45 protein-coding genes and 1 pseudogene (1 of these 46 running past the window's edge) are annotated in these 56,808 nt (G+C 66.1%); 14 read left to right on the forward strand and 32 right to left on the reverse strand.

What is annotated here, in order from left to right; genetic code table 11:
* Positions 1-1,434, forward strand: the 3' portion of a protein-coding gene (locus tag LNV28_RS08600; protein ID WP_263518551.1) for an ATP-binding response regulator. Its footprint begins 327 nt before the window's first position; the window shows 1,434 of its 1,761 coding nt (coding positions 328-1,761); the start codon falls outside the window, past its left edge; it ends in the stop codon at positions 1,432-1,434.
* Here the strand turns inward: LNV28_RS08600 and LNV28_RS08605 are convergent.
* Positions 1,412-2,047: a response regulator transcription factor gene (locus tag LNV28_RS08605; RefSeq protein WP_263518553.1), complete on the reverse strand. Its 636-nt coding sequence runs from the start codon at positions 2,045-2,047 to the stop codon at positions 1,412-1,414. The two genes, LNV28_RS08600 and LNV28_RS08605, sit on opposite strands and share 23 nt — an antisense overlap.
* 235 nt (positions 2,048-2,282) lie before the next feature.
* On the opposite strand from LNV28_RS08605, the gene LNV28_RS08610 reads away from it, so the two are divergent.
* Together LNV28_RS08610 and LNV28_RS08615 are read left to right on the forward strand one after the other, a co-directional pair.
* Positions 2,283-5,129: a beta strand repeat-containing protein gene (locus LNV28_RS08610; protein ID WP_263518554.1), complete on the forward strand. Its 2,847-nt coding sequence runs from the start codon at positions 2,283-2,285 to the stop codon at positions 5,127-5,129.
* Between the two features lie 86 nt (positions 5,130-5,215).
* On the forward strand, positions 5,216-7,141 hold the full coding sequence (locus LNV28_RS08615; protein WP_263518555.1) for an RICIN domain-containing protein: 1,926 nt from the start codon (positions 5,216-5,218) through the stop codon (positions 7,139-7,141).
* A 111-nt stretch (positions 7,142-7,252) separates the two neighbouring features.
* On the opposite strand, the gene LNV28_RS08620 is transcribed toward LNV28_RS08615, so the two are convergent.
* Positions 7,253-8,776 (reverse strand): aminotransferase-like domain-containing protein, encoded by a 1,524-nt coding sequence (locus tag LNV28_RS08620; protein ID WP_263518557.1) that lies wholly within the window; start codon positions 8,774-8,776, stop codon positions 7,253-7,255.
* A 152-nt stretch (positions 8,777-8,928) separates the two neighbouring features.
* Here LNV28_RS08620 and LNV28_RS08625 point away from each other — a divergent pair, with 152 nt between their 5' ends.
* Positions 8,929-9,216: a DUF2917 domain-containing protein gene (locus LNV28_RS08625; RefSeq protein ID WP_263518558.1), complete on the forward strand. Its 288-nt coding sequence runs from the start codon at positions 8,929-8,931 to the stop codon at positions 9,214-9,216.
* Positions 9,217-9,694: 478 nt separating this feature from the next.
* Here the strand turns inward: LNV28_RS08625 and LNV28_RS08630 are convergent, their stop codons facing one another.
* Genes LNV28_RS08630 through LNV28_RS08640 form a run of 3 tightly spaced genes read right to left on the reverse strand, consistent with a single transcriptional unit; the run spans position 9,695 to position 11,922 of the window.
* Positions 9,695-10,357 (reverse strand): peroxiredoxin-like family protein, encoded by a 663-nt coding sequence (locus LNV28_RS08630; RefSeq protein WP_263518559.1) that lies wholly within the window; start codon positions 10,355-10,357, stop codon positions 9,695-9,697.
* A gap of 47 nt (positions 10,358-10,404) precedes the next feature.
* Positions 10,405-11,355 (reverse strand): DMT family transporter, encoded by a 951-nt coding sequence (locus LNV28_RS08635; RefSeq protein ID WP_263518560.1) that lies wholly within the window; start codon positions 11,353-11,355, stop codon positions 10,405-10,407.
* A 27-nt stretch (positions 11,356-11,382) separates the two neighbouring features.
* Entirely contained in the window at positions 11,383-11,922 is a 540-nt protein-coding gene (locus LNV28_RS08640) for a carboxymuconolactone decarboxylase family protein (RefSeq protein ID WP_263518561.1), read from the reverse strand.
* Between the two features lie 120 nt (positions 11,923-12,042).
* Between LNV28_RS08640 and LNV28_RS08645 the strand changes: the two genes are divergently transcribed.
* From LNV28_RS08645 to LNV28_RS08660, 4 genes and pseudogenes are all read left to right on the forward strand, one after another.
* Positions 12,043-12,957: a LysR family transcriptional regulator gene (locus LNV28_RS08645; RefSeq protein ID WP_263518562.1), complete on the forward strand. Its 915-nt coding sequence runs from the start codon at positions 12,043-12,045 to the stop codon at positions 12,955-12,957.
* A gap of 55 nt (positions 12,958-13,012) precedes the next feature.
* Positions 13,013-13,622, forward strand: a pseudogene (locus tag LNV28_RS08650) (uracil-DNA glycosylase family protein); the annotation flags it as partial.
* A 763-nt stretch (positions 13,623-14,385) separates the two neighbouring features.
* On the forward strand, positions 14,386-15,180 hold the full coding sequence (locus LNV28_RS08655; protein ID WP_263518563.1) for a glycoside hydrolase family 19 protein: 795 nt from the start codon (positions 14,386-14,388) through the stop codon (positions 15,178-15,180).
* Positions 15,181-15,197: 17 nt separating this feature from the next.
* Positions 15,198-15,593 carry a VOC family protein gene (locus LNV28_RS08660; RefSeq protein WP_263518564.1) on the forward strand — a complete coding sequence of 132 codons (396 nt, stop codon included), beginning with the start codon at positions 15,198-15,200 and terminating at the stop codon, positions 15,591-15,593.
* 9 nt (positions 15,594-15,602) lie between these two features.
* Here LNV28_RS08660 and LNV28_RS08665 read toward each other — a convergent pair whose 3' ends face one another.
* The 5 genes from LNV28_RS08665 to LNV28_RS08685 all read right to left on the reverse strand — a co-directional run bounded on the left by LNV28_RS08665 (position 15,603) and on the right by LNV28_RS08685 (position 20,895).
* Positions 15,603-16,574 carry a hypothetical protein gene (locus tag LNV28_RS08665; protein ID WP_263518565.1) on the reverse strand — a complete coding sequence of 324 codons (972 nt, stop codon included), beginning with the start codon at positions 16,572-16,574 and terminating at the stop codon, positions 15,603-15,605.
* Between the two features lie 125 nt (positions 16,575-16,699).
* Positions 16,700-17,701, reverse strand: a complete 1,002-nt coding sequence (locus tag LNV28_RS08670) for a 2-hydroxyacid dehydrogenase (protein ID WP_263518566.1) — start codon at positions 17,699-17,701, stop codon at positions 16,700-16,702.
* 12 nt (positions 17,702-17,713) lie between these two features.
* On the reverse strand, positions 17,714-18,433 hold the full coding sequence (locus tag LNV28_RS08675; protein ID WP_263518567.1) for a nitroreductase: 720 nt from the start codon (positions 18,431-18,433) through the stop codon (positions 17,714-17,716).
* Positions 18,434-19,088: 655 nt separating this feature from the next.
* The gene (locus tag LNV28_RS08680; protein ID WP_263518569.1) at positions 19,089-19,829 is read right to left on the reverse strand and encodes a hypothetical protein; all 741 of its coding nucleotides are present in this window, start codon (positions 19,827-19,829) and stop codon (positions 19,089-19,091) included.
* A gap of 124 nt (positions 19,830-19,953) precedes the next feature.
* On the reverse strand, positions 19,954-20,895 hold the full coding sequence (locus LNV28_RS08685) for a histone deacetylase family protein (protein WP_263518570.1): 942 nt from the start codon (positions 20,893-20,895) through the stop codon (positions 19,954-19,956).
* A gap of 242 nt (positions 20,896-21,137) precedes the next feature.
* Here LNV28_RS08685 and phaP point away from each other — a divergent pair, with 242 nt between their 5' ends.
* The gene (phaP, locus tag LNV28_RS08690; protein ID WP_263518571.1) at positions 21,138-21,695 is read left to right on the forward strand and encodes a TIGR01841 family phasin; all 558 of its coding nucleotides are present in this window, start codon (positions 21,138-21,140) and stop codon (positions 21,693-21,695) included.
* Positions 21,696-22,020: 325 nt separating this feature from the next.
* Here the strand turns inward: phaP and LNV28_RS08695 are convergent, their stop codons facing one another.
* Both LNV28_RS08695 and LNV28_RS08700 read right to left on the reverse strand, forming a co-directional pair.
* Positions 22,021-22,671: an LON peptidase substrate-binding domain-containing protein gene (locus LNV28_RS08695; protein ID WP_263518572.1), complete on the reverse strand. Its 651-nt coding sequence runs from the start codon at positions 22,669-22,671 to the stop codon at positions 22,021-22,023.
* 101 nt (positions 22,672-22,772) lie between these two features.
* Positions 22,773-23,768 (reverse strand): patatin-like phospholipase family protein, encoded by a 996-nt coding sequence (locus LNV28_RS08700; protein WP_263518574.1) that lies wholly within the window; start codon positions 23,766-23,768, stop codon positions 22,773-22,775.
* Positions 23,769-23,877: 109 nt separating this feature from the next.
* On the opposite strand from LNV28_RS08700, the gene LNV28_RS08705 reads away from it, so the two are divergent.
* Entirely contained in the window at positions 23,878-26,274 is a 2,397-nt protein-coding gene (locus LNV28_RS08705; RefSeq protein ID WP_263518576.1) for a penicillin acylase family protein, read from the forward strand.
* 26 nt (positions 26,275-26,300) lie between these two features.
* Here the strand turns inward: LNV28_RS08705 and LNV28_RS08710 are convergent, their stop codons facing one another.
* Together LNV28_RS08710 and LNV28_RS08715 are read right to left on the reverse strand one after the other, a co-directional pair.
* Entirely contained in the window at positions 26,301-28,559 is a 2,259-nt protein-coding gene (locus LNV28_RS08710) for a sensor domain-containing protein (RefSeq protein WP_263518578.1), read from the reverse strand.
* Between the two features lie 123 nt (positions 28,560-28,682).
* Positions 28,683-29,108: an Lrp/AsnC family transcriptional regulator gene (locus LNV28_RS08715; RefSeq protein WP_263518580.1), complete on the reverse strand. Its 426-nt coding sequence runs from the start codon at positions 29,106-29,108 to the stop codon at positions 28,683-28,685.
* 291 nt (positions 29,109-29,399) lie between these two features.
* Here LNV28_RS08715 and ocd point away from each other — a divergent pair, with 291 nt between their 5' ends.
* A complete protein-coding gene (gene ocd / locus LNV28_RS08720; RefSeq protein ID WP_263518582.1) occupies positions 29,400-30,464 on the forward strand; it encodes an ornithine cyclodeaminase in 1,065 nt (354 codons plus the stop codon).
* Positions 30,465-30,473: 9 nt separating this feature from the next.
* On the opposite strand, the gene LNV28_RS08725 is transcribed toward ocd, so the two are convergent.
* Together LNV28_RS08725 and LNV28_RS08730 are read right to left on the reverse strand one after the other, a co-directional pair.
* Positions 30,474-31,688: a tetratricopeptide repeat protein gene (locus LNV28_RS08725; RefSeq protein WP_263518583.1), complete on the reverse strand. Its 1,215-nt coding sequence runs from the start codon at positions 31,686-31,688 to the stop codon at positions 30,474-30,476.
* A gap of 113 nt (positions 31,689-31,801) precedes the next feature.
* Positions 31,802-32,266, reverse strand: coding sequence for an HIT family protein (locus LNV28_RS08730; RefSeq protein WP_263518585.1), 465 nt, complete (start codon positions 32,264-32,266; stop codon positions 31,802-31,804).
* A gap of 63 nt (positions 32,267-32,329) precedes the next feature.
* On the opposite strand from LNV28_RS08730, the gene LNV28_RS08735 reads away from it, so the two are divergent.
* Entirely contained in the window at positions 32,330-33,343 is a 1,014-nt protein-coding gene (locus LNV28_RS08735) for a Bug family tripartite tricarboxylate transporter substrate binding protein (protein ID WP_263518586.1), read from the forward strand.
* Here the strand turns inward: LNV28_RS08735 and LNV28_RS08740 are convergent.
* Both LNV28_RS08740 and LNV28_RS08745 read right to left on the reverse strand, forming a co-directional pair.
* Entirely contained in the window at positions 33,315-37,043 is a 3,729-nt protein-coding gene (locus LNV28_RS08740) for an ATP-binding protein (RefSeq protein WP_263518588.1), read from the reverse strand. The two genes, LNV28_RS08735 and LNV28_RS08740, sit on opposite strands and share 29 nt — an antisense overlap.
* Before the next feature lie 116 nt (positions 37,044-37,159).
* Positions 37,160-41,104 (reverse strand): DUF3683 domain-containing protein, encoded by a 3,945-nt coding sequence (locus LNV28_RS08745; protein WP_411969932.1) that lies wholly within the window; start codon positions 41,102-41,104, stop codon positions 37,160-37,162.
* A 326-nt stretch (positions 41,105-41,430) separates the two neighbouring features.
* On the opposite strand from LNV28_RS08745, the gene ugpQ reads away from it, so the two are divergent.
* Positions 41,431-42,186 (forward strand): glycerophosphodiester phosphodiesterase, encoded by a 756-nt coding sequence (ugpQ, locus tag LNV28_RS08750; protein WP_263518589.1) that lies wholly within the window; start codon positions 41,431-41,433, stop codon positions 42,184-42,186.
* 186 nt (positions 42,187-42,372) lie between these two features.
* Here the strand turns inward: ugpQ and LNV28_RS08755 are convergent, their stop codons facing one another.
* The 4 genes from LNV28_RS08755 to LNV28_RS08765 form a co-directional block, all read right to left on the reverse strand.
* Entirely contained in the window at positions 42,373-42,768 is a 396-nt protein-coding gene (locus LNV28_RS08755) for a thiol-disulfide oxidoreductase DCC family protein (RefSeq protein ID WP_263518591.1), read from the reverse strand.
* Positions 42,765-44,027: an FAD-binding domain-containing protein gene (locus LNV28_RS08760; RefSeq protein WP_263518593.1), complete on the reverse strand. Its 1,263-nt coding sequence runs from the start codon at positions 44,025-44,027 to the stop codon at positions 42,765-42,767. Before LNV28_RS08760 ends, LNV28_RS08755 begins: the two co-directional genes overlap by 4 nt.
* 94 nt (positions 44,028-44,121) lie before the next feature.
* Positions 44,122-44,295 (reverse strand): GNAT family N-acetyltransferase, encoded by a 174-nt coding sequence (locus LNV28_RS25175; RefSeq protein ID WP_263518595.1) that lies wholly within the window; start codon positions 44,293-44,295, stop codon positions 44,122-44,124.
* 64 nt (positions 44,296-44,359) lie between these two features.
* Positions 44,360-44,812, reverse strand: coding sequence for a hypothetical protein (locus LNV28_RS08765; RefSeq protein WP_263518597.1), 453 nt, complete (start codon positions 44,810-44,812; stop codon positions 44,360-44,362).
* A 119-nt stretch (positions 44,813-44,931) separates the two neighbouring features.
* On the opposite strand from LNV28_RS08765, the gene LNV28_RS08770 reads away from it, so the two are divergent.
* Positions 44,932-45,435: a hypothetical protein gene (locus tag LNV28_RS08770; protein WP_263518599.1), complete on the forward strand. Its 504-nt coding sequence runs from the start codon at positions 44,932-44,934 to the stop codon at positions 45,433-45,435.
* 70 nt (positions 45,436-45,505) lie between these two features.
* Here the strand turns inward: LNV28_RS08770 and LNV28_RS08775 are convergent, their stop codons facing one another.
* The 10 genes from LNV28_RS08775 to bfr form a co-directional block, all read right to left on the reverse strand.
* On the reverse strand, positions 45,506-46,099 hold the full coding sequence (locus LNV28_RS08775) for a GNAT family N-acetyltransferase (protein ID WP_263518601.1): 594 nt from the start codon (positions 46,097-46,099) through the stop codon (positions 45,506-45,508).
* Positions 46,096-47,487, reverse strand: a complete 1,392-nt coding sequence (locus LNV28_RS08780; protein ID WP_263518602.1) for an MFS transporter — start codon at positions 47,485-47,487, stop codon at positions 46,096-46,098. The genes LNV28_RS08775 and LNV28_RS08780 overlap by 4 nt, the downstream gene beginning before the upstream one ends.
* Before the next feature lie 567 nt (positions 47,488-48,054).
* Complete coding sequence (locus tag LNV28_RS08785) at positions 48,055-49,677, reverse strand: gamma-glutamyltransferase family protein (RefSeq protein WP_263518603.1); 1,623 nt, start codon at positions 49,675-49,677, stop codon at positions 48,055-48,057.
* A 45-nt stretch (positions 49,678-49,722) separates the two neighbouring features.
* Positions 49,723-50,379: an acyloxyacyl hydrolase gene (locus LNV28_RS08790; RefSeq protein ID WP_263518605.1), complete on the reverse strand. Its 657-nt coding sequence runs from the start codon at positions 50,377-50,379 to the stop codon at positions 49,723-49,725.
* Positions 50,376-51,116: a phosphatase PAP2 family protein gene (locus LNV28_RS08795; RefSeq protein WP_263518607.1), complete on the reverse strand. Its 741-nt coding sequence runs from the start codon at positions 51,114-51,116 to the stop codon at positions 50,376-50,378. Before LNV28_RS08795 ends, LNV28_RS08790 begins: the two co-directional genes overlap by 4 nt.
* Positions 51,113-52,726, reverse strand: a complete 1,614-nt coding sequence (locus LNV28_RS08800; protein WP_263518609.1) for an ArnT family glycosyltransferase — start codon at positions 52,724-52,726, stop codon at positions 51,113-51,115. The genes LNV28_RS08795 and LNV28_RS08800 overlap by 4 nt, the downstream gene beginning before the upstream one ends.
* Positions 52,723-53,832: a glycosyltransferase family 2 protein gene (locus LNV28_RS08805; protein WP_263518610.1), complete on the reverse strand. Its 1,110-nt coding sequence runs from the start codon at positions 53,830-53,832 to the stop codon at positions 52,723-52,725. Before LNV28_RS08805 ends, LNV28_RS08800 begins: the two co-directional genes overlap by 4 nt.
* A 2-nt stretch (positions 53,833-53,834) precedes the next feature.
* Positions 53,835-55,625: a phosphatase PAP2 family protein gene (locus tag LNV28_RS08810; RefSeq protein ID WP_263518612.1), complete on the reverse strand. Its 1,791-nt coding sequence runs from the start codon at positions 55,623-55,625 to the stop codon at positions 53,835-53,837.
* A 126-nt stretch (positions 55,626-55,751) separates the two neighbouring features.
* On the reverse strand, positions 55,752-56,018 hold the full coding sequence (locus LNV28_RS08815) for a (2Fe-2S)-binding protein (RefSeq protein ID WP_263518614.1): 267 nt from the start codon (positions 56,016-56,018) through the stop codon (positions 55,752-55,754).
* A gap of 180 nt (positions 56,019-56,198) precedes the next feature.
* Positions 56,199-56,666: a bacterioferritin gene (gene bfr, locus LNV28_RS08820; RefSeq protein WP_171826844.1), complete on the reverse strand. Its 468-nt coding sequence runs from the start codon at positions 56,664-56,666 to the stop codon at positions 56,199-56,201.
* Between the last annotated feature and the right edge of the window lie 142 nt (positions 56,667-56,808).

A 56,808-nucleotide genomic window follows, 5' to 3' on the forward strand; every position in this document is an offset into this window, starting at 1 on the left:
GGCAGCGACGCTCAGCGCTTGTTGTTGTTGGCTTGGATGATCGGCATCAGCGCTGCGGCGCTGCACTCCTTGCATGCCTATTTGCCGGCCTATTTCGCCATGGTGGGGCCGGTCCTGCTTGGGCTCTTGTTGGCCGTGCTGGTGCATGGCGCGGTTGACACTTGGGCCGTCTTGGCCGTGCTGCTGCTCGGCGCCACGCTCTACATTCACTTTGCCGTTTCCCTGCGGCGCCTGCTGTGGGACTCATTGCGCCAAGCCCATCAGCTCGCGCAACTGAGCGAAAGCTTGCAGCTGGAGAAGGACTCGGCCATCAAACTGAGCCAGTCGCGCAGCCGCTTCCTGGCCGCCGCCAGCCATGATTTGCGCCAACCCGTGCACGCGCTCTCGCTGTTCGTGGGCGCCCTCAAGCTCAAGCCCAGCGAGGCGCAATCTGCGCAGATATTGCAGCATGTCAGCAGCGCTGTGGATGCCATGGGGGCGATGTTCAACGCCTTGCTGGACATCTCCAAGCTGGACGCCGAGCAGCTGCAGCCCCAGTGGCAGGCCGTGAACTTGCGCGAGCTGCTGGGCCGCCTGGAGGCGGACCACAGCCTGCAGGCTCAGGCCAAGGGCTTGCGCTTTCTCTGCGATGTGCCGCCGGCTCCCACCCTTCTGATGGTGCGCAGTGACCCGGCCTTGCTGGAGCGGGTGCTGCGCAATCTGCTCTCCAACGCGCTGCGCTACACCCCGCAAGGCGGTGTGCTCTTGCGGGCCCGCAGGCGCCAGAACCGCATCGAGCTGCTGGTGGCGGACAGCGGCGTGGGCATCGCCCGGGAGCGCCGCGCCGAGGTGTTTGATGAGTTCGTACAGCTTCATGGTTCCGGACAGGGCCTCGGCCTGGGCCTGGCCATCGTGCAGCGACTGTCCAGCTTGCTGCACATGGGGCAGCGGCTGCGCTCGCGGCCGGGCCGGGGCACCATGTTCACGCTCTTGCTGCGGCCTCAAGACGATGTGACGGACGCCAAGCCCGGCCCGGCGATTCAGCCGCAGCTGCGCGGTGAGCTGGTCATCGTTCTCGATGAAAACACGGAGGTGCGGCTCGCCATGTGCGCGCTGCTGAAGGCCTGGGGCCTGGATGTGGTCGGTGCTTCCAGTGTGAGTGATCTGATGCCGCAGCTGATGGGCGTGAGCGCCGCACCGCGTGTGCTGCTGTGTGATTACCGACTGGCGGCCGGCGAAACGGGGGGCGACGCGATCGCGAAGCTCCGTGAGCTGTTCAACAGCGACATCCCGGCCCTGCTGCTGAGCGGCGACACCGGCCATGAGCGCGGGCGCGACGCGAATGAGCAAGGCCTCACGCTGCTGCAAAAGCCACTCACACAAGATCAGTTGCGTGCGGCGGTGGCTCGGGCCTTGGTGCCCGCCAACACCCTCAGTACGACAGTGCCTGGCTGACCATGCCGGCCGCGCGGGCCGCCTCCACGGCCTGCAGCCGGTGCACCACGCCCAGGGCTTTGAAGATGGCTGAGACATGGCCCTTGACGGTCTTCTCTTCCATGCCCAACTCGCGCGCAATTTCCTTGTTGGACTTGCCATTGCAAAGCTCCTGCAGGACTTCACGTTGGCGTGGCGTCAAGCCGTCCAGGCTGGGCTCGGCCGGGCCGGCGTCAGGCGCCATGGCCATCAGCGGCGGCACATAGATCTCACCGCCGAGCACCAGCGTCAGCGCTGCCAGCAAGGTGGCCGGGCTGGCCGACTTGGGGCAGTAGCCACGGGCGCCGGCCTTGAGCACACGGCGCACATCGGCTGGGTCTTCCGAGGAAGACAGCACCAGGCTGGGCAGCAGCGGATGGTGGCGCTTGAGCTGCTCCAGCAAGGCCATGCCGGCCATGCCGGCCATGCGCAGATCCAGCAGCACGGCGTCCACATCGGGGTGGCGGGCCAGGCAGTCCATGGCGGCGACTCCGTCGTCGGCTTCCAGGATCAGCTCGGGCGCCCCCAGGCTTTGCAGCGCAGCGACGACGCCGGCACGCACCAGAGGGTGGTCATCGACGAGCAGTAGTTTCATGGCACGCACTCTAGCAGCCGGCGCCGAAGCAGGGTAGGTCCCGAGACCAGGTCTTGGGTCCAAGGTCCGATTGTGCGTGCAGTTGCGAGATTAGAAACTCGCGCTCGTTGAAGCCAAGCAGGCAGATCCTGCCCAGTCAACGCAGCGCCCGAGCCCCAGCACCACGCGCAAGAGCACAGGCATCGGCACAGGCACGCGGGCCACCAATCAAGCAGTTTCTATTCAGGGAATCGACATGAACAAGCAAGCATTGCACCTTCGTCATTCAAGCCGGGCAGCCGGCTTGCCGCGCCCCTTGCCTCGCCCATTGCCGCTGTGCCTGGCCATCGCCGCGCTGTGCAGCACGGGCCTGACCGCCGCGGCCGACCTGACCTGGAAGGGCGGCACGACCAACGGGCAAGACAACGACAAAGGACGCATGAGCGTCGGCAAGAACTGGACCCCAAACGCCCAGCCTGGGCTGGGGGACACCTTGCGCTTCGGCAACTCGATCTACACGGCGGTCACGAATGATCTGGGCCCCCAAACCTACAACCAGATTTCCTTCGAGGCCGGTGCGAGTGCCTACAGGCTTGACGGCGTGGGCAACAACATCGGGCTCACCAACGGCATCGTCAACCGCAGCAGCAATGTGCAGACATTTGACTGGGGCAGTACGGCGGGTTTCGTCATCAGCGCGGCTCAAACCTGGGACGGCGGCACGGCCGGCATGAATGTCACCGGTGGCATGGATCAGCAAAACAATCTGGTCCTGAGCAACAAGGTCAGCTACACCAATCTGAACGCCAACGCCATCGGCAGTGGCACCACGGACAACGCCGCCTTGACGATCCAGAGCGGCAGCAGCTACTTCAGCGCAAACTACACCTCGCTCGGCCGGGGTGTTGGCAGATCCGGCACGGTCATTGTGCAAGGCCTGGGCAGCAGCTTTGCCAGCGGCGCTCAACTCTACGTCGGCGACGGCGGCGATGGCTGGCTGCAAGTCAAGGCCGGCGCCAGCGCCAAGAGCGCTGAGCTCATCATGGGCAGGCCGAGCGGTGGCGGCTACGGTGTGGTCGAACTGACGGGCACGGGATCGAATCTGCAGTCCGCCTCGGCCTGGGGCGGCGCAGGTATTTTGAACGTTAGCAATGGCGCCAGCGTCCAGATTACGGGCGGCATGACCCTGGGCGACCAAGCAGGCTCGAGCTTTGCGGCCGGGGTGGGCGGAGGCGGTGCCCGCTTGAGCGTGGCCGGCACACTGCTGCTGAGCAGCAAGGGCTACGGTCGGCTTGATATCCAGGCAGACGGCATGGTTGAGGCAGGGCATTTGGTGGTCGCCAACGGCAGCGTCGTCAATCTGCAGGGTGGCACGCTCAAGCTCCGCACAGGCGGCGTCGCCGGGACGTTCAACTGGGAGTCCGGCACGCTCAATTTCTCCGGGGACTATGCGACGGGCGACTTCCTGGGCCATGACATGGTTCTCAGCGCCGGCCAAACCCTGAAGGGCGACGCCAGCGTTCGCGTAGGCGCTGGCGACAATCTCGCCCTCACCGGGGGCCAGCTGCAGGCGAACACCTTCCGCATCGATTCCAATGGCCGCGTCACCGTCGGTCGCGCCAGCAGCCTCAGCGCCACCGCGCTGGAGAACTACGGGCGCCTGACGCTGGACAGCGGCTTGGTGAACGGCGCCTTGAGTAACGCCGGCTATATGACGGGCTCGGCCAGCTTTCAGGCCTATCTTGGCAGAGGCGGCTTCAGCAATAGCGGCCGTTTTGAGCAGGGCGACTTTGTCGAACTGGCAAATGCAAGCAGCAACACCAATAGCGGTGTGTGGACCCTGGGCCCCGGTGCCACCCTGCAGCTGAAGTCAAGCAATCTGAACAACCACGGCCTGCTGAGTTTGGCGGGCGCCACCATCGGAGTCCCCGGCGGCGACCAGAGCAAGCTGGTCAATGAGGCCGGCGGCACGATCAGCGGCAATGGCTTCATTCGCAGCAATTTCTCCAATCTGGGCAGCGTGATCGTCGAGGGCGGCAAGCTCGCCATCGACAAGAGCTTCAGCAACGGCGGCCAGATCCTCTTGAATTCGGCCAACGCCAGCTTGAGCGGCGGGGCGATCACCAACACGGGCCGCATCGAAGGACTGGGGCAAATTGGCAATGACATCGCCAACCAGGGCTTTGTCAGCGCCAAGGGCGGCACCCTGACGCTCGCTGCCGGGGTCAGCAACAGCGGCACGCTGACCGTCGGCCGCGACGCGACCTTGCGCCTGACCCAGGGCCTGCAGCCGAACACGGGCAAGATCCAGCTCGCCGGCGGCACCTTCGACAACAATGGCCGGGCCCTTGTCAATCAAGCCGGGGGTGTGATCAGCGGTTTCGGTGAAGTGCGCAGCGGCCCGCTCAGCAACAACGGCCTGGTGCTGCTGAGTGGCGGCGTGTCAGCCGTGTACTCGCAGGTGGTGGCCAATGCGGGCAGCCAGATCATTCTCTCGGGCAATAGCAACACCACTTTCTATGACAAGGTGGAGGTGCAAGGCGGCGCCGAACTGCGCGTCTCCGAGGGATCGGTGGCCACTTTCGCGGCCGAGGTCAAGCAGCGCAATGGCTCCGACGTCAACGGCGACGGCAAGATGTTCTTCGAGGGCGGCCTCAGCATTGGCAACTCGCCGGGCTATGGCTACATCCAGGGCTCGGTCACCTTCGCCAGCAGCAACAGCTACTTTGCCGAGATCGGCGGCATCCATGCTTGCAGCGAGCTGAGTTGTGCTCCCGGTTCCCCACTGCTGGACAGCAGCTTTGACAAGCTCGTGGTCGGTGGTAATTTGAAGTTAGGCGGCACCCTGGTATTGAGCTCCTGGAATGGCTTTGTGGCGCAAGCGGGCCAGAGCTTTGATCTGCTGGACTGGGGTAGCACGAGCGGCACGTTCAAGAGCATTGACGCCAGCGGACTCACCTTGGCGGCGGGCACGCAGCTGGACTACAGCGAGCTCTACAGCAGCGGCACGATTTCGGTCACCGCCGTGCCTGAACCCGCGAGCTATGCCTTGCTGCTGGCTGGGATGGGCCTGCTGGCATGGCGCCGGCGCAAGCTCGACTGATCTCGCGGCGGGGCAGCGCCAGCGCCTGACAGTGGGCGCGTTGCCTGCTCCGCCCCCAACGACATGCTCACGCCGGAGTCATTTCCATGAAGTACCTTCCTCAGTTCGTGTTTGCCCTGCTCACTGCGACGGCCCTGGCGCCAGCGCAGGCCGCAGAAAACTCCTACAACCTCGTCGGCAGTGGCGGCAAGTGCCTGGACAGCAGCGGCGGTCTCGCCCCATGTGGTGGGGTCGAACAGCGTTTTGTCTTCGCTGCCGATGGCGCGGTCATGGTGGACACCGGCCAGGGCATGCGCTACCTGCGCGGCCGGCTGTTTTCGAGCAAGTCGGTCGACTTCAGCGACGCGCCGTCCACCGGCACGTCCAGCACCTTCTGGACCCAGCCCGGCGGCGACCGCCTGCAGCTGGCGCAAACCGGATCGGCGACGCCGATGTGCCTGTCCTTGCAGTCAAAGGCGGGCGCCACAAGAGGCAGCCCCGCAGTACTGAGTGCCGAGCTCGCGCTCTGCTCGGCCAGCGCAGCCAACCAGAAATGGCAGCGCGCCAACGCCCTGCCCCTCGGCGCGGCTGGCTCCCACCAGACCCAGCTCAAGAGCGTCGCGAGCAAATGCCTGCAGCAGTCTGACTTCAACGCACCGCTTGCACCGGGCAAGCTGACGGTTTCGGCCTGCGCATCGGTGGCCAAGAACGAGTACTTCACCTTCACCAACCAGGGCGCGATCATGCTGAATGGCTTGTGCCTGAGCGCATCGGGCACGGCTGTGGGCTCAGGCGTTGGCCTGGGAAGCTGCGGCGAGATCGGCGTGCCACCGGGCGACCTTCAGAAGTGGAAGCGCGCCGGCAACTCGCGGATTGTGTCGGCCAGCAACGGCCTGTGCTTAGGGATAGCCAATCGCTCCACCCAAGACAAGGCCGCCGTTGACCTCGAAACCTGCGACGCCAGCAACCCGTTCCAGACCTGGATCACCGGCAACACCGTGGCCAGCGACTGGCCGGGCCCGGACAACAAGCCCACCACCTATGTGCCGGGCCAGAAGCTGAGCAATGGCCAGGTCAACACGATCGTCAACTGGATTCAGAGCGAAACCTCGATCACCAGCACCCCGTTTTGCTACAAGACGGCGGCCTATGACCGTGGCGTCGGCATCTTGCCCGCATGCGGCGACGGCCAGTACCAAGACGGCGCCTTGTGCTACAGCGACTGCCGCAGCGGCTACCACCCGGTCGGCTCGGTGTGCTGGAGCAACCAGGCCCTGTCTTACCAGCCCGGCAACAAATGCACCCATCGTGACGCGCTCGGCACCTGCTGGGCATGGAAGATGAACGATTGCAGGGACGGCTACACCAGCGATGGGCTCGCCACCTGCTGGCTCAACAACTCCTCCTATCAGAACGGCGCAGGCAGCTTGCTGAAATCCTGCAAATCCAATCGCGTGCTGCAGGCCGGCCTGTGCTACCTCAAGCCGCGCGACGGCTACCAGTGCAACGCCACCAACTGCAATCAGCGCTGCGCCGCAGGCATCGTCGATTGCGGGGCGGCGGCCTGCGCCAGCAACGCCAACCAATGCGCCAACACCATCACCAATATGGTGGTCAGCTCGGCCATGATGATTGGCAGCTTTGCCACGGGGGGCACCATGGGAGTGGCCAAATCTTCGGTGATGACCGCCAAGAACGCTTACATGGCGGCCACGACTGCCTACGATCTGGCGCAGGCCTTGCTCACCTTGTCTGAAAACATCAACAACTTCATGAACCTGGCGGAGAACAATCTTGCTTCGATTTCGAGCACCGACATCGAGGCCCAGATCGCCGCCAAATACAAGAAAGGTGACGCCGACTACAGGCACATCGCGCGGGAATGGGCGGCACGGCAGATGATGTTCTACATTGCCGACCTGCTGCTGGATCTCGACACGCTCATCATCACCTCGATTGACCCGACCGGTATCACCGGAGTCATCGACGCCTTTGCCAAGCCGCCCTGCAAGGACCATACGCCGATGCCGTGATATCGGGTTGAAGCCGGCGGTGAATGGCGTTAGGGCCTTCTAAGACAATGTCGTTGGGTCGCGAAGGATCGCCTCAGCGGGTCAGTCGCCCCCCGCCTCCTCGCCTGAAACTCAAGCCGCCAGCGACAACTTGCCCCGCTCCAGCAGTTCGCGCGCCAGCTCGCCGATGCGGCGCAAGGCTTGGGGATGGGCCGGGCCCCAGCGGCCACCGACGCTGAGGCGCAGGCAATGCTTGAAACGCGGGCCGGCGCTGAAGAGCTGGCCCGGGGCGATGCAGATGTTCTCGGCCAGGCAGGCTTCGTAGAGATGAAGGGCGTCGATGCCGGCCGGCAGCTCCACCCAGAGGATGAAGCCTCCGCCCGGGTCGGTGATGCGGCTGCCCTTGGGAAAGCTCTCAGCGATCAGGCGGCGCGCCAGGTCGACCCGCTGCGCCAGGGTGGCACGCAGCTGGCGCAGCGCGGCCTCATTGCCTGACTGCCCCAGCAGCTCGGCCAAGGTCAGCTCCAGCACGGCGGTCTGCACACCCGACTGCACGGTCTGGATCTTGCGCAGGCCCGGTGTCCAGCGCCCTGCGGCCACCCAACCCAGGCGCAGGCCAGGCACCAGCGTCTTGCTGAAGGACCCACACAACATGACCTGGCCGCTGCGATCGAAGGACTTGACCGCGCGGCGCTTGTCCTCCTGCTCGGCCAGATCGTTGTAGACCGCGTCCTCGATCAAGGCCACATTGCGCGCCTGCACCAGCTGCGCCAGACGGCGACGGTCGGCCAGCGACATGGAGCAACCCAAGGGGTTGGACAGGGTGGGCACCAGCAAGACGGCCTTGACCGGCTGGGTCTCCAGCGCCAGCTGCAAGGCGTCGAGCGAGACGCCATGGCGCGGGTGGGTGGGAATCTCGAGGGCCCGCAGATGCAGGCTTTGCAGAATCTCCAGAAAGCCAAAATAGGTCGGCGATTCCAGCGCCACCACATCGCCGGGCTTTGTCACCGCTTGCAGGCACAGGGTGATGGACTCCAGGCAGCTGTTGGTCATGATGATGTCATCGGCCTCCAGCTCGCAGCCCATGCCCAGCGCATGGCGGGCCACGGCACGGCGCACCGCCTCCTGGCCGCTGCCCAGCTGGTAGGTGCAGAGCAGATCGCGGTGCCGCTGCACGGTGCGGATCAAGGCCCGGCGCACGCGCTCCTGATCGAACAACTCGGGCTCGGGGGCGGCTGCCCCGAAGCTGATGATGTCGGGCGACACCGACAGGCGCAGCACCTGCTGGCCGAGATCGTCCAGATGCACCTTGCGCGACAGCCGGCTCGGGCGCGAAGTCTGCGGTTCCGGCAAGGACTTGGGTCGCTGGGCCACGAAATAGCCCGAGCGTGGGCGCGCCTGGATCAGCAAAGCATCCTCCAGCCAGCGGTAGGCCTGCACCACCGTGGACTGTGAGACCTGCTGCTGCCGGGCCAGCTCGCGCACCGAGAGCATGCGTTCGCCGCGCGCCAGGGTTCCGGCCCGGATGGCGCGGGCCAGCTTCTCGGCCAGCTGCACATAAAGCGCGGGCTGCCGGGTGGTATCGCCGAGGGCTGCTGCGCTGGGGTCCTTGGGGTCGCACTGGTCGTGCGGGTCGTTCGGGTCGGCTGCTTTCATCGCCCTATTCTGAAGGCTGCACGGCGTTCCATGACCATACAGATGCGGGTTTTTACGAGCAGTACAGCACCGTTTTCCAGCGCTCTGTACGGTACAGATCGGCCTGGGCTTGTGGCTGTTGCGCCGGCCTTGGCCTGCCTAAGCTGAGCGCCATGGACACCACCTTACGAACCGCAACACAGTCCGCGCTGCCAGGTTCACAGCCGCAAACCCAAGACCTGCTGCCGGAGCAAGCCTGCCAGCTGCTGCAGCTGCACCGCCACCAATGCGCCCGCCTGCAAGTTCAGCGCGGCCAGCTCTGGCTGACCCAGGAAGGTCGGCTTGAGGACCGGCACCTGCGAGGCGGTGAATACACCCTGCTGAAAGGCCCGGGCCGCTTTCACCTGGGCGCGCTGGGGCCGGAGGGCTGCCGCGTCCAGTTGCTGCGCGGCGCGCGCTGAGGCGGGATGCCGGCGCCGCAGGGGCTACGTGCGCCGCGTCACAGTGACACCGACTGCTCTATGGGCGCGCCACAGCAGCTGCGCCAGCCATTGAGGTGATCCGGCTTCAATGGCCGGCTTTACCAGAAGAAGCCCGTCAGTCTTTATCGTCAGGGGCAGCAATGTGCCCAATGCGGGTATTCGTGCGTGCTCCTTGAATTCACGCAGCCGGCCATGGGCCGCCTATCGCGGTTTGAAAATGCGTTCTTTGCGGCCAGCGCCAGCGTCGTGTCTCCGGCGTTCCGTATCACCGCTGCGGGCGAGCTTGTGCCTTGGAACAGCCCGTTCAGGTTGGACTGACGCCATTGAGCGGGCCGATCTGCGCCGGCAGTTTGGCGGCGAGTCTTCTTGCGAAATTACAAGGCCCTGCTGATCCGCCAAACATAGCAAGGTTGTGTGTTGTGCTGGGTACCGAGAACACGTCCGTCCCTGATTCGGCTCAGTTCATTGCGCTGGAAGCACTTTGCAGCCGATCCAGAACGTCCTGAGGCTCCGCACGTTGTCGGTAGTCGGCCTCGACATGGGCGTAGCTGACGAGCCCATCGGCGTCGATGACAAAGGTTGCCGGAACCGGAAGTACCCATTGGCCGTTGCCGTTCAGTGTGGGTAGGTCATTTCCGACTTGCGCGTACAGCTCGACCAGCTCGTGGCTGAGCGTGAAGGCAATACCAAATGCTTGGGCTGCAGCCAGGCTGCTGTCGCTCAACACAGGGAAAGCCAGTTCGTTCTTCTGGAGCGTGGAGAGCGAGTTGTCGGGTGTCTGCGGTGAGATGGCGACCAAGGTGGCGCCCAGCTCACGCAATGAGGGAAGCAGCCGCTGCCACTCGCGCAATTCCAGGTTGCAATACGGGCACCAGCCACCACGGTAGAACACGATCACCAGCGGCCCAGAGCTGTTCAGCGTCATCAAGACCACTGGATTGCCGTTTGCATCGGGCAGAGTCAGTGCTGGCAAAGCGGCACCGAGGCTCAGCGCCGTTTGTTCAATGCCGGTGGCTCGCAGTTGTGCCGTGGCGGCCTCCATCATGGCCTGCCGCTCTGCGGGAGCCCGTTGCTTGAAGCCAGTTTGGTAGTCGGCCAGCCGTTGCTTGAGTGTGCTCATGGTGTATTCCTTCAATCGTGTCTGTGATGAGGTGGGCGGATTAACCATCAGCGCGTGCGCGTCAGGCTGCCCGCAGTGACGGTGATAAGCAGGCCAACCACGGCGATCAGCAATCCCGTGGCTTCGATGCCGGTGGGCACATGCCCGAGCACCGGCCAGGCCAGGAAAGCGGCAATGCCAGGCGCCAGCGCCGGAAAGACCGCCGCCCGGGCTGGGCCTAGCAATGCCACCATCTTCGAATAGGTGTAAAGCGTGCCCGCGCCAGCGATCAGGCCCTGAACCACCAGCTCGGTTAGCAGGACCGTCGGTGCCACGGCGAGCAAGCGGTGAAGGCCGTGCGTGGCCAGGTAGATGGGCACATAGGTCACCAAGGCCATGAAAGAGATGACGGCCGTGGTCAGCAGCGGCTCAAGTCTGTGCCTACGCATCACGATGCCGAAGCCTGCCCACAAGGTGCCTGCAGCGATGAACAGGGCATCACCCCACAGGGCGCGTCCAGCAAGACTGCGCAGCTCCAAGCCGGAAAGGAGCACCAGTCCGGCGATCACCACGGCGATGCCCGCGATCTTGCGCAGCGTGAGGCGGTCACCCAGAAACAGTGCGGACATCAAGGTGCCCATCACGCTCATGGCGGTGAATGGGAACACGGCGGCGTGTGAGGCCGGTGCCCATTGCAGGGCCGTAAACATCAGCAGCCCGAACAGTGGCCCGGCGAGCAGCGAGACCGTCAACCAGGAGCGCCAACGAGCGAAGAAGCCGGAGGCGTCGCGTCGCAAGGCAAAGACAAGCACCGGCAGCGTGACCACACCGGCCGCGCCAAAGCGCAGAAAGGTCATGTCGGCAGAGTCCATGCCATGAGAAATGCCCCAGCGTGCGAACACCGTGTATAGCGCCCCGATGCTGGCCGCGACCAGGCCCACGAGCAGGCCCTGTGTCACTTTCGAGTCTGACGCGGGCTTGCCGGTGGCAAGGTTGAGGGTGGCTGTCATCTGGCTCATGGCGGGCTCCTGTTTGGGCATGTAGGTTCAGGCGTCCAGCGACGGGGCCGCAGCAAAGTCCACCGGGATCTGTGTGGACCCATGCAGAAAGTTGCTTACCATCTTGTCGCCGACGACCACGAGGGCATCGACCAGGTTGGCTTCGGTCCAGCCGGCAGCGAAGAAGGCCTGCACCAGCGCTGGGGCGGCATGGCCTCGCTCAAGCGTGATGTTGCGCACCAACTTGGCCAGCGCATCCAGGCGCGCATCGAAAGCCACGCCGCCACGACGGATCTCCAGAATCTGTTGGGGCGTGAAGCCCAGCATCGCGCCCAGCGCGGTGTGCGCCGCCAGGCAGTAGGCGCAGTTGTTGACCTGGCTGACCACCAAGTTGATGACTTCGCGCGCCTTCGGGCTGAGGGAGCTCTTGGCGTTCTGCAGCGCCAAGTAGGTGGCCAGTGCGGTCTCGGAGTGAGCGAAGGTGGCGTACAGATTGGGCACGAAACCCAAGCCCTTTTTCAGGCTGTCGAAGATGGCCTGGTTAGCGGGCGAGACTTGTTCGTAGCTGGGTACCTTGATGGTCTTCATGGGGGGCTCCTTCAGAAAGGGTGGTGAATCGGTGGAGTGAACTGTGATTGCTTCTTGAAATTTGCGGTAGTCGGTCGCCAGGCCTATCATTCATTCCATTTTGGAATCAATGAGACATCAATGGATCGCTTGCTGGCCATGCAGACCTTTGTTCGCGTCGTCGAGACGGGCAGCTTCTCGGCCGTGGCGCGTGAGCAGTCGAGCACCCAAAGTGCCGTCAGCAAGCAGGTAGCCGCGCTTGAGCGCCACCTCGGTGCCAAGCTGTTGACGCGCACCACGCGCAACCTGTCGCTCACCGATGACGGCGAGCGCTACTTCGAAGACGTGCGGCGACTGGTCGCCGAGGTCTTGGAAACCGAAGAGCAGTTGCGCCGAGGCGAGCAACAACTCAGCGGCTGGTTACGGGTGGCGGCCTCAGTGGGATTTGGCACCCGGGTGCTGCGTCCGCATGTGCACAGCTTTTTGGCGGCGCATCCGGGCGTGAAAATCGACTTGAAACTCAACGACGGCTTCATCGATCTGGTCGAACACGGTATCGATATGGCGGTGCGCATCGGCAATCTGGCCGACAGCACGCTGGTGGCGCGGCGTATTGGCAGCATCCGGCGCGCGGTGGTCGCCAGCCGGGCCTATGTGCAGGCCGCCACGGTCGAGCGGCCGATGCCGCTGATCCCAGAAGACCTGAAACGGCACCCATGCATCGTCTACACCGAGCTGCGCAACCGAAATCTGTGGGACTTCAGCACGCCAGACGGTTCCACAGTCTCGGTGCGGGTAGAGGGTCCGCTGCAGACCAACACGGCAGAGATCGTACGAGCGGCGGTGCTTGATAGCGTGGGCATCGCGTACTCACCCACTTGGCTGTTTCAGGATCTGATCGACAGCGGCGATGTGCAAGTGCTGCTGCAAGGCTGGCAGCCCAGCCCCTTGCCACTGCACTTGGTAAGCCCGCCGGAGCGGCGCCGTGCGGCTAAGGTACGCGCCTTCGCAGAACACCTGGCCAACGCATTGATTGATTGTCCGGCGTGTCAATGAACCTTCAAGCCGCAGGGGCGTCCGTCTGAAGAAAGCCTCACCACCATGAGCGCCACGTCCAACACGACATCGCGCCTGCCGCAGGTTTTGGAAGAGGCGCGCGCCTGCACGATCTGTGCAGCGAATCTGCCACATGGTCCACGCCCAGTGCTGCAGGCGGATGCCCGCGCGCGCATTCTGATCGTCGGTCAGGCACCGGGCAGCAAGGTCCATGCAAGTGGCGTGCCTTTCGACGATGCCAGCGGCGAGCGACTGCGACAGTGGATGGGCATCAGCCCTGAGCAGTTCTACGACCCGCAGCTCGTCGCCATCCTGCCGATGGGCTTTTGCTACCCGGGTACCGGCCCATCGGGCGACCTGGCACCGCGTGGCGAATGCGCGCTGCAGTGGCGCACAAAGCTTTTGCAAGCGATGCCGCGCATTGAGCTCACACTGGTCATCGGCCAGTACGCGATGGCGTGGCATATCGGCAAGGCTCGCCGGCTGCAGGCACAAGCAATGTGATCGAGACCGTGCGCGCGTGGTGCGAGCACGGGCCGGGCGTTGTGCCGCTGCCGCACCCAAGCCCGCGCAACAACATCTGGCTTAAGGCCAAACCCTGGTTCGCGAGCGAAGTGATTCCGGCTTTGCAAGCCAAAGTCCGATCTTTGATACTTCCAGGCTGACTCACCATGCCCCATGGCCTGCATGTAGGTCGCATTCGAGCGGCTGCTGCCCAAGATGGGAGCGGGTGGCAGAAATGGGTCGTCACTTGACGTAAGAGCCATAGCGCTGAATTTCCGCTTTGGGCACTTTGCAGCCGGTCATTCTGAGCACCCGAATGACCGAAGCCACCGAAAGAGGTAGGCCGCTCAGCAGTACGGAGTCCAAGGTCTGCAAGCGATCCAACTCAAGGGCGGCACATGGGATGCCAACGTGCTGGCCTGCTGGGATTCGATTGACGAAAGGAAGGCTGTCTGCACCGGCTGTCGGCACGCGCCGTAGTCGCTCATGAGAGGGCAGCAAGCACGGCGCGCAACTTGCGAAGCTCAACAGGCTTTGATGCCCTAGGGCATGGGCGGCCGGGTGCGAGTGCTAGCCCGGATAGTTCACGCGGGACGCGGGAATTGCGTGCGTCCAGGACGCAGCCAGTGGCGCCGAGACGGCCGCAGCCGATGCCCATTGGCATCGGCGAGGAGTTGAGGCGTTAGGGGCAAGGTCTGGGCCGCGCAAGCCTGCGTAGGCCCAGTGTCCAAAATGGATCGAATGTCGAAGCGAGAGATCATCGTGCTCATCGGTGCTGCGGACCGGCCAGGGCTGACCTCGTGAAACATCCGGGCTAGGGGTTGGTCGATTGCCATGAGCACCCGATGATGGCCCCGCACTGCGAGACCGGCCTGGGCCAGCTCTGCAGTCCACCACCATCCCATCACCCGGAGCCCCGCCGCCATGACACTAGCCATCACTGCAGAACACCTGGCCCTGATCGCCGGCCGCAAGACCGCGCTGATGCCGGCCTTGGCCGAGTGGATGAACACCTTGTGCCCGCAGTACCAGATCGACACGGCCCAGGAGTTCGCCCATTTCCTGGCCCAGGCCTGCCACGAGACCGACCATTTCAAGACCTTGCGCGAGTACGCCTCGGGCAATGCCTATGAAGGCCGGGCCGACCTGGGCAATAGCCAGCCGGGCGACGGCGCGCGCTTCCGCGGCCGCGGCATCTTCCAGACCACGGGCCGGGCCAACTACCTGCAGCTGGGCATCAAAAAAGGCTCGCGCGACCTGTTCATCAACAAGCCCGAGCTTCTGGAAGAGCCGGAGATGGCGGTCTGGAGCGCCTGCGAATACTGGCTGACCCGCAACCTCAACGACGCCGCCAACCACCCCGACAGCGACCGCCTGAAAAAGAAGTACCGCGGCAGCGTGCTGGATCTGTCTCCCGTCGAGTTCATCAGTTACACCGTCAACGGCGGCAACCGCGGCCTGGAAGACCGCAAGGCCTTCTATGCCAAAGCCTTGGGCATCTTGGGCCAGGCCGAGCTCGCCAGCCTGGGTCGCGCCATGCCGGCCGCTGCGCTGGCACCGAAGAAGAAAGACAAGAAGGCCAGCTTGGCCAAGCCTGCCAAGCCCGCGAAAGCCCCCAAAGCTGCCAAGCCCAGCAAAGAAGCCAAGCCTGCCAAAGCCGAAAAGAAGCCCGCGGCCAAACCCAAGGCCGCCGTGCGAACATCGAAGCGCAAGCACTGAATCAGGAGCCCTCCCCCATGAGCAGCATGAGCCGCGTCACCGGCATCGGTGGCATCTTCATCAAGTCCGCCCAGCCCGAACTCATGCGCGCCTGGTACCAGCGCCATCTGGGCATCCCCATCGAGGCCTGGGGTGGCAGTGCCTTTCGCTGGCGTGGCGAGCACAACCCCGAAGGCCAGGGCAGCACGGTCTGGAGCATCTTCGAAGCCAGCAGCCGCTACTTCGACCCCAGCACGGCGCCCTTCATGGTGAACTACCGCGTCGCCGATCTGCACGCCCTGCTGGCCCAGTTGCGGGCCGAGGGCTGCACGGTGGACGAGAAAGTGGATGAGTCCGAGTACGGCAAGTTCGGCTGGGTCATGGACCCCGACGGCAACCGCATCGAACTCTGGCAGCCGCCCGAGGGGCAGTAGGCTCGCGATTCAGCGCAGGCTGGACGCGCCCGGGGCCGCGGCGGCCGGCTCATCCAGCTTGCGTGCCGGGCTGACGTTGACGTCGCCGGTGATGGCGCGCTGGGCCGATCGTTCGGCGATCTGCGCCACGGCGCCCATCAGGAAGCGGGTATCGAACATGCGGCCGACATCGTTGGCCGGAGACTTGGGGTCGAAATACTTGGTGTTGTCTCGGCGCAGTTCGCGCTTCTTGACCTCCAGGGTCTTGGCATCCAGGGTCAGGGTCTGCATATACATATAGACCGCCACAAAGATGGAGCTGGCTTCCTTCTCGCCGGTGTTGGGGTCCAGGGTGACATGGTCCCCATCGGGCGTGATGGCGCTGACGCTGAGTTCACCCGTGCCAAGGTCCTCCAGGGCCTGACGGCGCAACGGCTGCACATAAATGCCGATGCCGGCCAGCTTCTCGCCCATGCCCTTGACCGAGGGCATGGTCCACTTGGGCAACACGGCGATGATCTCGTCCCATTGCTGGCGCGCGGGTACGGCACGCAGATGCTCGATCAAGAGCGCCTCGATGCGCGATTCGCGTTGCATCCGGCGCGCATCGTCGATCTGTGCCGCCTCGGCCCCTTCGGGCAGCCAGTCCAGCAGCACGCGTTGGCTGTCGGGCTCAGTCTGGGCCAAGCCCTGATCGAGCCCGCTGAGCACCATGCGGTTGAGCAGGCGCGGGTCGAACTTGATCTCGCGGCGCGTGTAGGGCTCGAGATGGCTGCCCACGCCGGGCCGCTGGCGGACGATGGTGATGCGGTCGCCGATGGCCGAGATCAGGGCCACGGTGCGCGCAGCCGAAGCCGCGGGTGCAGCTGCTACAGCGGGCAGCGGCGCGGCCGGGCCGGCCTGGACGGCCGATTGGGCCCAGGCGGGCGCTGCAGCAGCCCAGCAGCTCAGGGCCAGCAGAGTGCGGCGAAGTCTTGGAAAACGAAACAGCTCTTGCGTCATGGGTGACAACCCTCCCTCGGGTCTTGGTGTTATGGCTGCGCGATCGTACAGGCCCGCAGCGTGCTTTCAGCGGCTTCCCTAACCCTCGCCGCCCTCAGCTCACCATGTCAGCTCAACCCGTCAGCTCAGAGCTTCAGTTCGGCCTCGTTCAGCACGGTCGGCATGGGCAGGCCCGCGAAAGCCGCCAGCAAATTGTCCACCGCGAGATTGCACATGGCTCGCCGTGTGGGCACGGACGCACTGGCGATGTGCGGTGTCAGCACAAGCGTGTGGCAGGCCAGCAAATCGGGGTGCACATGCGGTTCGCCCTCGAAGACATCGAGGCCGGCCGCCGCCAGTTGCCCTTGCTGCAGGGCGCGAGCCAGGGCCACATCGTCCACCACGCCACCGCGCGCGATGTTCGTCAGCGTGGCGCTGGGCTTCATCAGGTCCAGGTCAAGAGCTGCCACCAGATGGTGGGTGGCCGGGGTGTAAGGCACGACGATGACGAGGTGGTCGGCCTCGCGCAGCAGTGCCTCCTTGCTGACCCAGCGGGCACCGATCGGCGCCTCCTGCTCGGGCGCAAGCCGGCTGCGGTTGTGATAAATCACCTTCATGCCAAAGCCCAGGGCGCCGCGCCGGGCGATCGCCTGGCCGATGCGTCCCATGCCCAAAATGGCCAAGGTGCTGCCGTGGATGTCAGCGCCGGCGAACAGGTCCACGCGCCACTGCTTCCAGTCGCCGCGGCGCAGGTAATGCTCGCTCTCGCTGATGCGCCGTGCGGCGGCCATCATCAGAGCGAAACCAAAATCGGCCGTGGTTTCGGTCAGCACATCGGGCGCATTGCTGACGCGCACACCGCGCGCACTGCAGGCGGCCAGGTCCACATTGTTGTGGCCCACCGTCATCAGGCTGATGACGCGCAACTCGGGGCAGGCATCGAGCAGCTCGGCCGTGATCTGCTCGGTGCCCGAGGCGAACAGACCGGCTTTGCCCTGCAGGCGCTGGCGCAGCGCCTCGGGGCTCAGAGGCTGGTCGTCGTCGGCATAGTCGAGCTCAAAGGCCTGGTCCAGGCGCGCCGCAATGTCGGGAAAGATCCGGCGCGCCAGCAGCACCTGGGGCCGGGTCGGGGCAGCAGCCTTGCTCATGGCCAGCCCGGCTCAGCGATAGAAACGGGTGAACTCAGCCACCGGCGCGCGCTCGGTCAGCAGGCTGTTCTCCACAGCGGCTGGGTCGGCGTGGCCCAAGGCCATGCCGCAAACCACCATCTGGCCGGGGGCCAGCTGCAGTTCCTCGGCAATCAGGCGGTGGAACTGGGTGAAGGCCGCCTGAGGGCAGGTGTGCAGGCCGCGGCCGCGCGCCGCGATCATCACGTTTTCCAGGAACATGCCGTAGTCCAGCCAACTGCCTTGCTGCATCAAGCGGTCGATGGTGAAGATCAGGCCCACGGGTGCATCGAAGAACTGGAAGTTGCGCGCATGTTGGGCTTGCATGCGGGCCTTGTCGGTCTTGGCGATGTCGAGCAGGCCGTACAGATCCCAACCGACCTTGCGGCGGCGGTCGATGTAGGGCGAGACCCACTCGGTCGGGTAGTAGGCGTACTCCTCCGTGTGTTTCGCCAACTCGGCCGGGTCGAGGTAGGCCGCCTGGATGCGGTCCACCAGGCGCTGGCGCGCCGCACCGGTCAGCACATGGACCTGCCAGGGCTGGGTATTGGTGCCCGAAGGCGCCCGGGACGCCACGTTCAGGATCTCCTCGATCTGGCTCTCCGGCACCTCGGTGGGCAAGAACGCGCGCATGGAACGGCGGGTCACGATGGCGGTGTCTACGGCCGCGGTGTCGGCGGGCGTGACGGGCTGGAACAGATTCGGTGTCGTCATGGGATAGCGCAGCGTCCTGGTGGGCGAAGAAAGGCCAAGGTGGCCTACGGTGGGGAAATTCAACCACAAAGGCGCGGGAAGTTCTGCGCTGCGATTCAAACGCGCAAACAAGAGAAGCTATGTCGAGCAGCTTCTCGACTCCAGGCGCGCATCGAATTCAAGGTCAAGAATCAACCTTGCCTATGCACCGCCTACTTTGCGCAGCGCTTGAGTTCCACGTGATGAATTGGAAACGCTGCCTTCAATGCATCGGACTGAAACTCGACTCGTGCCACGCCCACTCGTTCATCGGCATTGAGGTACAGCACAAACTGCATCTCCTGGTTTGGCTGAGGAAGCACCCAGATGACAGGGCCGGCATACCTGGCACCGCCCTCGCAGCTGAGGCAAGTCTCTGTCCGAAACTCGCGGTGTTGGCCGGCGTTCTTGAACTTCAAGCTGCGGGCGCCTACCGAGACTCCGAGCTTGGAATTGCAGGCCGCCTCGCCGGGTACCCAGAACCCCTGCAAATGAACTGGGACCGGCGCTTGAGCCTCGGCCAGCCCCGCGCTCAGAGCCAGCACAAGCACGCATGTGAGAAAAGACCCAATGTCGCTAAAGCTTGCGGCAATGGAGCGCCCGTCGCTACTTCGCCGTAAGCCTGCACCTCTCCGGCTCATGGCGCCGAACGAGGCGGCGAGGCCGTGAATTTGGAGAAAAAGTAGGCCAGGTCGTGTCCATAAGCGGCGCCGTCCTTCAGATCGCCGGCACCACCGACCGATTCGTTTCGTGCTGGAAGGGGAGAAGCTTCGCAGACGACAGGCTCTCCCGAGCAGAACCAGGCCGAACCGGCCTCCATCCATTCGAGCGTCACGCGTGTGATGTCCTGGCCGAGCAAGGCGCCGTTCGGCAGCACTTCCGGCAAGACCGGCAGCACTTGCTTGCGGCTGTGAAAGTGGCCCGCGTAAGCAAGCAGGCGGCTGCGGCTCATGATGTCCTTCAAGGCCGCAGCCACGCTCTGCTCGTACTTGCTTTGGTCCCGCTGAGAGAACCCCGCGTGGTAGTGAAGGATCAGCTGGCCTTTCTGCTGCCGCTCCAGCAGAAAGGCATGAAGCTCCCACATGACCTGCGAGGCACGGCCGTCGGTGCCATGCTTCCAGAAACGCGCTTCTTCTCGGGCCGCTTCTGGCGGCATTTCTAGAGAAACCACCAAAGGCCTGCCTGACGCCTGAATCTTGGCCTCAACCAGGCAGCGCACAAAGGCAGGGGATTCCACGGTGCCATGGATCTCGCCCACATAGAGATTCTCTGCCGCCACCAGGGTGCGAAAGGCTGACGTTTCGGGGCAGGTGCCTGCCTGGCTGACGCCGGCCAGCAGACTCAGAAGCAAAAAGAACAGGCGACACCGCAAGAGCATGAATCTCAGTCTCAGAACGCACATAGAAGAGGGCAACCACTGCTCCGAATGAGCAAGGGCGCAGCATGCTAACGCACATCCAATGCGTACTACTCTGCGATCTTGCCGATCCGAAAGCTAGGTTTCACCGCCCCCGCCACCCCGCCCAGGCCCTGACCGCCTCGTTGAGGGTGTTCACCTGCACCGCCACCGTGCTGGCGATGTCGTGGCCATAGCCGCCGGCCATGCTGAGGGCGACAGGAATGCCACGCTCGCGCAGGGCCGAAAGCACACGGCGGTCGCGCTCCGCTAGGCCGGCGCTCGTCAGCTTGAGCCGGCCCAACCGGTCGCCCTCGTGAGGGTCGGCGCCAGCCAGATAGAAGGCCAGGCCGGGCTGGGTGCCGGCGGCCGTGTGGCGAACCCAGATCTCCTCCAACGCGCGGTCGAGCGCCTCCAGATAGGGCGCGTCGCTGCAGCCGTCGGGCAGTTCCACATCGAGGTCGCTGCGCTCCTTGCGAGCCGGGAAATTTTTGGCGCCGTGCATGGAGAAGGTGAACACGCTGTCGTCGCCTTCAAAGATGGCGGCCGTGCCATTGCCTTGGTGCACATCAAGGTCGATGACGAGCACGGGCAGCGTTTCTGTATGACCCAGCTGCTGCCACTCCCGCTGCATCAGGCGGGCGGCCACTGCCACATCGTTGAACACGCAATAGCCCGAACCCCGGTCGGCAAACGCATGGTGGGTGCCGCCGGCCATATTGGCGGCCACGCCCTCGGCCAGGGCGGCGCGGGCGGCGGCGATGCTGGCGCCGACCGAGTGCAGCGAGCGCGTCGCCATTGAAGGCGACCAGGGGAAACCGATCTCGCGCTGCTGTGCCGGGCTGAGTTCGCCGCGCAGCACCGCGTCGATATAGCCCGGCGTGTGCACCAAGGCCAACTCGGCCGCGCTCGCGGCCGGCGCAGCACACATCTGCAGCAAGCCGGGGTCGGCCTCGAAATGCTCGCGCAGCAGGCGGTACTTGCTGGCCGGAAAACTGTGGCCCGGCGGCAGGGCCAGGCTGTGGGCGTCGGAATGAAAGGCCTGCATGGGGGGGAGAGTAGCCGCAGCGGCTTTCCGATGCTGTCATGGGGCTGTCACCGCCAGGCGCCAAGCTGAAGCCGAAGGCAGGAATTCCGGGTGGCACCCCTAATTTGTTGCACCGCAGCAAATAACACTTGCAATGCCGCTCGACATCCCTATACTTCGTTTTGTTGCAGTGCAACATTAAACGCTGTCGAACGATTTCATCCATCGAATCAACGGGGGTCACCCCCCACAAGGAGTGCTCCATGCTGACTACAGAACAAATCATCGCCGCCCACAAAGCCAATGTCGAAACCCTGTTCGGTCTGACCAACAAGGCTTTCGAAGGCGTGGAAAAGCTGGTCGAGCTGAACATGCAAGTGGCCAAGACCGCCCTGGGCGAAGTGGTGGAATCCACCCAAGCCGCCCTGTCGGTGAAGGACGCTCAAGAACTGCTGGCCCTGCAAAGCGCCCTGCTGCAGCCGAGCGCCGAGAAGGCCGCTTCCTACAGCCGTCACCTGTACGACATCGCCACCAGCACCAATGCCGAAGTGGCCAAGGTCGCTGAAGCCCAGATCGCCGACATCCAGTCGAAGTTCTCGGCCGTGGTTGAGAACGCTGCCAAGAACGCACCGGCCGGCACCGAAAACGCCGTCGCTCTGGTGAAGAGCGCTGTGGCCGCTGCCAACAACGCTTTTGAAACCGTGCAAAAGGCGGCCAAGCAAGCCACCGAAGTGGCCGAAGCCAACTTCGAAGCCGCCACCAACAGCGCCGTCAAGGCCAGCCAGACCGCCACCCGCGCTTCCAAGCGCGCTGCCGCCTGAGCGACATCAGTTGTCTCCTCGGCACCGATGAAGCCAGCCTAGCCTGGCTTCTGACCCTGCCCTTCAAGCCCAGCATCCGCTGGGCTTTTTTTCGTCTGTTTGCAAAGTCAGCTGCCGGCACAGAACCGTCGTTCGCTGAGATTTGAATACGAACGCAGAGTGCGCGGAGGTTCGCAGAGGTCGCGGAGAGAGAAGAAGAGCGAGGATTGTGTTCTCAGCGTCCTCGGCGGTCCTCTGCGAACTCTGCGTGCTGAAACTTCTCCGCGAACGACGGCTCAGTGCCGAATCCGGTCAACAGAAGCAATCGACTGGCCTTGCCGAATCCTCAGCCCTGCCCCGCCAACACCCCCGGCTGGTCGAGTTGATCGGCCACCAGTTCCAGGCGCAGCAGCGGGTTGTCCAACTGCATCAGTCGCTGGCGCTCCTCGGGAGGCAGGGGCAGCAGCTCGCACCAGCGGTTGGCCAGCCAGCCACTGTCGTCCCAGCGATAGGGCGGCTGCACCGGCACATCCACGGCTGCAGCCCCCTGCTCCAGGCTGTGCAGCAGGCTTTGCAACAAGGCGGCGGTGGACTTGAGGTCAGGCGGTACGGCCACGGCCGCATCGTCGGCCAAGGTCTCGATCTGCCCGACCCAGAGCCCGCCGGGCAAGCAGTCGCTGCTCAGCAGACGAAAACGCCGGGTGCCGCGGCAGCGGATGCGCAGAAGCCCGGCTTGCGCGGTCTCGCAATGCTCGATCTGCGCCAAGGTGCCCACACTCTGGAAGCGTTCTTGCACAAAGGCTTCACCGCGCGCGGGGTCACGCCGCCGCACCTCGCCGCCTTCCAGCAAGCTCAGCACACCAAAAGGCCGGCCTTCGCGCCAGCAGCGCTGCACCATGTCGAGGTAGCGCGGCTCGAAGATCTGCAGCTGCAAATAGCCCTCGGGGAAGAGCACGGACTGCAGCGGAAACAAAGGCGTGGCAGATTCGTTGATCACGGGCGGTGCACCTTGGGCGAGGACGCTGCGCCGCCGGCAGCCGCGCCAGTGGCAAGGCCCCAAGCCTAGCCCAGACCGGCAGCAAATCCGGCCGCAAGGGCCTAACGCGACTTTTCAGCGATGCGTGCGCGCAACTGCGGCAGCGCCGCCTGAGCGGCCTCGCGACCCGCCTGGATGGAGCGACGGCGCGCGCTGAAATCGGCGCTGCCGACGCCGTCCAGCTTGGGGCGAATCAGCACATCGGCCTCACGCAGCTCAAAGTTGTTGATGCTGCGACCCATGATGGAGAAGGTCTGCATCAGCATGGGAATGGCGCCCGTGCCCGGCTTTTCCTCCGGCGGCGAGGAGATGTCCACCGCGATCACCAGCTCGGCGCCCATCTGGCGCGCATAGCGCACCGGCACCGGCGCGACGAGGCCACCGTCCACATAGTCGCGGCTGCCAATGCGCACCGGCTGGAACACCGCCGGAACCGAGCTGGACGCGCGCACCGCCACCCCGGTGTCACCACGGCGGAACAAAGAGCCCGAACCGTCGGACAGGTCGGTGGCGACCACGCCCAGCGGCATGCGCATCTGCTCGATGTTCTTGCCGCCGGTTTTCTCACGCACATATTTGGCCAAGGCCTCGCCGCGAATCAGGCCGCGGGTCGGAAAGGCCCAATCGGTGATGGCACCCTCGTCCATGTTCTCGGCCAGCGTGGCCAACTCGCGCCCGCCCATGCCCGAGGCATACAAGGCCGCCACCAGGCTGCCGGCCGAGGTGCCGGCCACCAGGTCGACCTTGATGCCCTGCTCTTCCAGCACCTGGATCACGCCGATGTGGGCAAAGCCACGCGCCGCCCCGCCGCCCAGGGCCAGACCGACCTTGGGCGGCACCGGCGGGGCCTTGACGACTGGCACGGGCGCTGGCGCCACCGGGTCGGCCGGCGCCGGCGAACTGGGTGAGTTCGGAGGTACTGCGGGGCCGCTGCCGATCAGCGGCAGCTGGGCACAGGCGGCCAGGGCCAAGGCCAGGACGGCCGTAGCCAGTTGAGGGAGGTAGGACTTCGCTGCCGAAGCGAGCGGGGCGGAAAACTGGAGCGCGGTCAGAGGCATGGCGCGGATTCTAGGGATACCCTGCAAAACCCCGAATCGGACTGCGCCAGCGGCCGGCCACAATCGCGGCGCCCTCACCGTTTGGCCACCGCCCCGCTGCCCTTCTGCCATGTCCCTTACGACCTCCGCCCCGCGCACCTGGCGCCTGATCGTTCGCCGCAGCCTGATCGGCCTGCTCCTGCTGGTCCTGCTCCTGGCCATGACGCTCTGGGCCTTGCTGCGCGCCAGCCTGCCGCAGCTGGACGGCCGCATCGAGCTGCCGGGCCTGAGCGCCCCCCTGAGCCTGGCCCGTGACAGCCTGGGCACGGCCGTGCTGCAGGGCGAGAACCGGCTCGATTTGGCGCGTGGCCTGGGCTTTGTCCATGCGCAGGAACGTTTTTTCGAGATGGACCTGAGCCGCCGTTCGGCCGCCGGTGAGCTGGCCGCCTTGTTCGGGCCGCAGGCCGTGGAACGCGACCAGGAGCGCCGCCTGCACCGCCTGCGTGCGCGCTTGAGCGAACGCCTGGCCGGCATGAGCGACGCCGACCGCGCGCTGCTGCAAGCCTATGCCGGCGGCGTCAACGCCGGCCTGGCGGCCTTGCGCGTGCGGCCCTGGCAGTACCTGCTGCTGCGCGCTCAACCGCAGGACTGGCAACCAGTGGATTCGCTGCTGGTGATCGGCGAGATGTTCACCATGCTGCAAAGCGGCGGCATCCAAGGCGGCTTCGAACGCGCCCTGTTGCGCGAGAAAGCTGGAGACCCCTTGTTCGACTGGCTGACGCCGCGCGGTGGCGCCTGGGATGCGGCCCTGGACGGCAGCCAGCTGGCGCCACTGGCCCTGCCCGGCCCGGAGCTGATCAATCTGCAGAAGGCCGCCCATCAGCCGGAAGCGGTGGCGGGCCTGCGTCCGCGCGCGCCGGAGGACGAGGCTGTGCTGGGCAGCAACAACTGGGCCGTGGCCGGCGGCCGAACGGCCGACGGCCGCGCCATCCTGGCCGACGATATGCACCTGGGCCTGGGCGTGCCCAGCATCTGGTACCGAACCCAGCTGCAAATCGGCCGTGGCGACGGCGCCCTGCGCGCCGCGGGCCTGAGCCTGCCCGGCGCGCCCAGCCTGGTCGTGGGCAGCAACGGCCATGTCGCCTGGGGCTTCACCAATGCCTATGGCCAGTGGTTCGACTGGATCCGGCTGCCGGCCAAGCTGCCCGAAGGGCGGCTGCGCGTCTTCGAGGAAAGCATCGCCGTCAAGGGCGGCGCGGCGCGAACGCTGCGCGTGCAGGAAGTGGACGGCGCGCCCATCATGAAAACCGTTCAGGGCCAACGTTATGCCCTGCGCTGGGTGGCGCACCAGGGCGAGGCCTACAACCTCGGCGTCGACGCCTTCATCCAGGCACGATCACTGGATCAGCTGCTGAGCCAGGCGCGCATGGCCGGCTTGCCGCAGCAGAACATGCTGATGGCTGACAACAAAGGCCAGATCGCCTGGACGGTGGCCGGCCGCCTCTGGAGCGAATCCGGGCTGGGCAGCCGCTATGCACGCTTCCAGAGCCTGGACACGCCGGCGCGCGGCTGGCTGGCGCCGGCCGACTACCCCCTGATCCAGAACCCCACAGACGGCCAGCTCTGGACCGCCAACAACCGCCAGAGCGCTGGCGCCTGGGGCGAGCTGATCGGTGACGGCGGCTTTGACCTCGGCGCGCGTGCGCGCCAGGTGCGCGAGCGCCTGAGCGAACGGCCGCAGCACGACGAGGCCAGCCTGGCCGCCATCCATCTGGACCACGAGGCGCGCTTCATCAAGACCTGGGCCCGCCGCATCGAGGCCGGCGCTGCCGGCCACGCGCCCCATGCCGAGGTGCTGCGCCTGCTGCAGCAATGGAATGGCCAGGCTGCCGCTGACCAGGTCGGCTACCGCCTGGCCCGCAGCGTGCGCCTGCACACGCTGGACGCGCTCTGGCTGGCCTGGACCCGGCCGCTGCTGGGAGCGGAGATGCAGGGCGACGAGAAGACCCGCATGGCCTGGAAGAAGAACTTCGAATACAGCGCGGTGCAGGCCCTGGAGCTCAAGCCCGCCCATCTGCTGCCGCCCGGCTTCAGCAGCTGGCAGGCTTTCGAGCGCAGCCAGGTCGATGCCGCCGTGGCCGAGCTGAGCGAAGGCGGCAAGCTGCCGCTGGCCCAAGCCACCTGGGGCCAGGCCAACCCGAGCCGCATCCAGCATGTGCTGTCGCGTGCGATTCCGGCCCTGGCGCCCTGGCTGGACATGCCGCAAGAGCCCATGGACGGCGACGCCAATCTGCCCCAGGTGATGCAGCAGCGCCACGGCCAGTCGCAGCGTCTGGTCGTGTCGCCCGGCCATGAAGACCAGGGACTTCTGAGCATGCCCGGCGGCCAGAGCGGTCACCCGCTCTCGCCCTACTACGGTGCCGGGCATGCCGACTTCATGCGCGCACGTCCGACGCCCTTGCTGGCCGGTCCGGCGCAGCACCAGCTGGAGGCACGGCCCCCTACCAGCCCAGCTATCCGGCCCTGACCTGGGCAAGAACGGGCGAGGCGGTCTCAGCCGCTCTCCGGCCCGAGCTCGCCTTGATCGGCCGGCAGGTGCAGGCCGGCAGCCACAAAAGCGGCAAAAGCCTCGGCCGAAAGCGGCCGGCTGAACAGATAGCCCTGCACCTCGGTGCAGCCCTGGCTGCGCAGGAACTGCAGCTGGTCCAGGGTCTCGACACCCTCGGCAATCGTGCGCAAGCCGAGACTGTGGGCCATGCTGATGATGGCACTGACGATGGCCCGGTCCTCGGGGTCGTCGCCGAGGTCACGCACAAAGCTCTGGTCGACCTTGAGCTTGTAGACACGGAACTTCTTCAGATAGCTGAGCGAAGAGTAGCCGGTGCCGAAATCGTCGATGGACAGGCGGATGCCGCGCTCGTGCAGCTCGCTCATCACCGCGATGGCGCCCAGCGGGTCTCGCATGGCCACGCCCTCGGTCAGCTCCAGCTCGAGCAGCTCGGGCGGCAGTTGGACCTGCTCCAGGATGCGCCTGGTCAGCTCCGGAAGATCGTTATGCCTGAACTGCACCGAGGAGATATTGACCGACATCACCAGCGGCGCCATGCCGGCATCCAGCCATCGTTTGAGCTGGGCCAGAGCGGTGCGCAGCACCCACTCACCGATGGGGACGATCAAGCCGCTGGCTTCCGCCACCGGGATGAACTCGGCCGGCGAGACCCAACCGAGCTCCGGGTGCTGCCAGCGCAGCAAAGCCTCGGCGCCGATGACCCGGCCGGTCAGCAAGGAAACCTGTGGTTGGTAGACCAGGCTCAGCTGTTCACGCTCCAGGGCCCGGCGCAGTGAGTTCTCCAGCTGCAACACGCGCACCGATTCGGCCTGCATCTGGGCCGTGAAAAAGCGGTAGCTGTTGCGGCCGTCGTGCTTGGCGCGGTACATGGCAATGTCCGCACATTTGCACAGGGCGTCGAAACCGTCGCCATCGGCCGGGTACATGGCAATGCCGATCGAGGGCGTGACATTGAGCTCGTTCTGCTCGATTTGGAAAGGTTCCCCGGCCAGCTCCATGACCTTCTCGGCGACATGGCCGGCCCCGGCCGCATCGGTGCCCGGCAGTACCAGCACGAACTCGTCGCCGCCCAGGCGCGAGACCGTGTCCTGCTCGCGAACAGCGGTCTTGAGGCGGCGCGCCAAGATCTTCAGCAGCTCATCGCCAAAGCGGTGGCCCAGGGAGTCGTTGACGTTCTTGAAATGGTCCAGGTCGAGAAAAACCAGGGCCAGGCTTTCGCCGTGACGGCGGGCGATCTCGATCGCCTGGTGGCAGCGCTCCGCCAGCATCACGCGGTTGGGCAGACCGGTCAGCGCGTCGAAATGAGCCAGACGCTGGATATGGGCCTCGGCACGCTGCTGCTCCAGCACCTTCTGCTCCATGGCCAGCACGGTCTGCTGCAGCTGGCGGGTGCGCTTCTTGATCAGATGCTCCAAGTCGTCCTTGGCCCGCACCAGGGCACTTTCGGCGTTCTTGCGCGCGCTGATGTCCATGGTGATCCAGATCGAGCCGCGCGAGAGATCCGTGACATCGATGGCTTTGCTGCGCACCTCGCAGTGCACCGGCGTGCCGTCCTTCTTGCGCAGCAGCATTTCGCCTTCGAAGGCGCGCCCCTGCCTGAAGGGCTCGTAACAACGCTGGCCGGCGGCCTCCCAATCGGCATCGGTGAGGTACCACTGGCGCGAAGAGCTGCCGTCCAGTTCGCCATGGGCGTAGCCGAACAGCTGCTCGAAGCTGCGGTTGCAGCGCGTCACGCGACGCTCGCGCAGGAAGACGATGCCGACCATGGAATGTTCGAGGATCAGGTGCTGCTCGGCGGTGACGGCGGCCAAGGCGTCCTGGGCCAGCTTCTGTTCGGTGATGTCGTCGACGATCCAGATCGAGCCCTGACTGGGGTCTTGGGGCTCGATCAGGCGCCCGGTCATGCTGCTCCAGAACAACTCGCCGCTGCGCCGCCGCATCAGCCGCTCGGTCTTGTAACGCTGGCCGCTGGCCAGCACCGGATAGGCTTCGGCGCCCAGCTGCTTGAAGGCGGCCTCGTCGGGGTAGATCTCGATGCTGCTGCGGCCGAGCGGAGCCTGGGCATCGGCGTAGCCGAAGATCTCGGCGTAGCGGGAGTTGCAGCGCACGATGACGCGCTGCTTGACGAAAACGATACCCACGCCGGCATTGGCCAGGATGATGTCACGCTCGCGCAGTGCCAGCTCGAGCTGGGTGTCGACGTCAGCGTTCGGCGCAGGGACTGAGGGCAGGTCTTCGTTCATCGTGTGCTGTGCGAGCGGGGCGATCCTGAATCAGCGCTCGACTCGCGGGTCGGGAACTGTCCCCTGCGGCTGCCGACTCCGGCCACATCAGGACAGCTGCCAATGTACATGGCCGGCGCGCCATCACGCCGCTTTGTAGGTCTGCAAATGGATGCTTGTTTCGGTGGCTCCGATGCCCTTGATCAGGCGCACCCGCTCCAGCACATCGGCCAGCTCCGCCAGGGTGGCCGCGCGCAATTCGGCCAGCAGATCCCAGCGGCCGTTGGTGTCGAACAGGCCCGACACCCCCGGCTCACCCAGCAGGATGCTGATCACCTCGCGGGTCTTGTTGCCCTCCACGGCGATGCTCATCCAGGCGCAGATCTCATTGGGTGTGACGTCAGGCCGCAAACGCACCGTGTAGCCGACGATGACGCCGGCGTCTTCTAGCTTGGCGATGCGGTTGGTGACGGTGCCGCGCGAGACCTTGAGCTTGGCCGCCAGGGTGGCCACGGTGGCGCGGGCGTCCAGGCGCAGCAAGGCCATCAGTTGTTGGTCGAGGGTGTCCATTGGGGGGGAAGATGAATCGTGAATCGTGAATCGTGAATCGTGAGTCGTGAGTCGTGAGTCGTGAGTCGTGAGTCGTGAGTCGTGAATGGTCGATTCGTAAGCACTCAGCCGGTATTCACCATTCACCATTCGCCATTCACGAATCACCCTTTTTGATCTCATCAAATTGCCATTTCGCCAATCGACTCTACCAAAATGACAAATTCCCATCACTAATTGATCAATTCTTGCTCTTCTCGCTAGCAGCGAGCTTGGGAAGAATCCATGGCAACAGAACAACGGAGACTTCCCATGACCACTTTGCTGAACACGCAAGACGTCGCCCGAATGGCCCAGACCCTCGGCATGGCCGAGTTTTTCAAGCGCATGGTCGGCTATCTCGAAGCCGACTACCTGCGCTGGAACGAGTTCGACAAATGCGCCCGCGTGGCCAGCCACTCCGACGACGGCGTGATCGAGCTGATGCCCATCGCCGACGCCAGCCTCTACAGCTTCAAGTACGTCAACGGCCACCCCAAGAACACCCGCGCCGGCCTGCCCACCGTCATGGCCGTGGGCTTGCTGGCGGACGTGGCCACCGGCCGGCCCGAGCTGCTCAGCGAACTGACCCTGACCACCGCCATCCGCACCGCCGCCACCTCGGTGATGGCCGCCAAGCAGCTGGCACGCAAGAACGCCCGCAGCATGGCCTTGATCGGCAATGGCGCGCAAAGCGAATTCCAGGCCCTGGCCTTCCACCACCTGCTGGGCATCAGCGAGATCCGCCTCTATGACATCGACCCGGCCGCCACCGCCAAGCTGCAGCGCCACCTGAGCGCCCTGCCCGGCCTGCGCCTGATTGCGTGCAAGAGCACCGCCGAGGCCGTGCGCGGCGCCGACATCGTCACCACCGTGACCGCTGACAAGACCAACGCCACCATCCTGACGCCCGAGATGATCGAGCCCGGCATGCACATCAACGGTGTCGGCGGCGACTGCCCCGGCAAGACCGAGATGCACCGCGGTGTGCTGGAAGCCTCCAAGGTCTTCGTCGAGTTCGAGCCGCAATCGCGCATCGAGGGCGATCTGCAGCAAATGCCGGCCGAGTTCCCGGTCATCGAGTTCTGGCGCGTGCTCAAGGGCCTGAGCGCCGGCCGCGACAGCGAAGCACAGATCACCTTCTTCGACTCCGTCGGCTTTGCCCTGGAGGACTTCTCGGCCCTGCGCCTGCTGCGCGATCTGGCGCGCGAGCTGGGCCTGGGCCAGGATGTCAGCCTGATCCCGCAGATGGCCGACCCCAAGGACTTGTTTGGCCAGTTGGGTCTCGCGACGGCGGCGGCTCCGGTGGCAGTACAAGCGGTGCAAGCGGCCGCTTGACCCCGCGTTTCAGGGCAGGCCGAGCTTGAACCAGGACTCACCGTCCGGCATGCGCAGCCGGGCGCCGGCTTCCGGCTCGCTGCGCAGGCGCTGAATCTCCGCCTCCAGGCGTTGGCGATCGGCGGCCGCCAGGGCCGCCAAAATCATGGGCGCCAGACCCTGAGTTTGGGTCGCGGCTTCCAGGCTGGCCTGCTGGCGCGCCAGCTGCCGGGCCCGGAGCTGCCGCCCGGCCTGCTCCGCCGCCTCGGCCTGGCCCAGGCCACGACAGACCCGCTCGAGCATACGGTAGGCCGGCAAGGCGACGACATCGCGCACGCGCAGATTCGCCGGCTCGAACAAGGCGCTCAGCAGTTGCAAGGCCTGATCCAGATCACCGCGGCTTTCAGCCATCAAAGCCAATTCCAGCTGCACCGGCCGGCGCACCGCGTGCCAGCCCTGAGCGCTGGCCTCGACCACACAGTCCTCGAACAAGGCCTGGGCCTCGGCCAAGCGCTGGCTGCGACGCCAGCAGCGTGCTTGATTGGCCTGCCACATGCAGACCATATAGCGCCCAGGCACCTGCGGCAGCCACAGCTCGGCCCTTGCCGGCAGGCCACGCGCGCGCGCCAAGACCGCATCGGCCAGCTCGCTCAAGCCCATGTCCTGGTAGGCGTCATACAGGGTACAGAGCAGATGCATGGCATTGGACGTGCGGCGCAGCTGCTCAAGTGGCGGGCTGCTATCGTCGCTGTGTTCCAGGGCCTCGAACATGAAACGCTCGGCAGCCACGCCGTCGCCCATGCTCAGATAGGCCATGGCCACCCGTTCCAGGGCCTGCGCCGCCGTCATGCGCTGGCCCAGGGCCAGGGCGTCCTGCAGCGCCACATGGGCGGCGCGCAAGGCCTGCTCCGGCATGGCCAAGTTGGCGTGGGCGAAGGACATCTTGATCATCAGCTCGGCACGCTCGGCCGAGGCCTGGTCCACCGACAGCAGATCGAGCATGGCCGCGCTGTCCTGCAGCAGCTCGCTGAAGCGGTCCAGCCGGGTCAGGCAATCACCGCGCAGCTGGTAGATGCGGCGTGCCAGCGGCCGCAGGCTGGCCGAGCCAGCGGCTTCGAGTGAGTCCAGCAAGCCGCGCGTGAGGCTGAGCACGGCCTCATAGGCTTCGGCCGCCAACAAGGCCTCGGCCTGACTCAAACTCTCTTCGATCGCCGCAGGCGATCCCGATTCCAATTCCAATGCCATGGCAGGCCCCAAATCTCGTGGTCCTACACCCTGCCCTGCTTCTTATGGCTTGGCAGTTTAGGCGCCACAGCCGCTGCTGGACATGGGGGCAAACCGGGGCTGACAGCGGCGACTCAGTCCGGCAGGGCGCGCAGAGCGGCCAACACCGCCTCGTCCAACGCCGGCAAGGCCTGCGCCAGCGCGGCCAGCTGGGCCCCGTCGGCCGGGCGCTGGGCGGCTGCCCAGATCGGCGCCGGGAAATGGCTGTCCCAGTCGAAACGGGCGATCACATGCCAGTGCAAGTGCGGCACCACATTGCCCAAGGTGGCCAGATTGACCTTGCGCGGCTGCAGCTGCTCGCGCAAGGCGCGCTCGACTGCGATGACAGCGTCCATGCATGCCGTGCGATCTGCGGCCTCAAGATCGCTGAATTCGGCCACATGCGCCTGCCAAATGACGCGGTAAAAGGCCGGAAAATCGGCGTCCAAAACCCGCACCACGCGGTAGCGAGGGCGCTGCAGCAGCAGCTGAACGCCCGCTTCGGGCAGTGCATGAACAGGGTCACGGCACAAAGGGCAATCACTGAGACAAAGCGACATAAGAGCGAGCCCGGGCTGACTAAGATGCGCCGACTGTAGCAATGCCTGCGAGGAGCACGCCCGATGACATCACACCCACAAGATCCCTTGCCGGCTCGGCGTAACTGGCTGCGCCGCCTGGGCCTGCTCGGTCTGCTGAGCCTGGCCGCTAGTGCCCAGGCAGAGAGCGGCAACGCGGCGGCCTGGCCGAACCGCTCAATCAAGTGGATCGTGGCCTACCCAGCCGGTGGCGGCTCCGACTTCCTGGCCCGCCAGCTGGCACCGCAGCTGAGCAAGCAGCTCGGCCAGCAGATCCTGATCGACAACCGCCCCGGTGCCGGCGGTGGCATCGGCACCGACGCGGCCGCCAAATCAGCCCCCGATGGCTACACCTGGCTCAGCGGCGACAACGGCGCCATGGTGTTCAACAGCGCCATGTACAAAAAGCTGCCCTATGCCACCAGCGACTTCCAGGCCGTGGGCCTGATGGCGCGATTCCCCTTGCTCCTGGTGGTGAACCCGCAGGCTGGCTTCAGCAGCGTCGGCCAATGGCTGTCGGATGTGAAGAAGAACCCCGGCAAGTTCAGCTATGCCTCACCCGGCGTGGGCAGCCCGCACCACCTGGCCATGGAATTGTTGAAGGAGCGCAGCGGCAGCTTCATCGTCCACGTGCCCTACCGCGGCACCGTCAACGCGGTGCAAGACCTGTTGGCCGGTGTCGTGCCCATGGCCATCCTCGACACCGCTGCCGGCCTTCCGCAAATCCGCGCCGGCAAACTGCGCGCCCTGGCCGTGCTGAGCAGCAAACGCGTGGCCCAGCTGCCCGATGTGCCGACATTCGAGGAACTGGGGCTCAAGGGCGTCGATGTGTCGGCCTGGCAAGGCATGTTCCTGCCCCGAGGCACGCCCGAGGCAGTGAACCAGAAGCTCAGTGCCGAATTGCAGAAGGCCTTGATGGTGCCCGAGCTGAAGGCCAGGCTGGAGGAGTTTGGCCTGGAGGTGACGCCCGGAGACGCCGCCAGCCTGAGCCGCTTTGTGCAGCAGGAGACTCAGGGCTGGCACGCGCTGATCAAGGAGCGTCGCTTGGCGGCGGAATAGCGGTCGTGCTTGGAGCGGCTTGGGCGGAGGCATGCAGCGCGGCCAGCCGTTGGGCCAGGTCCAGCAGCCAGTCCGGGTCATTGGCCAGGGCCACCATCAGACGCGGCGCCCAGCCGGGCTCGGGTGCCTGGCCTTGCTTGAGACAGGCCTCGCCTTCCGCAGCCAAGGCCGCCAAAGCGTCGGCGCCCAGGGTGGCGGCCAGGCCTTTCAAGCTGTGCACGGCCAATTCGGCCTCGGCCAGCTGGCCTTGATCGAGCAATTCCGCCAGCTGCGCCGGCAGGGCTGCGGCCTTGCCGTGAAAGCTGCTGACCAAGCGCAGATAGAGCGGCGCCTTGCCCATGAAACGGTCCATCAGGGCCTGGGCATCCAGCCCCCAGGCCAGGGCATGCTGCTGCAGCTCCGACGGCAGCAGCAGGCGGATGAACTGGGGTTCAGCCTCGGCCTCGGTCTCTTCGCGGCTCTCTGGCGCTTCGACCGCCGGTGCGGCGCGGCCGCACCAATGCAGCAGCTTGGCACTGAGCTCACTCATCTCGAAAGGCTTGCCGACATGGTCATTCATGCCGCACACCCGGCAGGCCTCTCGGTCGGAGTCCATGGCATTGGCTGTCATGGCAATGATGGGTAGCTCGCTCAAACCCAGACCAGCGGGCGCTTGGGCACGAATCAAGCGGGTGGCCGCGTAGCCGTCCATCACCGGCATCTGCAGGTCCATCAACACGGCGTCAAATTCCGGCGCGTCCGCGGGCTGGGCGCGCAATCGGTCCAGGGCCAGTTGGCCGTTGACGGCCAGGGTGACCGAGGCCCCGGCCGCACTCAAGAGCTCCATGGCCACTTGCTGGTTCAAGTCGTTGTCCTCGACCAGCAGCAGGCGCAAGCCCTGCAGTCCATGGGCACTGGCCGGCTGCAGCGTCTGCGCGCTCAGCGTCTGCGCATCGGCCACGGGCAGAGACAATTCGAAGGCAAAGCAACTGCCCTCGCCGACACGGCTGTGCAGGCTCAGCTCGCCGCCCATCAGCTGCACCAAACGGCGGCAGATCGACAGGCCCAGACCCGTGCCGCCGAAGCGCCGAGTGGTCGAGGCCTCGGCCTGCGAAAAGCCTTCAAAGATGCCTTGCTGGTGCTCGGGGGCGATGCCGATGCCGCTGTCCTGCACACCGAAATACAGACGGGCCAGACCCGCATTCAGCTCCAGCAGGCGGATTTCCAAACGCACCTCGCCGCGCTCGGTGAACTTCAGTGCATTGCTGAGCAGATTGATCAAGACCTGCTGCAGTCGCAGGGCATCGCCGAGCAAGACCGGTGGCACCGCCGCATCGACCTGCCAGCACAAGGCCACCGCCTTGGCACCTGCCTGGGCCGAGATGATGGCGGACAGCTCGGCCAGCAGCTGAGCGAGCGCGAAAGGCTGCGGCTCCAGCACCATCTTGTTCGCTTCGATCTTGGAGAAGTCCAGGATGTCGTTGATCAGACCCAACAAGGAGCGGGCCGCACCCGAAGCCTTGCCGGCGTAGTCAAGCTGGCGCGCATCGAGCTCGGTGTTCTGCAGCAACTGCAGCATGCCCAGCACGGCATTCATGGGCGTGCGAATCTCATGGCTCATATGGGCCAGGAATTGACTTTTGGCAGCGGTGGCCGCTTCCAGCTGACGGTAGGCCCGGGCATTGTCCAGGGCGATGGCGCCATAGCCGCACAAGGCTTGCATGATGGAGCGCTCGCGCTCGCCATAGGCGTGCACATGCGGTGACTGCACCGACATCACACCCAGCAGCCGCTCGCCTGACAGCAGCGGAAAGAACATCAAGCTCAAGGTGTCGAGTGTGCCGGGGATCGGGCTGCCGGCCTCGTCGCGGGCGGGTAGATCGATCAGCACCGGCTCACGCTCGCGAGCACAACGCGCGAAGGACGAATCGAGCGCATCGAGACTCACTTCGTGCGTGGGCAACACCGTGCCGTTCTCGACCCCGAACACCAGGCGCAAGCTGCGCTGCGTCTCATCCAACAAGCAGACACCGAAAAAACTGGCATCGAGCAAGCGATGGACATGGCGATGCAGGGAGGCGAACACCGCATCGGCATCGAGGCAGGCCGTGATCTCGCGGCCGATATGGCCGAGCGCCTCCAGCATCTGGCTGGTCTCCAGTAGGGCCTGAGCGCGCCGCGCCTCGGTCTGGGCCAGCTGCCGCTGCAGCTCGGCCTCGGCATGGGCACGCTGGGTGTCCTGGCGCACCTGCAGGGCGATGGCCCGGTTGCGCCCCTCGGTGACGAGGCGGCTGTCGCGCGCCTGGCCTGCGGCCACTGCATGCTGATAGGCCAGGCGATGTTCGCCGGCCTCGGCGCAGGCGCGAGCCAGTTCGTCGAGCAACTCGCTCGGCATGGAGAAACCGGCGATGGTGGCCGCCGCTGCCTGAGCCTGCTGCAAAAAATGCAGGCAGGCGCTGGCCGCGCGCATGCCAGGTGGCGCAGGCAGCGAGTGGCTGCGGTGCAGCTCGGCCATCACGCGCAAGACCTTGATCTGCTCCTCGACATTGCCCTGTTCGCAGACCAGGCTCAGGGCCGCCTGGATCTTGTGCAGGGCCTGTTCGGGGCGGCCGAGGCGACCCAGGGCATCGGCCTGGCCGCGCCAGCTGCGCAGCTGGGCGATCGGCTCGCCCAGGGCGGCCGCGCAGGCCTCGGCGCGCTCGAACTGCTGCAAGGCGTCGGCCGCGTCGCCCAGGTCTAGCTGCAGCTCGCCCAAGGCCTGCAGCACCATCGCATAGTTGGCCGAGCCGGTCAGGCCGCTCATGACCGGCAAGGCCGCCAGCAGGTTCTCGCGTGCATCGCCAAGCCGCCCGAGCAAGCGCAGCACATGGCCGATCTGGGTCAGGGCCAGGCCCAGCATGGCCGGCCAGCCACAGGCACGCGCCAGTTGCAGAGCACGCTCGTCCCATTCCAGGGCGGCATCCAGATCACCGAGGCTGGCGAAGGAATCGGCGCCATTGCTGGCCGAGAGCACGGCGAAGCGCAGCTGACCGGTCGCTTGCGCGGCCTCGTAAGCCTGCATGAAATGGCCGATCGAAGCGCCCAGCTCGCCGGTGTAGCCGGCCACGACGGCGCGCACACTGGCCAAGCCGGCCAGCACGCCCGGCCCATGCTCACCCTGCAGTTCCTCGGTCTGCGCCAGGCTTTGGCCGGCGGCGCGCGCATCGCGGAAGGCCGCGAACAAGAGGCGGCGCGCCAAGACCACGGCCAGTCGCTGGGGATCGCCGGCGGCACGGCAATCGGCCAGGCATTGTTCGAGCAGCTCATCGCGCTCGCGCGGCCGGCCGGCATCGCTGCATATCGAAACATGGAGGCTGCGGGCATCCGCCATGCCAGCCCGGTCCGCGGCCGCCTCAAAGGCCGCCAACGCGCGAAGCAGGCCTTGCTCGGCGGGCTGCGGCCGGGCGAACAGCCAGTGGACTTCAGCCTCGACCAGATCGAGCCGCGCCGCAATGCGCAAGCGCGCCGCTTCGGGCATAGGCAAGGCGGCCAGCAGTTGCCGGGCCTGCTGCGCCAGCTCCAGCGCACGGGCGCTGTGGCGTTGGCGCAGATGCCAGGCCAGGAGCAGCTGCAGCTGCAAGCGCGCCGCCGAGCCCGCCTCGGCCTGAGGCAGTGCGGCCTCCCAGACAGCCACCTCGCTGTTGAGCGCAAACAGTTCGACCGAGGGCTGGAGTTCCGTCACAAGAAATGCACTGCCTGAACGGGGGTGGAGCACCCATTCCAACACAGCGCCCAGACGGCAGCGCTCAAATAAAGCGCCTTCCTGGGTCTTTCTCAGCCGGTCAGTGCTTTGTCAGCTCAGACCAGAACGCGCTCAATGCCGCCGTTATTGGCCTTGGCCACATATTCCGGCAACCAATTCTCGCCGAGGATCTGACGCGCCATCTCGACGACGATGTAGTCGGCCTCCAGCAGACCGTTCTGCAGGTCACCACCATAGCGTGACAGCCCTTGCAGGCAGCTCGGGCAGCTGGTCAGGATTTTGAGGTTCTCGGCCGCCGCGACCTTGCCGCTCTCGCGCAGATTCGTCTCGGTCTTGCGCAGCTCTTCTTCCTTGCGGAAGCGGATCTGGGTCGAGATGTCCGGCCGGGTCACGCCCAGGGTGCCGCTCTCGCCGCAGCAGCGCTTGCTTTCGACCACGTTGTCACCGACCAAGGCCTTGACCGTCTTCATCGGCTCCTGCAGCTTCATCGGTGTGTGGCAGGGGTCGTGGTAGAGGTAACTCTTGTCGCTGCCGAGCGTGATGCCCTTCTCCAGCAGGTACTCGTGGATGTCGATGATGCGGCAGCCGGGGAAGATCTCCTCGAACTTGTAGCCCTGCAGCTGGTCATAGCAGGTGCCACAAGAAACCACCACGGTCTTGATGTCCAGGTAGTTCAGGGTGTTGGCCACGCGGTGGAAGAGCACCCGGTTGTCGGTGATCATCTTCTCGGCCTTGTCGAATTGGCCCGAGCCGCGCTGCGGATAGCCGCAGCACAGATAACCCGGAGGCAGCACGGTCTGCACGCCGGCATGCCAGAGCATGGCCTGCGTCGCCAGGCCGACCTGGCTGAACAGACGCTCGGAGCCGCAGCCGGGGAAATAAAACACGGCTTCCGTCTCGGCCGTGGTGACGGCCGAGTTGCGGATGATGGGCACGTAGTCCTTGTCCTCGATATCCAGGAGCGCCCGCGCCGTCTTCTTGGGCAGGCCACCGGGCAGCTTTTTGTTGATGAAGTGGATGACCTGTTCCTTGATCGGCGCCGGGCCCAAGGTGGCGCGCGGCGCGGCGGTCTGCTTCTTGGCAAAGGTCTTCAGCACATCGTGCGCCAGGCGCTGGGCCTTGAAGCCCACACCCACCATGGCGGCCCGGGCCATCTTGATGGTCTCGGGGTTGGTGGCGTTGAGCATGAACATGGCCGCGGCATTGCCGGGGCGGAAGCTCTTCTGACCCATCTTGCGCAAGAGGTTGCGCATATTCATGGTCACATCGCCGAAGTCGATCTTGACCGGGCAGGGGTTGGCGCATTTGTGGCACACCGTGCAGTGGTCGGCCACATCCTCGAACTCTTCCCAATGCTTGATCGAGATGCCGCGGCGGGTTTGCTCTTCGTACAAGAAAGCCTCGACCAGCAGCGAGGTGGCCAGGATCTTGTTGCGCGGTGAATAGAGCAGATTGGCGCGCGGCACATGGGTGGCGCAGACCGGCTTGCATTTGCCGCAGCGCAGGCAGTCCTTGATCGAGTCGCTGATGGCGCCGATATCGCTCTGCTGCATGATCAGCGACTCATGCCCCATCAGGCCGAAGCTGGGCGTGTAGGCATTGGTCAGATCGGCAAAAGTACCGTGGGTGGACGCATTCGGACGCAGCAGCTTGCCCTTGTTGAAGCGGCCTTCCGGGTCGACGCGCAGCTTGTAGTCGGCGAAATCGGCCAATTCCTCATCGCTGAGGAACTCCAGCTTGGTGATGCCGATGCCATGCTCGCCCGAGATCACGCCGTCCAGGCTACGCGCCAGCTTCATGATGCGGCCGACCGCCTCATGCGCCGTCTGCAGCATCTCGTAGTTGTCGGAGTTGACGGGGATGTTGGTGTGCACATTGCCGTCGCCGGCATGCATGTGCAGGGCCACCCAGACCCGGCCGCGCAGCACCTCCTGGTGGATGCGCTTGCATTCCTCCAGGATCTGCGCGAAAGCCGCGCCGCTGAAGATGCCTTGCAGCGGCTTGAAGATCTGCGTCTTCCAGGACGCACGCAGGCTGTGGTCTTGCAGCTGGTCGAAGTAACTGCCAGCCTCCTCGGGCCTTGCAAGATCCAGCTCATCCTTCCACAGCTGCCACTGCGCGCCCACCTCGGCCAGCAGCGCCAGGGCCTGCTGAACGCGGTCGCCGAGCAGCTCAGCGCTGGGGATTTCGCCGGCGTCATCGCTCTTGCCCAGGGGCAGCTTGGCGCTACCGAACAGCTGCTGCAGCGCGCCGACCAAGGCCAGCTTGTTGCGCAGAGAGAGCTCGATATTGATGCGCTCGATGCCCAGGGTGTACTCGCCCATGCGCGGCAGCGGGATCACCACATCCTCGTTCACCTTGAAGGCATTGGTGTGCTTGGAGATGGCGGCTGTGCGCTTGCGGTCCAGCCAGAATTTCTTGCGCGCATCGGCGCTGATGGCGACAAAGCCTTCGCCGTTGCGGCTGTTGGCTAGGCGCACCACTTCTGAGGTGGCTCGGGCCACGGCGTCGGCATCCTCGCCGACGATGTCGCCGACCAGCACCATCTTGGGCAAGCCGTTGGACGAAGCACCGGCTGCATGGGCGCGCTTGCTCTTGGTCGAGTAGCCGACGGCCTTGAGGTAGCGATCATCCAGATGCTCCAGGCCGGCCAGGATGGCGCCGCCCGGGCGGGCCGCCTCGGCGAACATGAAGTCGCGGATCTCGACGATGGAGGGCACGCAGTCCTTGGGGTTGCCGAAGAACTCCAGGCAGACCGTGCGCACATGGGCCGGCATTTTGTGCACGACCCAGCGGGCGCTGGTGATCAGGCCGTCGCAGCCCTCTTTCTGGATGCCGGGCAGGCCGGCCAGGAATTTGTCGGTGACATCCTTGCCCAGGCCTTCCTTGCGGAAGGTGCGGCCCGGGATGTCGAGCCGCTCGGTGCGCTCCAGCTTCTTGCCGGTCGCGTCGAAGTAGCGCAGCTCGAAACTGGCCGTCTCCACATCATGGATCTTGCCCATATTGTGGTTGAGGCGGGTCACCTCCAGCCATTTGGCTTCGGGCGTGACCATGCGCCAGCTGGCCAAGTTATCGAGCGCCGTACCCCAGAGCACGGCCTTCTTGCCGCCGGCATTCATGGCCACATTGCCGCCGACGCAGGAAGCCTCGGCACTGGTCGGGTCTACAGCGAAGACAAAGCCATGCTGCTCGGCCAGGTCGGCGACGCGCTGCGTCACCACGCCGGCCTCGCTCCAGATGGTGGCCACCTCGCGGTCCATGCCGGGCAGGGTCAGCATCTCGACGCCGCGCAAGCCTTCGAGCTTTTCGGTGTTGATGACCGCGCTGTTCCAGACCAGGGGCACGGCGCCGCCGGTGTAGCCGGTGCCACCGCCGCGCGGAATGATGGTCAGGCCCAGCTCCACGCAGCCTTTGACCAGCTGGGCCATCTCGGCCTCGCTGTCCGGGGTCAGCACGACGAAGGGGTACTCGACACGCCAGTCGGTCGCGTCGGTGACATGGGAGACGCGCGACAGGCCGTCGAACTTGATGTTGTCGCGCGCCGTGGTCTTGCCCAGCAGCCGGGTCGTGCGGCGGCGCAGCTCGGCCACCACCTCGAACTGGCCGGCGAACTGACGCACCGCAGCCTGGGCCGCGGCCAGCAGCTGGCCGACATCGGCATCGCGCTGCGGATCAGTGCCCGGGTCGCGGCGGCGCTCCACTTCACCCAGGCGGTGCTGCAAGGCCTCGATCAACTGGCCGCGTCGTTTCGGGTTGTCAAGCAGGTCGTCTTGCAGATAGGGGTTGCGCTGCACCACCCAGATGTCGCCGAGCACCTCGTAAAGCATGCGGGCCGAGCGGCCGGTGCGGCGCTCCTCGCGCAGCTTGTCCAGCAAGGCCCAGGCCGGCTCGCCGAGCAGGCGGATGACGATTTCCCGGTCGGAGAAAGAGGTGTAGTTGTAGGGGATCTCGCGCAGGCGGGGCGACGCTGCATGAGCCGCATCGGCAGCGGCGTTCGGGGCAGCGGGATCTTGGAGCATCAGCGGATGCGGTGCATTCATGGCGGCCAGGTGCGGGCAACACACCCATGGTTGGCTGCGGCCTGGCCCCTCGGGCTCTGGCGCCCGAAAAGCCCAGCCGCAAGGCTGGGAAATTGGCTGGAACGAACGGACCCAGGGCAGCAACGGGCTTGTGGCCCAGGCCTGTCATGGCCGGCCCTGCGCCACACCGGCAACCGCCGGCGGATCGCGCGGCCGGGCCTTGCGCGCTCGGGCCGTGATCGTACCGCAGCGCAGCATTTGCCCTGGCCTCTGGCGACGATTGGCCTTGCATCTGGAGCGCTCTCTCCAGGGCTAATATGGCGCCGCCCTCAGCTGAAGCCGCCGCCATGAACATCTCGTCCACGCCCACCTGGCCCCTGCCCTTCTGGATCGCCCACCGCGGCGCCGGCAAGCTGGCGCCCGAGAACACCCTGGCCGCCTTCCGCCTCGGCGCCGCCCATGGCTACCGGGCCTTTGAATGCGATGTGAAGCTGAGCCAGGACGGCGTTCCCTTCCTGCTGCACGACAGCAGCCTGCGCCGCACCAGCACGGGCTCCGGCCTGGCCAGCGCGCAGAGCTGGTCGGACCTGAGCCGCCTGGACGCCGGCAGCTGGCACAGCCGCGCTTACGCGGGCGAGCCTCCGGCCAGCCTGGAGGCCGTGGCCCGTTTCGTCCAGGCCAACCGCTTCGGCCTCAATCTGGAACTCAAACCGACGCCGGGTCAGGAGCGCCTGACCGGCCAGGTCGTGGGCCGCGAAGTGCTGCGGCTTTGGGGCGGTGCGGAGGCGCACTTGCCCCTGTTCAGCTCTTTCGAGCCCGTCGCCCTGGAAGGCGCTCGCGAGACCGCCCCCGGCGTGCCACGCGGCCTCTTGCTCGACAACCCGCGCGAAAGCTGGCTTGCCGAGGCACAAAGCCTGGGCTGCGTGGCCGTCATCACCCACTACCGCCTGATGGACGCGGCGCGCGTGCAAGCCATCCACGCGGCCGGCATGAAAGCCCTGATCTACACCGCCAACGATGAATCGGTCGTGGCCTGGCTTCGCGCCAATGGCGTGGACGGCATCATCACCGACGCGGTGGACCGCTTCGCGCCCGGCGACTGAGCTCATCCCAGGCACCAGATGGCGCCCGTCATTCGCGGAGAAACATGGCACGCAGAGGCCGCAGGGAAACGCGGAGCACGCAGAGACAGCCAAGGTTCAGGCAGATCCTCTGCGAGCTCTGCGTCCCTCGGCTGCTTGCTCCGCGTCCGTGTTCCGGATTTTGTTTCTCAAGAGCTCAAGCGCGCCTCAGTCCGGTTTCCAGCGCCGAAATCCCCGCTGCACGGCAGGCCGCACACGCAGGAAGCCCAGGTAAGCCCATTCCATCAGGCGCGCCACACCGGGCAGGCGCCCCAGCCAGGCCAGCCAGCGCCAGCCGGGCAACTTCGCCCACAGAGCCAAGAAGGCCTCAGCGCCACTGAGCAAGCGCCCGTCGGGCAGCTGCACATGAAAGCGCGCCAGCAGCTCCGCCTGTGTGCGCCCCGCCGGCAAGACCTGGCCCGGGTCATTGACATCGGCAAAGCAGACCGGCTGGCCCTCGGCCTGGTCGCGGTAGAGCGCGATCTCGCGCCGGCACAGCGGGCAGGCACCGTCGAAGAGCACGGTCAGCGATTCGCTGGGCTGTTCAGAAGCTTGCGGTTTCATCGGCGAGGTGCTGACAACAAATCATCGGCTGAGGCCAGGCCGCGCGTGCTGCGCGTCCACCAGGCGGAGAAGGAGGCGCAGCCCGGCGACACCTCGGGGAACAGGGTCGGCTCGGGCAGGCACTCGGCCCAGCGCGACAGCCAGGCTTGCAGATGCGGCTCGGCGCGGCAGCGCACCCGGCGCGCGCCGGCCAAGGCTTGGCCCACCACCGCTGCATCGCCCCACCACATCAGCGCACCGAGCTCGGCCATGCGCGCCACGACAAAACGCCAGCGCCGCTCGCTCCAGGGCCAGGCCTCATGGAAATCCTGCAGCCAGAGGCCGATCACCAAGGTGTCCGGCGCCAGATCGGCCGGCAGCTCGCCCAGGTTCCAGGGATGGACCAGCCAGACCTCGCGGTTTTGCACCAAGCTCGCATCGGGCGCACTCACCAGCACGTCCAGTGGCGGCGCCGCGAGCAGGGCCGGAGCCTCGGTCGCATCGGGCCTCGCTGCAGACACCGGATGCAGGGCCGGCAGAGGCTGCCGCGCCAGCTGATCCAGGGCCTCGTAGCTGACATCGATCACCGTACCCGGGCTGTGCCAGGTCAGCGGGGCATAACGCGCCACATTGTCGGCATTGAACAGATAGGGCTTGCGGCTGCCGGTGCCAGCCACCCATTGCCAGCTCAGGTGGTTGCTGGCCAGATCGCCGTCAAGCAAATGGCCGTAGAGCCAATCGGCACCGGTGCGCCAGTGGATCTTGCGCACATGGACCAGATAGCTGGCCAGCCACATGCGCGCATGGTTGTGCAGCATGCCTGACTGGTACAGCGTGCGCACGGCCTGGTCGACCACCGGCACGCCCGTGCAAGCCTGGCGCACATCGGCCGGCAGCTCGCGGGCATAGGCCGCATCGGGCAGCGGGCCTTCGTGCAGGGAGTCAAAAATGGCCTCGCCGCGGTGCTGCCAGACATGGCGAAAGTAAGCGCGCCAACCGAGCTCGAACACCAGCTTGTGCTGCACCTCGAGCGCATGGCGCTGCTGCACGCCCGCCAAGACCTCAGTCAAGCTCACAAAGCCATGGGTGATGTATGGCGATAAGCCCGTGACCGCGCCGTCGAGAGCATTGCGGCTGCGCGCATAGGCCGCCGGGTCAACCGCCGCGATGCGCGCCTGCGCGGCAGCCAGGCTGGGCTCGAAAGCTTGCAGTGCGGTCGGCTCGCCCCCGTAAGCCTGGGAAGGCCGGTGCCAGCTATTGCCTATCGTGTACTCGCTCATGCCCATCCTTGCCGCTGTCGCCTGTGTCCTTGCTGATGATCAACACAACAGCGTCCCAGCATAGGGTCGGGCACGGAGCACCGCTTGGACAGGGCTATTGCGAATGGAATGCTCGGGTGTACTGCATGCCCGGTCGGCCCAGCAGCCGTGGCGTGAAGCCGCCTTTTTCGTAAAAGCCCTGCTTGCCCTCCGCGCAGAAGAGCTGGATGTCGCGGACGCCCTGTTGCAGGCAATGCTGAACCAAGCGATCGAGCAGCTGCGCACCCAAGCCACGCCCCTGCTAGGGCCTGTTAACACGACGCCGATGGGCCGCGAAGGCTCGCCTCAGCGGGTCAGGCTAGGCGCGGCGTGCCGCCCGCACTCGCGTGCGGGCCAGCGCTGCAACGACGCCTGGCCCGCTGAGACGAGCCTTCCCGCAGGGTTGCGGCCAGAAAGACCGCCGGCCGCGTTGCAAATCCTCGCCGGGTATCCAACCCGGCTGCGGTTTGCGCCTTGCCTGCGGCCTTTCTGACCGGCAACGCGGCCCATCGGCGTCGTGTTAACAGGCCCTGAGCCGGCAGCACGATCATCTCGGTGATAAAGGCATGCAAGACACCATCGGAAATCACCCGACCGAAGCCCACCAGCTCCTCACCGGCATAGGCCGCGCACTGTGCCCAGGAACCCGCCAGGGCGCGCGCATAGAACTCGGGCTCACGCTGCACGCCACCGGCCCAGCCGGTGCTGTCGTAGAGGCGCTGAAATTCTGTGGCATCCGGTGCCTCCTGAGTGAATCGAATCTGCATCAGGCCCTCCCTAAAATCCCTCATAAACAAACAGCTCGCTTTCCCTGCCCAAGCCTCGCACCGACCGGCCCGAGAATTCCAACGTCGTTCAATCTGCCGCGCTCTGCGCGCATGACCCCATGAAAACGAAAGCTCCCCTGTATCGCAAGGTCAATACCACCGCGCGCGGCGTGCATCACCGTTTCGGCAGCGACTTTCGCCACTCACGACGACAAGTCAACCAGGGCGACCTTGCAACAGAGGCCGTGCCGATGACGCAAGGCGTTCGCAGGGGCCTGGACTACACGCCTTTGTTTCGCTTTCTGCTCTCACGCGTCGGGCAAGCGTGGGACACCGTATTCAGCGAGGCTGTCGCCAGACTGGATCGCAAAGAGCTGATTTTCTGGATGGTGTCCCTTCATCGCTCTGAGGCCCAAGACTGCATACGAACCGGAGAGGCCAGCTACTTCAGCGGCCTTTGGGTGGATGACGCAGGCGTGCTTCAGTTGGTCAACCCTTCCATGAATGCCAGCAGCCTTGCTCCCTTTTGCGCTTGCTGCACCCACACCTTCAACGGCCACCCGTTTACCCAGCGCTTCGATCTGGAACAGCGGCCTGATCGATCCCTGACGCGGCAACTTTGAAGCCAAGGCAGCCTGAGCTGCGCGAGCAGCGACTCGACTGAAAAAGAGGAGTAGGGGCAGTTCGGCCCTGCTACTGAATCCTCGCGTAGACGCAAGTATTCCTCGGCTCCCCCTGCGGCGACAGGCTGTCGCAGCGCAAGATGCCTTCGAGATCGAAGCCGCAGCGTTCGGCCACCGCGCGGCTGGCGCGGTTGGTCTCGTCCATGCGGATCTCCACGCGGCGGGCGCGCAGTTGCTCGAAAGCCAAGCGGCTCAGGGCCGCCACGGCCTCACTCATGAAGCCCTGGCCCTGAGCGCTGGCGCGCAGCCAGTAGCCGATCTCGAAGCGCCGCACGGTCCAGTCCATGCGGTGCAGGCCGGTGCCGCCGAGCAGGCGACGGCCTTCGGGCGCGCGGTCGTAGATCTGGTAGCAGAGGTCACGGCGAGCGATGAAGTCGGCGCATTGACGGCGCGCCACCGCTTCGGATTCCTCAAAGCTGGGCACCTGCTGTGCCCAGGGCATCCAGGGGCTGAGCAGGCCGATGGACTCGGCCACGGCCACGCTCAGCGCCGGGCCGATGCCGGGCCGCGGTGCGGCCAGCAGCAGGCGCTCGGTGGTGATCGTCTCGGGCACCTCGATCAGGATGGGGTCGGGCACGCTGGGGTCAGGTCTTGCTTCGCTCATTTATTGGGCCCCAAATCCAGCGCCAGGCCGCTGGCACCGGCCACGCCTTGCGGGTTCGCGTCCTCCAGGTCCGCAACCTTGGGCAACTCGCGCACCTCGCGGATGGTGGGGTGGCGCCATGCAATCAGGCTCAGGCAGAGCGCGCCAACGCCTGCGAACAGCAGCGAGGAGCGCAGGCCCACATGCTCACCGAGCCAGCCGCCCAACAAGGCGCCGGGGCCGGCCGGGATCAAGATCAACCAGCGCATGGTGCTGGTCATGCGGCCCAGCATGGGCGCCGGTGTGACGGCCTGGCGCAGGGACAGGAAGTTGATGAAGATCAGCACCGCTCCGACGCCGAACATGAAGAGCATGAAGGCAAAGGCCGCCACGCCCCAGGCATTGGCCGGCATCAGACCCAGCAGCAACCAGCCCAGGCCCGAGCTGGCAATACCCAGCACCAGACAGGGGCCCGGCCCGACCCGCGCGCTGATGCGGTGGCCGAACACACTGGCCAGCACCGTGCCAGCGCCCAGGGCCACATAGCTCAGTCCCACCTCCTGTGCACTCAGCCCCAAACTGCGGGTGGCAAACAAGATCTGCACCACCTGGGCGGCGTTGTAGCAAAGCTGCCAACCGCCCACCGTGCAGGCCAGGCTGACCAGCAAGGCCCGTTCGCGCACGAACTGCACGCCGGCCTTGAGGTCGCGCCAGAAGTCGGCTTCGCCGGCCGGGGCCAACTGCTCCTGCACCTTGATGCCACGCAGAATCAAGGCCGAGAACAGCACCAGCACGGCATCCACCGCCAGGGCCATGGGTGCACCCAGCAGCTTGATCAGCACACCGGCCACGCCAGGCCCGGCCACTTCGGCGCCGCTGGAGGCGAGCGCGTTCTTGGCATGGGCCTCGACCAGGCGGTCGCGGCTGACCACCTGGGTCAGCACAATTTGCGCGGCACTGCCGGCGATGGTGTAGACCGTGCCGAGCACAAAGCCCACCACATACAGCCAGTTCATGGTCAGCCAACCCATCCAGGCCGCCAGCGGCACGGTGGCCACGGCCAGGCCCAGAAAAGCCTCGCCAAAAACGTAGACCGGCAGCTTGCGCACGCGGTCCAACCAGACGCCGCCGGGCAGCGAAAACAGCACAAAGGGCGCGATTTCCATCGAGGTCAGCAAGCCCATCTGTGTGGGGCTGGCATTGAGAAGCACGGCTGCCGTCAGTGGCAGGGCCAGCATCGTGATCTGCCCGCCCAGGGAGCTGATCAGGATGGAGGTCCAGAGCCGGCGGTAGATCGCGTCACGCAGCAGGTCGCCGGGCGGCAGGGTCAGCAGGCGGCGCATTCGCTCGAACAAGAGGCCCGGCCAGAGGCCGGGGCGCGACAGGGACACAAAAAAGCGGGAAGCCATGAGAAACACACTCCGAAACGGTTCCCGGTGTGCTGGCTCCCGCGCGCAGGGCGGGGTCAGGGGCAACACCAGGGCACTCCGCCAAGGTGGCGAAACGCGGGAAACAAGCGAGAGAAGACAGAACAGGGTGAGCTTGAAGCGAAGAAGCAGGCCGGCAAATCAAAGGCACGGCGACTCACCGAGGGGGAGGAGAAAACCGAAGCAGCGCCGCGTCAATGCGGGCAGTCGGCGGCAGCCTGGGGCCAGGCTGCGACTCTCACGCAGGCGAGCGCCGCACGGGGTGTGCGTCGTCGGGTGCGGTCGAGGAGCTTGGTCATGGTCTGATCTGAATCAAGAGCAGCCATGCTAACAGCGGCCCACGACGCGGAGCAAGTGCGAGTGGTCACGCCCCCGCACATCGGGGGCGCTGCGCGAACCCTCAAACCGTGGTCGACGACAAGTCGCGGGTCGGACGGCGCTGCACACCCCAAGCCCGCAGCACATGCGCCCGACCCACGTCAGGCGGCGCCTCGTGCGAACAAGAGCTTGCCGGGCACGCTCAGCAGCAGGCAAGACCTGACACTGGCCTCAGAAACCGACCGCAGCGCCGTCGCGACGCGGGTCGCTGGCGGCCACATAGCCCTCGACCGCCGGGTCGCCCATGCGCCAGATGAACTGGCCGGCGCCGAAGTCTTGGTAGCTGTCGTGGATGTCGCCAATCTGATGGCCCAGCTCGCGCAGGCCAGCCACCGTGGCCGCCGGCATGTGCGGCTCGACATTGAGCGACAGGCCTTCGTTGAAGCGCCAGCGCGGCGCATCGCAGGCGGTCTGCGGCTGCTGGCCGTAGTCCAGCATGCGCACCAGGGTCTGCATATGGCCTTGCGGCTGCATATTGCCGCCCATCACGCCATAGCTCATGAGCGGCTGGCCGTTCCGGGTCAGAAAGGCGGGAATGATGGTGTGGAAGGGACGCTTGCCCGGGGCCACCACATTGGGATGACCCGCTTCCAGGGTGAAGCAGTGACCACGATTCTGCAAGGACACGCCGTAACCGGGCAGCACAAGGCCCGAGCCAAAGCCCATGTAATTGCTCTGGATGAAGCTGACCATCATGCCGCTCTCGTCGGCCGCGGTCAGGTAGATGGTGCCGCCCTTGACCGGGTTGCCGCACTGGAAATCCTGGGCACGATTCGGGTCGATCAAGGCGGCGCGGCGGGCCAGGTACTGTTCGTCCAGCAGCTCGGCCGTAGTCACATCCATGCTGCGCGGGTCGGCGACATAACGGTACACATCGGCGAAGGCCAGCTTCATGGCCTCGATCTGCAGATGCTGGCCGGCCACGCTGTCGACCGCATGGCGGCGGAGATCGCGGTGCTTGAGGATGCCCAGGGCGATCAGGGCCGCAATGCCCTGGCCATTGGGCGGGATCTCGTGCAGCTCGTGGCCGGCATAGCTTTGCGAAATCGGCGTCACCCACTCGGGCTGGTAAGCCGCAAAGTCGGCCGCGGTGATGGCGCCGCCGGTGCTGCGCGCAAAGGCCTCGACGGCCGCCGCCACCTCGCCGCGGTAGAACGCTTCGCCTTTGCTCTCGGCGATCAGGCGCAGGGTGCGTGCTGCGGCCGGGAACTTGAACAGCTCGCCCACCTGGGGCGCGCGGCCGCGCGGCAAGAAGGCCTCGGCGAAACCGGGCTGCCCGGTCAGATCGGCCAACTCCGCGGCCATGGCCCATTTGCTCTGCACCACCACCGGCACGGCATAGCCGCGCTCGGCGATCTCAATGGCCGGCGCCATCAGGTCGGCAAAAGGCAGCTTGCCAAAGCGCTCGCTCAAAGCCACCCAGCCGGCTACGGCACCCGGCACGGTCACGCCGCCCCAGCCGCGTTTGGGCGGGGTCTTGGCATCCGAGCCGTAGGTCTTGAAGAAGTGTTCGGACGTCCAGGCCTGGGGCGCCGTGCCCGAGGCATTGAGGCCGTGCAGCTGCTGGCCGTCCCAGAGGATGCAAAACGCGTCTGAGCCCAGGCCGTTGCTGCAGGGTTCGACCAGGGTCATGCAGGCGGCCGTGGCAATCGCCGCATCGACGGCATTGCCGCCCTGGGCCAAGATGCGCAAGCCCGCTTGCGCAGCCAGCGGGTGCGAGGTGGACACGATATTGCGCGCGAACAGCGGGCTGCGTGTACTCGGGTAAGGGTTCTGCCAGTCGAATGCCTGCATCGCGAAGTCTCCTGTGTGGGCCGGATTGTGGCCCGCCCCGGCGACTCAAGGAATGGGGACTTCCACACTCAGGCCGATGAAGTCCACTGCCTGGTTGGGCTTGCGGATGTCGGCATTGCTGACGTGGCGGTAGTCCAGGCTCAGGCGCCAGCGCGCATCGGCGCTGCGCAGGCCCAAGCCCATGACATCGAAGAACTGGAAGTTCGTACTCTTCTGGCGATCGCCGATGCGGCTGTGGCTGATCAGGCCGGCGCCGATGCCCAGCTCCAGATCGAGGCGCAAGCCCGCCGCCGGCGCGCCCAGGTCCCAACGCAGGGCCGGGATGAAGGCCGCATCGACAAGGTGGCGCGGCTCGCCCTGGCGGGCCTGCCAGGCGCCTAGCTGCAGGCGCGGCGCCAGCTGCAGGCTGAGGGCGCTTGAGGGAGAGCGCCAGGCCGTGCATTCGCCCAGGCGCCAGCCCAGGCTGGCGGCGCGCAGCTCGCGGTCCTTGGCGGCCTCGAAACGCAGGCCGCTCGGGCCCTGCTTCGCGCACAAGGCCAAGTCGATCGGCGCACCCTGCCAGGCCAGCCAGGCCCAGCTCGCCAAGCTGCCGCCCACGGCCATGGATTTGAGCGCGGCTCTTTCTTCGGCCTGGGCCAAGCCGTGGGCGCTACTGAGCAGCAGGGCCATGCTGGCTACCAGGCATTTCGAAACTCGTTTCATACCGCTTTCTTCTTCAAACTCTGAATCCAGGCCCGGGGCCCAGGCGCACGCACGCGCCGCAGGCCGCCCAGCAGCCAAAGCTGGCGGATCACCAAAGCCGATCCCCAAACCAGCAGACCGGCAAACAGCACATCGCTGAGGAAATGGCCGCCTTGAAAAATGCGCCCCAGCCCGATCAAGAGACCCAAGCCCAGGGCCGCCCGGCCCCACCAGCGCCGCCGCGCTGGCGCGGCAAACAAGGCCGGCGCCAGCAAGGCAAAGCCCGAGGCGGCGTGGCCGCTGACGAAGGAGTAGCGCTTGCGTTCGGGGTTCAGCCCGGCCGGCGCCAGCGGTGGGCTGTAGGCTTCGCTGCCGCCGAACTCCAACAGTTGCACGGGCCGGGGCCGCGACCAAAACTGCTTGACCGGCCCATGTACCAGAGCGCCCACCACCAAGACCAGCACCAGCAAGCTCACCCAGAGACGCCGCCAATGCGGGCGCGACAGGCGCCAGCGACCGGCCAGCAAGCGCAAGACCAGAAACAGCGCCAGGCCCCGGGTCAGCCAGGGCACGCCTTCGTACAAGGCCCGCACCCAGGCTTTTTCCGCATGGACGAACTGTCCGGCGTACAAGGCGCGGCTGAGGCTCAGGTCCAGTGTGGGCCAGGCCGCGAACAGCGCCAGGCACAGAGCCAGACACAGGGCAAACGCCCGCATCTCACGATGACGCGCCCGGGGGCTGTTCCAGACATGCTTCATGGTCGTTCGCCTTTGTCCATCCACTGCAGCAGCACATAGCCCGGGCCAGGGCGCAGGATTTCGTAGGCCGTGCTCGGTGGCGCACTCTTGAGCTCATCGGCGCGGGTGAACACCCAATCACCGACCCGCGGCTCGGGCAGGCCCGGCGTGGGCTGCTGGCGGTAAAAACCAAAGCTCGGTGTCTGGCTGCGCCAGAGCCAAACCTGGCCGGGCAATGAAGGATCTCGCTGCGCCGCCTGCAGGGCGGCTGCCCGCACCGGCCCCTGCAAGACCTGACCCCACCAGGGCACCACCACCGTCACCAGCAGGCCGCCCGAGAGCAGCGCCGTACCGAGGGCGGCCTGCGGCAGGCTCAGACGCGGCCACAGCCACAACAAAAGCAGCATCGCCAGCAGCAGCCCCAGCAGCCCTGGTGCGAAGCTGGGCAAGGCCGGCGAGGCAGCAATCAGCTCGGCATACAAACCCGCCTTTCCCGCCGTCAGCCGCCCCGAGGCCGCGGCCGCCATCAGCCCACCGAGCAACACGGCCAGACCAGCAGCCGAAAGCGCGAGAGCCCAACGCCAGGCGCGGCTCAGCGGCGAACTCAGGGACATCGCGCCCAGCAGCAGCCAAGGTGTCAGACCGTAGAGAACATAGTGCGGCAGCTTGGTGCCCGAAAGCGAAAAGAACACCAGCACAAAGCCGGCCCAGCAGATCAGAAAGCTCGGCAAGGGCTGCTGCCAATGCCGGCGGATCTGCAGCAAGGCGGCAGCCAGCAGCGGCGTCCAGGGCAGGCTCAGCAGGGGCAGCATCAGCAGGTAGTACAGCGGCCCGCCGCCATGGCCCTCCAGCGGTGAGCTGAAGCGCTGCAAGTTGTGCTGCAGCAAAAAGCCATCGATGAAGGCCCAGCCGTGGCGTTGCAAGGCATAGGCATACCAGGGCGCCCAAGCGAGGAAGAACAGCGCCAGCGCACCAGGCTCGGCCAGGGTCCGCCAAACCGCGCGCGGCAGCGCACGCAGGCCCTGCTGGCGCCACAGCCAGAGCAGCAAGGTGGCGAAAGGAATCAGCACCGCCACTGGCCCTTTGGTCAGCACACCGAGGCCCGCCCACAAGGCCGCACGGCGCAGCGCCCAGGGCCGGCCGGCGCTGGACTCCAGATGCCGCCACAGGTCCAGCAGGGTCAGCACCAGGAGCAGGTTGAGCAAAGCATCGGCGGTGGCCGCACGGCCGATCAAGAGCACACCCAAGCTGCTGCCCAGGGCCGTGGCGGCAAACATAGCGGTGGCGTCACCAAAACGCGGCCGGGCGAAGCCGGCCAGGGCCAGCACCCAGCCCAGGCCGCACAGGGCCGAGGGCAGGCGCGCCGCGAACTCGTTGACGCCGAACAAGGCCAGGCTGCTGGCTTGCAGCCAGTAGACGCCGATCGGTTTGTCGAAACGATCGCGGCCGTTGAGCGTGGTGTGCAACCAATCGCCACTGGCCAGCATCTCGCGCGAGGCCTCGGCAAAGGCGCCTTCGTCCACATCGAACAGCGGCGCCGCGCCCAAGCGCAGCAGAAAAAGCGCCGCCATGGCCAGAGCCCAGAGACCCCAGGCCTGCGCGCTGAAGCGCTGTGGAGCGAGTGCGGTCATGGCGCGGTCTGGCTCCAGCCACGCTCGGGCGCGGGGTCGGCCTCCGCCGTGTGCAAGGCGCGCTGGTAGGGGCGCACCTGGCGGCCCTCGAAGTACACCCGCATCAAGAGCTCGGCCAGCACGCCAGTGGTCAGAAATTGCAGGCCGCCCAGGATCGAGAAAAAGCCCAGCAGCAAGAGCGGCCGGCCGCCAATCGACTCACCCAGCAGCTTGAGCACGCCCAGATAACTGAGCAGGGCCATGCCCACCATCATCACGCCCAGGCCCAGCACGCCAAAGAAATGCCCGGGCCGGGTGCCGAATCGCAGAAAGAAGAACACGGCCAGCAGATCAACCACCACGCGCAGCGAGCGCGAGATGCCGTACTTGGACTGGCCACGCAGGCGCGCATGGTGCTGCACCGGCTCCTCGGCCATGCGCTCGGGCGCGGTCACCGTGGCCAGCCAGGCGGGGATGAAACGGTGCATCTCGCCGTACAGCCGCACCTGCTTGAGCACGGGCGCACGGAAGGCCTTGAGGCTGCAGCCCAGATCCTGGAACTGCAGGCCGGTGATCTTGCGGATCAGGCGGTTGGCCAGCAGCGAGGGAATCTTGCGCAGCCACAGGCCATCTTGCCGCTGCTGGCGCCAGCCGGCCACCAGGTCCAGCTCTTCGCGCAGCAGGCGCTCGACCAGACGCGGGATGTCGCTCGGATCATTTTGCAAGTCACCGTCCATGGTGACGATGACGTCGCCACGGGCCGCATCGATGCCGGCCTGCATGGCCGCGGTCTGCCGGAAATTGCGCGCCAGGCGAATGACGCGGATGTGCGGGCCGACGCGGCGGGCATGCTGGCTCAGCAGGGCTGCCGTGCCGTCGCGGCTGCCGTCGTCCACCACCAGCAGCTCCCAAGGCTGGCCATAGTCCGCCAGCGCGGCTTGCACCGCGTCGATCAAGGGCGCGGCGTTCTCGCGCTCGTTGTACATGGGCACGACCACGCTGAGCCGATGCGCCGGCAGCGGCTCAAGAGCGATGGCCGGCTTGCTGATCGCAGCCGCCAGCGCGGGCTCGCCGACCGGCGCTGCACCCAGCGGCGGATCAAGGACCAGGGAAGTAGGTGGATTCATCGTCATGCGACTCGCAAAGTGGCGGCCGACGCGGGCGCCGGCAGTCCGTAGAAAAGCAGGACCAGCAGGCCGGCGGCCGTGCTGAGCAAGAGAGCCAAGCCGTGGACCGCCAGGGCGGCGGCCAGGATCAGCGGCAGGGCCAGCTCGGTGCCCAACCAGGCGGCAACACCGGCCACGCCCGCCTCATAACTGCCCAGGCCGGCGGTGGCCTGAATCGGCCACATGCCGCCCAACTCACCGCCAATCGCGGCCAGCAGCCCCTGCAACGCTGAGCTGTCCAGCAAGGCCATCAGCAAGCCGCCCAGCGCCGCCAGCTTGAGCCACCAGTTGGCCAGGCTGAGCAGGGCTATCGGCCGCTGGGCGCCCTGCGACGGTGCCTGAGCCAGCGCGCCCCGCAGGCGCTGCCAGCGGCCGGAGGGCGCAGCGCCGGGCCGAAGAGCCAGCCGCCCAAGCATTGCGCGCAACAGCACGGAGCCCGCCAGAAAGATCAAGGCACTGATCAACAAGGCCAGGGCCGCGCCCTGCCCCAGCCACCAGGCCAGCAGCGCGGCCAAGCTCAAGCTGGCAAGCACCAACAGATCCTGCAGGCGCAGCCAGACCAAGCTGGCCAGGGCCTCGCCGGTCGTGGCGCCGTACTGACGCTGCGCCAGCCAGAGGTAACCCAACTCACCGCTGCGCAGCGGTGCCCAGTTCAAGGCCAGGGTGTGCAAGAGCAGCAGGCGCAGGCTGGCGCCGTAACTCAAGGATGCCGTGGGCACACCACTCTGCTCGCGCCGCGCGCGCCATTCCAGCTGCACCCGCCAGCCGCGCAGGCCCAGGCTGAGCAAGAGGGCCAGTGCGGCCAGCAACCACTCGGCAGCCGAAACGCGGGCGAGCGTGGCGCGCCATTGCTGCAGATCGATTTGCGGCGCGGCCCAGGCGAGCAAGAGCAAAAGCAGCACCAGGCCCAAGAGCACGCGCAGCAGGGCAGCAGGACGCGCGAGCTGGCCATAACGCCAGAGCTGCCAGCCGGCGGCGGCAATCAGGCACAAGCCCATCAGCCATTGCCCGGCTTCGGCAAGCGGGTAGCCCCAGGGCGTCAGCGCCAGCACACAGCCGCTCAGCAAGCCCACAGCCGCGCGCCCGCGCACGCCCCGCACGCCTTGCATCCAGCGCGGCGCACGCGGCACGGCATGCAGCGCCAGCAGGCCCACCACCAAGCCCAGCGCCCACCCGGCCAGCACATCGCTGGCCCAATGCGCGCCGACGCCGACGCGCGCCAGGCCGACCGACACCGCAGCCCAGATCAGCAAGACCTGGCCCCAGCGCGGCGGCCGGGCCAGCGCCCAAATCAGCAAGACCAAGGTCGCCGCAGTAGCCGAGTGGCCCGAAGGCATGGCGTTGAAGTAGAGCGGATCTCCGGTGACCCACAACTCGCCTGCGTCCAAGACCGAGGGCGGGCGCGGCGCATTGATCCATTTCTTCAGGACCTGGGCCAGCAAGCCGCCGAGCAGCAGGGCGAACAGGCTTGCAGGCCAGAGGCGCTCGGCCAGGGCCGGCTTCTGCACCGATACAAAACCCAGGGCCGCCCAACCGAGGCCGGCGACGCTCAGCAAGGACCAGAGCGTGGGCGAGAACTGCGCCAGCGTGGGCTGCAGCTGGGCCAGCCACAAGGGCTCGCGGCCGGAGCCGCGCACAGCCAGGGCCAGCAGCGCCAGCAGGCAGGCCAGAAACACGACAGCCACCTGCCTCGCTCGCGTGAGGGGCGCTTCAGGCAGGCGGCTCTCGCAGGCGATGGGAATGGCAGGGCTCATGAGCTCGCCATGCTAGGCAGCCCGTATGACGCGCTCTTGTCAGTGATTCGACGGAATCAAGACAATCAGGCGACCGCCCCCACCCGCCTGTTCAACGGCTCACAGACCGCAAACGCGGCCGCCCCATCAAGGCAACAACAACTCCGGGCGCACCGTCATGCGGCGCAGCGGCTGGCTGGAGCCGTCCATCTTGAAGGGCGCGCCGCCGCAGCGGGCGGCGCAAGCGGGTTGGGCCAGGGCCTCGTCAAACACCTCGCGGGCGCAATCCAGGCAGCTGCCGCAAGCGGCGGCCACCCGGGTTTCGTCCTGCAGCACGTCAAAGTTGCGCACGCCGTCGGCCACCTGGCGGCGGATGTCGCGGTCGGAAACACGGTGGCAGAGGCAGACGATCATGGCGCGGGGCGTTGGCCTGGGTAGAGCAGTCCGGGCGTTCAGGGACAACGCCACTCTATCGCAAATGCGAACACTTCTCAATCATGTTCGCAAGCATCCCCCCAGAACACAGGGCCATGCCACGCAAAGTTTGACGGGCGCCGCCCCTCCCGGGACGGCCAGCCCGTGCTTCTGGACCGATCAGGACAGCTGCGATTGCAGCCAGTTTTGCTCGCCCAGCTGAGCAACCAGACCGATCTGGGTTTCCAGATGGTCGATGTGCTCTTCGGTGTCTTCGAGGATGCTGACCAGCACCTCGCGTGAAACATAGTCCCGGATGCTTTCGCAGTAGGCGATCGCCTCCTTCAGCAGCGGGTGCGAACCGACCTCGATCTTCAAGTCGCAGTGCAGCACCTCGACCGCGTTCTCGCCGATGTAGAGCTTGCCCAGGTCTTGCAGATTGGGCAGGCCTTCCAGCATCAGGATGCGGTCGATCAGCTTGTCGGCGTGCTTCATCTCCTCGATGGACTCGTCGTGCTCATGCTTGGCCAGGCGCTCCAGGCCCCAGTTTTTGAGCATGCGGTAGTGCAGGAAATACTGGTTGATGGCGGTCAGCTCGTTCTTGAGCTGGGCATTCAGGTATTCGATGACCTTGGCATCACCCTTCATGGTGGCTTCCTTTCAACAAAGCATGCAAGTGGCGCGCAAGCCGGAGGCGCACGCGGACAAAGCATTGTGCGTGCAGCCGCTCCACGCTGAGGCAAGACCGCGCTCGCCCGGTCGAAACAGCTTGCATTCTCATCTCCGCACC

The sequence above is a fragment of the Paucibacter sp. DJ2R-2 genome (assembly GCF_025717675.1).
Taxonomy (GTDB): domain Bacteria; phylum Pseudomonadota; class Gammaproteobacteria; order Burkholderiales; family Burkholderiaceae_C; genus Paucibacter_A.

What these genes read in the sequence shown, in the direction of transcription:
- LNV28_RS08605 (WP_263518553.1), bottom strand. Translation starts at nt 2,047, where the DNA reads ATGAAACTACTGCTCGTCGATGACCACCCTCTGGTGCGTGCCGGCGTC.
- LNV28_RS08610 (WP_263518554.1), top strand. Translation starts at nt 2,283, where the DNA reads ATGAACAAGCAAGCATTGCACCTTCGTCATTCAAGCCGGGCAGCCGGC.
- LNV28_RS08615 (WP_263518555.1), top strand. Translation starts at nt 5,216, where the DNA reads ATGAAGTACCTTCCTCAGTTCGTGTTTGCCCTGCTCACTGCGACGGCC.
- LNV28_RS08620 (WP_263518557.1), bottom strand. Translation starts at nt 8,776, where the DNA reads ATGAAAGCAGCCGACCCGAACGACCCGCACGACCAGTGCGACCCCAAG.
- LNV28_RS08625 (WP_263518558.1), top strand. Translation starts at nt 8,929, where the DNA reads ATGGACACCACCTTACGAACCGCAACACAGTCCGCGCTGCCAGGTTCA.
- LNV28_RS08630 (WP_263518559.1), bottom strand. Translation starts at nt 10,357, where the DNA reads ATGAGCACACTCAAGCAACGGCTGGCCGACTACCAAACTGGCTTCAAG.
- LNV28_RS08635 (WP_263518560.1), bottom strand. Translation starts at nt 11,355, where the DNA reads ATGAGCCAGATGACAGCCACCCTCAACCTTGCCACCGGCAAGCCCGCG.
- LNV28_RS08640 (WP_263518561.1), bottom strand. Translation starts at nt 11,922, where the DNA reads ATGAAGACCATCAAGGTACCCAGCTACGAACAAGTCTCGCCCGCTAAC.
- LNV28_RS08645 (WP_263518562.1), top strand. Translation starts at nt 12,043, where the DNA reads ATGGATCGCTTGCTGGCCATGCAGACCTTTGTTCGCGTCGTCGAGACG.
- LNV28_RS08655 (WP_263518563.1), top strand. Translation starts at nt 14,386, where the DNA reads ATGACACTAGCCATCACTGCAGAACACCTGGCCCTGATCGCCGGCCGC.
- LNV28_RS08660 (WP_263518564.1), top strand. Translation starts at nt 15,198, where the DNA reads ATGAGCAGCATGAGCCGCGTCACCGGCATCGGTGGCATCTTCATCAAG.
- LNV28_RS08665 (WP_263518565.1), bottom strand. Translation starts at nt 16,574, where the DNA reads ATGACGCAAGAGCTGTTTCGTTTTCCAAGACTTCGCCGCACTCTGCTG.
- LNV28_RS08670 (WP_263518566.1), bottom strand. Translation starts at nt 17,701, where the DNA reads ATGAGCAAGGCTGCTGCCCCGACCCGGCCCCAGGTGCTGCTGGCGCGC.
- LNV28_RS08675 (WP_263518567.1), bottom strand. Translation starts at nt 18,433, where the DNA reads ATGACGACACCGAATCTGTTCCAGCCCGTCACGCCCGCCGACACCGCG.
- LNV28_RS08680 (WP_263518569.1), bottom strand. Translation starts at nt 19,829, where the DNA reads ATGCTCTTGCGGTGTCGCCTGTTCTTTTTGCTTCTGAGTCTGCTGGCC.
- LNV28_RS08685 (WP_263518570.1), bottom strand. Translation starts at nt 20,895, where the DNA reads ATGCAGGCCTTTCATTCCGACGCCCACAGCCTGGCCCTGCCGCCGGGC.
- phaP (WP_263518571.1), top strand. Translation starts at nt 21,138, where the DNA reads ATGCTGACTACAGAACAAATCATCGCCGCCCACAAAGCCAATGTCGAA.
- LNV28_RS08700 (WP_263518574.1), bottom strand. Translation starts at nt 23,768, where the DNA reads ATGCCTCTGACCGCGCTCCAGTTTTCCGCCCCGCTCGCTTCGGCAGCG.
- LNV28_RS08705 (WP_263518576.1), top strand. Translation starts at nt 23,878, where the DNA reads ATGTCCCTTACGACCTCCGCCCCGCGCACCTGGCGCCTGATCGTTCGC.
- LNV28_RS08710 (WP_263518578.1), bottom strand. Translation starts at nt 28,559, where the DNA reads ATGAACGAAGACCTGCCCTCAGTCCCTGCGCCGAACGCTGACGTCGAC.
- LNV28_RS08715 (WP_263518580.1), bottom strand. Translation starts at nt 29,108, where the DNA reads ATGGACACCCTCGACCAACAACTGATGGCCTTGCTGCGCCTGGACGCC.
- ocd (WP_263518582.1), top strand. Translation starts at nt 29,400, where the DNA reads ATGACCACTTTGCTGAACACGCAAGACGTCGCCCGAATGGCCCAGACC.
- LNV28_RS08725 (WP_263518583.1), bottom strand. Translation starts at nt 31,688, where the DNA reads ATGGCATTGGAATTGGAATCGGGATCGCCTGCGGCGATCGAAGAGAGT.
- LNV28_RS08730 (WP_263518585.1), bottom strand. Translation starts at nt 32,266, where the DNA reads ATGTCGCTTTGTCTCAGTGATTGCCCTTTGTGCCGTGACCCTGTTCAT.
- LNV28_RS08735 (WP_263518586.1), top strand. Translation starts at nt 32,330, where the DNA reads ATGACATCACACCCACAAGATCCCTTGCCGGCTCGGCGTAACTGGCTG.
- LNV28_RS08745 (WP_411969932.1), bottom strand. Translation starts at nt 41,104, where the DNA reads ATGAATGCACCGCATCCGCTGATGCTCCAAGATCCCGCTGCCCCGAAC.
- ugpQ (WP_263518589.1), top strand. Translation starts at nt 41,431, where the DNA reads ATGAACATCTCGTCCACGCCCACCTGGCCCCTGCCCTTCTGGATCGCC.
- LNV28_RS08755 (WP_263518591.1), bottom strand. Translation starts at nt 42,768, where the DNA reads ATGAAACCGCAAGCTTCTGAACAGCCCAGCGAATCGCTGACCGTGCTC.
- LNV28_RS08760 (WP_263518593.1), bottom strand. Translation starts at nt 44,027, where the DNA reads ATGAGCGAGTACACGATAGGCAATAGCTGGCACCGGCCTTCCCAGGCT.
- LNV28_RS08765 (WP_263518597.1), bottom strand. Translation starts at nt 44,812, where the DNA reads ATGCAGATTCGATTCACTCAGGAGGCACCGGATGCCACAGAATTTCAG.
- LNV28_RS08770 (WP_263518599.1), top strand. Translation starts at nt 44,932, where the DNA reads ATGAAAACGAAAGCTCCCCTGTATCGCAAGGTCAATACCACCGCGCGC.
- LNV28_RS08775 (WP_263518601.1), bottom strand. Translation starts at nt 46,099, where the DNA reads ATGAGCGAAGCAAGACCTGACCCCAGCGTGCCCGACCCCATCCTGATC.
- LNV28_RS08780 (WP_263518602.1), bottom strand. Translation starts at nt 47,487, where the DNA reads ATGGCTTCCCGCTTTTTTGTGTCCCTGTCGCGCCCCGGCCTCTGGCCG.
- LNV28_RS08785 (WP_263518603.1), bottom strand. Translation starts at nt 49,677, where the DNA reads ATGCAGGCATTCGACTGGCAGAACCCTTACCCGAGTACACGCAGCCCG.
- LNV28_RS08790 (WP_263518605.1), bottom strand. Translation starts at nt 50,379, where the DNA reads ATGAAACGAGTTTCGAAATGCCTGGTAGCCAGCATGGCCCTGCTGCTC.
- LNV28_RS08795 (WP_263518607.1), bottom strand. Translation starts at nt 51,116, where the DNA reads ATGAAGCATGTCTGGAACAGCCCCCGGGCGCGTCATCGTGAGATGCGG.
- LNV28_RS08800 (WP_263518609.1), bottom strand. Translation starts at nt 52,726, where the DNA reads ATGACCGCACTCGCTCCACAGCGCTTCAGCGCGCAGGCCTGGGGTCTC.
- LNV28_RS08805 (WP_263518610.1), bottom strand. Translation starts at nt 53,832, where the DNA reads ATGAATCCACCTACTTCCCTGGTCCTTGATCCGCCGCTGGGTGCAGCG.
- LNV28_RS08810 (WP_263518612.1), bottom strand. Translation starts at nt 55,625, where the DNA reads ATGAGCCCTGCCATTCCCATCGCCTGCGAGAGCCGCCTGCCTGAAGCG.
- LNV28_RS08815 (WP_263518614.1), bottom strand. Translation starts at nt 56,018, where the DNA reads ATGATCGTCTGCCTCTGCCACCGTGTTTCCGACCGCGACATCCGCCGC.
- bfr (WP_171826844.1), bottom strand. Translation starts at nt 56,666, where the DNA reads ATGAAGGGTGATGCCAAGGTCATCGAATACCTGAATGCCCAGCTCAAG.